This window comes from Blautia sp. DFI.6.71 (genome assembly GCF_020593585.1).
GTDB lineage: Bacteria > Bacillota > Clostridia > Lachnospirales > Lachnospiraceae > Blautia_A > Blautia_A wexlerae.
On the sequence record NZ_JAJDMJ010000032.1, the window covers coordinates 1 to 44,652 of the forward strand.

40 protein-coding genes, 2 tRNA genes, 1 other RNA gene and 4 pseudogenes are annotated in these 44,652 nt (G+C 42.8%); 39 read left to right on the plus strand and 8 right to left on the minus strand.

What is annotated here, in order from left to right; translation table 11 throughout:
- Positions 1 to 73 precede the first annotated feature (73 nt).
- Positions 74 to 901, minus strand: a complete 828-nt coding sequence (locus LJE12_RS13085) for a polysaccharide deacetylase family protein (RefSeq protein ID WP_227292224.1) — start codon at positions 899 to 901, stop codon at positions 74 to 76.
- Positions 902 to 2,061: 1,160 nt separating this feature from the next.
- On the opposite strand from LJE12_RS13085, the gene eno reads away from it, so the two are divergent.
- The 10 genes from eno to LJE12_RS13135 all read left to right on the plus strand — a co-directional run bounded on the left by eno (position 2,062) and on the right by LJE12_RS13135 (position 11,837).
- A complete protein-coding gene (gene eno, locus LJE12_RS13090) occupies positions 2,062 to 3,399 on the plus strand; it encodes a phosphopyruvate hydratase (protein ID WP_025580319.1) in 1,338 nt (445 codons plus the stop codon).
- A gap of 87 nt (positions 3,400 to 3,486) precedes the next feature.
- A complete protein-coding gene (gene secG / locus LJE12_RS13095) occupies positions 3,487 to 3,723 on the plus strand; it encodes a preprotein translocase subunit SecG (RefSeq protein WP_008707669.1) in 237 nt (78 codons plus the stop codon).
- Positions 3,724 to 3,827: 104 nt separating this feature from the next.
- Positions 3,828 to 6,095, plus strand: a complete 2,268-nt coding sequence (rnr, locus tag LJE12_RS13100; RefSeq protein ID WP_025580320.1) for a ribonuclease R — start codon at positions 3,828 to 3,830, stop codon at positions 6,093 to 6,095.
- Positions 6,096 to 6,170: 75 nt separating this feature from the next.
- The gene (gene smpB / locus LJE12_RS13105; protein ID WP_025580321.1) at positions 6,171 to 6,641 is read left to right on the plus strand and encodes an SsrA-binding protein SmpB; all 471 of its coding nucleotides are present in this window, start codon (positions 6,171 to 6,173) and stop codon (positions 6,639 to 6,641) included.
- A gap of 154 nt (positions 6,642 to 6,795) precedes the next feature.
- On the plus strand, positions 6,796 to 7,386 hold the full coding sequence (locus tag LJE12_RS13110) for a cytidylate kinase-like family protein (RefSeq protein WP_025580323.1): 591 nt from the start codon (positions 6,796 to 6,798) through the stop codon (positions 7,384 to 7,386).
- 312 nt (positions 7,387 to 7,698) lie between these two features.
- The gene (locus LJE12_RS13115) at positions 7,699 to 8,799 is read left to right on the plus strand and encodes a hypothetical protein (protein ID WP_055058724.1); all 1,101 of its coding nucleotides are present in this window, start codon (positions 7,699 to 7,701) and stop codon (positions 8,797 to 8,799) included.
- 80 nt (positions 8,800 to 8,879) lie between these two features.
- Complete coding sequence (gene pyrH, locus LJE12_RS13120) at positions 8,880 to 9,575, plus strand: UMP kinase (RefSeq protein WP_008707658.1); 696 nt, start codon at positions 8,880 to 8,882, stop codon at positions 9,573 to 9,575.
- A gap of 69 nt (positions 9,576 to 9,644) precedes the next feature.
- Positions 9,645 to 10,196 carry a ribosome recycling factor gene (frr, locus tag LJE12_RS13125; protein WP_008707656.1) on the plus strand — a complete coding sequence of 184 codons (552 nt, stop codon included), beginning with the start codon at positions 9,645 to 9,647 and terminating at the stop codon, positions 10,194 to 10,196.
- Positions 10,197 to 10,310: 114 nt separating this feature from the next.
- A complete protein-coding gene (locus tag LJE12_RS13130) occupies positions 10,311 to 11,039 on the plus strand; it encodes an isoprenyl transferase (RefSeq protein ID WP_319792459.1) in 729 nt (242 codons plus the stop codon).
- Positions 11,040 to 11,042: 3 nt separating this feature from the next.
- The gene (locus LJE12_RS13135) at positions 11,043 to 11,837 is read left to right on the plus strand and encodes a phosphatidate cytidylyltransferase (protein ID WP_008707654.1); all 795 of its coding nucleotides are present in this window, start codon (positions 11,043 to 11,045) and stop codon (positions 11,835 to 11,837) included.
- On the opposite strand, the pseudogene LJE12_RS20715 reads toward LJE12_RS13135, so the two are convergent.
- Positions 11,800 to 11,967: pseudogene (locus tag LJE12_RS20715) on the minus strand (DUF6783 domain-containing protein). The gene LJE12_RS13135 and the pseudogene LJE12_RS20715 sit on opposite strands and share 38 nt — an antisense overlap.
- On the opposite strand from LJE12_RS20715, the pseudogene LJE12_RS20720 reads away from it, so the two are divergent.
- The 10 genes and pseudogenes from LJE12_RS20720 to LJE12_RS13175 form a co-directional block, all read left to right on the plus strand.
- A pseudogene (locus LJE12_RS20720) lies at positions 11,905 to 12,078 on the plus strand (DUF6783 domain-containing protein); the annotation flags it as partial. The pseudogenes LJE12_RS20715 and LJE12_RS20720 sit on opposite strands and share 63 nt — an antisense overlap.
- Before the next feature lie 33 nt (positions 12,079 to 12,111).
- Positions 12,112 to 13,254 carry a 1-deoxy-D-xylulose-5-phosphate reductoisomerase gene (gene dxr, locus LJE12_RS13140; RefSeq protein ID WP_008707653.1) on the plus strand — a complete coding sequence of 381 codons (1,143 nt, stop codon included), beginning with the start codon at positions 12,112 to 12,114 and terminating at the stop codon, positions 13,252 to 13,254.
- Between the two features lies 1 nt (position 13,255).
- Positions 13,256 to 14,551 carry an RIP metalloprotease RseP gene (gene rseP, locus LJE12_RS13145; RefSeq protein ID WP_008707652.1) on the plus strand — a complete coding sequence of 432 codons (1,296 nt, stop codon included), beginning with the start codon at positions 13,256 to 13,258 and terminating at the stop codon, positions 14,549 to 14,551.
- Positions 14,552 to 14,918: 367 nt separating this feature from the next.
- Positions 14,919 to 16,388: a sensor domain-containing diguanylate cyclase gene (locus tag LJE12_RS13150; RefSeq protein WP_055058722.1), complete on the plus strand. Its 1,470-nt coding sequence runs from the start codon at positions 14,919 to 14,921 to the stop codon at positions 16,386 to 16,388.
- Between the two features lie 24 nt (positions 16,389 to 16,412).
- Positions 16,413 to 17,144 carry a DUF554 domain-containing protein gene (locus LJE12_RS13155; protein ID WP_022380718.1) on the plus strand — a complete coding sequence of 244 codons (732 nt, stop codon included), beginning with the start codon at positions 16,413 to 16,415 and terminating at the stop codon, positions 17,142 to 17,144.
- Positions 17,145 to 17,394: 250 nt separating this feature from the next.
- Positions 17,395 to 18,087 carry a hypothetical protein gene (locus tag LJE12_RS13160; RefSeq protein WP_055058721.1) on the plus strand — a complete coding sequence of 231 codons (693 nt, stop codon included), beginning with the start codon at positions 17,395 to 17,397 and terminating at the stop codon, positions 18,085 to 18,087.
- Positions 18,088 to 18,424: 337 nt separating this feature from the next.
- Entirely contained in the window at positions 18,425 to 20,131 is a 1,707-nt protein-coding gene (locus LJE12_RS13165; protein WP_055058720.1) for an AAA family ATPase, read from the plus strand.
- Between the two features lie 396 nt (positions 20,132 to 20,527).
- The gene (locus tag LJE12_RS13170; protein WP_227226824.1) at positions 20,528 to 20,860 is read left to right on the plus strand and encodes a flavoprotein; all 333 of its coding nucleotides are present in this window, start codon (positions 20,528 to 20,530) and stop codon (positions 20,858 to 20,860) included.
- Positions 20,848 to 20,988, plus strand: coding sequence for a hypothetical protein (locus tag LJE12_RS21110; RefSeq protein WP_368219817.1), 141 nt, complete (start codon positions 20,848 to 20,850; stop codon positions 20,986 to 20,988). The genes LJE12_RS13170 and LJE12_RS21110 overlap by 13 nt, the downstream gene beginning before the upstream one ends.
- Positions 20,989 to 21,078: 90 nt before the next feature.
- Positions 21,079 to 21,201 (plus strand): PD-(D/E)XK nuclease domain-containing protein, encoded by a 123-nt coding sequence (locus LJE12_RS13175; protein ID WP_242857138.1) that lies wholly within the window; start codon positions 21,079 to 21,081, stop codon positions 21,199 to 21,201.
- Positions 21,202 to 21,317: 116 nt separating this feature from the next.
- On the opposite strand, the gene LJE12_RS13180 is transcribed toward LJE12_RS13175, so the two are convergent.
- Both LJE12_RS13180 and LJE12_RS13185 read right to left on the minus strand, forming a co-directional pair.
- The gene (locus tag LJE12_RS13180; protein ID WP_118614361.1) at positions 21,318 to 22,586 is read right to left on the minus strand and encodes a peptidoglycan-binding protein; all 1,269 of its coding nucleotides are present in this window, start codon (positions 22,584 to 22,586) and stop codon (positions 21,318 to 21,320) included.
- A 137-nt stretch (positions 22,587 to 22,723) separates the two neighbouring features.
- Positions 22,724 to 22,808: transfer RNA gene (locus LJE12_RS13185), tRNA-Leu, on the minus strand.
- A gap of 197 nt (positions 22,809 to 23,005) precedes the next feature.
- Between LJE12_RS13185 and LJE12_RS13190 the strand changes: the two genes are divergently transcribed.
- The 7 genes from LJE12_RS13190 to rnpB all read left to right on the plus strand — a co-directional run bounded on the left by LJE12_RS13190 (position 23,006) and on the right by rnpB (position 30,950).
- Positions 23,006 to 24,013, plus strand: a complete 1,008-nt coding sequence (locus tag LJE12_RS13190) for a deoxyguanosinetriphosphate triphosphohydrolase (RefSeq protein ID WP_008707633.1) — start codon at positions 23,006 to 23,008, stop codon at positions 24,011 to 24,013.
- Between the two features lie 23 nt (positions 24,014 to 24,036).
- A complete protein-coding gene (dnaG, locus tag LJE12_RS13195) occupies positions 24,037 to 25,833 on the plus strand; it encodes a DNA primase (RefSeq protein ID WP_022380712.1) in 1,797 nt (598 codons plus the stop codon).
- A 39-nt stretch (positions 25,834 to 25,872) separates the two neighbouring features.
- The gene (gene rpoD, locus LJE12_RS13200; protein ID WP_008707631.1) at positions 25,873 to 27,000 is read left to right on the plus strand and encodes an RNA polymerase sigma factor RpoD; all 1,128 of its coding nucleotides are present in this window, start codon (positions 25,873 to 25,875) and stop codon (positions 26,998 to 27,000) included.
- A gap of 10 nt (positions 27,001 to 27,010) precedes the next feature.
- Positions 27,011 to 27,718, plus strand: a complete 708-nt coding sequence (locus tag LJE12_RS13205; RefSeq protein ID WP_022380711.1) for a tRNA (adenine(22)-N(1))-methyltransferase — start codon at positions 27,011 to 27,013, stop codon at positions 27,716 to 27,718.
- Positions 27,705 to 28,487 carry a Nif3-like dinuclear metal center hexameric protein gene (locus LJE12_RS13210; protein WP_008707629.1) on the plus strand — a complete coding sequence of 261 codons (783 nt, stop codon included), beginning with the start codon at positions 27,705 to 27,707 and terminating at the stop codon, positions 28,485 to 28,487. Before LJE12_RS13205 ends, LJE12_RS13210 begins: the two co-directional genes overlap by 14 nt.
- A 269-nt stretch (positions 28,488 to 28,756) precedes the next feature.
- Positions 28,757 to 30,424: a nucleoside kinase gene (locus tag LJE12_RS13215; RefSeq protein WP_022380710.1), complete on the plus strand. Its 1,668-nt coding sequence runs from the start codon at positions 28,757 to 28,759 to the stop codon at positions 30,422 to 30,424.
- A gap of 175 nt (positions 30,425 to 30,599) precedes the next feature.
- Positions 30,600 to 30,950, plus strand: an RNA gene (rnpB, locus tag LJE12_RS13220) — RNase P RNA component class A.
- Positions 30,951 to 31,001: 51 nt separating this feature from the next.
- Here rnpB and LJE12_RS13225 read toward each other — a convergent pair.
- The 3 genes from LJE12_RS13225 to LJE12_RS13235 all read right to left on the minus strand — a co-directional run bounded on the left by LJE12_RS13225 (position 31,002) and on the right by LJE12_RS13235 (position 32,821).
- A complete protein-coding gene (locus LJE12_RS13225) occupies positions 31,002 to 31,439 on the minus strand; it encodes an aspartate carbamoyltransferase regulatory subunit (protein ID WP_008707627.1) in 438 nt (145 codons plus the stop codon).
- Positions 31,433 to 32,356 (minus strand): aspartate carbamoyltransferase, encoded by a 924-nt coding sequence (gene pyrB, locus LJE12_RS13230; RefSeq protein ID WP_020993668.1) that lies wholly within the window; start codon positions 32,354 to 32,356, stop codon positions 31,433 to 31,435. Before pyrB ends, LJE12_RS13225 begins: the two co-directional genes overlap by 7 nt.
- A 78-nt stretch (positions 32,357 to 32,434) precedes the next feature.
- Positions 32,435 to 32,821, minus strand: a complete 387-nt coding sequence (locus LJE12_RS13235) for a putative ABC transporter permease (protein ID WP_008707623.1) — start codon at positions 32,819 to 32,821, stop codon at positions 32,435 to 32,437.
- A gap of 165 nt (positions 32,822 to 32,986) precedes the next feature.
- Between LJE12_RS13235 and LJE12_RS13240 the strand changes: the two genes are divergently transcribed.
- Entirely contained in the window at positions 32,987 to 34,270 is a 1,284-nt protein-coding gene (locus LJE12_RS13240; RefSeq protein WP_055058718.1) for a bifunctional folylpolyglutamate synthase/dihydrofolate synthase, read from the plus strand.
- A gap of 21 nt (positions 34,271 to 34,291) precedes the next feature.
- The gene (gene pheA, locus LJE12_RS13245) at positions 34,292 to 35,422 is read left to right on the plus strand and encodes a prephenate dehydratase (protein ID WP_055058717.1); all 1,131 of its coding nucleotides are present in this window, start codon (positions 34,292 to 34,294) and stop codon (positions 35,420 to 35,422) included.
- A 19-nt stretch (positions 35,423 to 35,441) separates the two neighbouring features.
- Here the strand turns inward: pheA and LJE12_RS21115 are convergent.
- Positions 35,442 to 35,510 (minus strand): annotated as a pseudogene (locus LJE12_RS21115) (DUF6783 domain-containing protein); the annotation flags it as partial.
- Between the two features lie 97 nt (positions 35,511 to 35,607).
- Between LJE12_RS21115 and LJE12_RS13250 the strand changes: the two are divergent.
- The 10 genes and pseudogenes from LJE12_RS13250 to LJE12_RS13295 form a co-directional block, all read left to right on the plus strand.
- Positions 35,608 to 36,915 carry an ATP-binding protein gene (locus LJE12_RS13250; protein ID WP_055058716.1) on the plus strand — a complete coding sequence of 436 codons (1,308 nt, stop codon included), beginning with the start codon at positions 35,608 to 35,610 and terminating at the stop codon, positions 36,913 to 36,915.
- 36 nt (positions 36,916 to 36,951) lie between these two features.
- Complete coding sequence (locus LJE12_RS13255; protein ID WP_055058715.1) at positions 36,952 to 38,490, plus strand: Ppx/GppA phosphatase family protein; 1,539 nt, start codon at positions 36,952 to 36,954, stop codon at positions 38,488 to 38,490.
- Between the two features lie 14 nt (positions 38,491 to 38,504).
- Complete coding sequence (locus LJE12_RS13260) at positions 38,505 to 40,673, plus strand: RNA degradosome polyphosphate kinase (protein ID WP_055058714.1); 2,169 nt, start codon at positions 38,505 to 38,507, stop codon at positions 40,671 to 40,673.
- 273 nt (positions 40,674 to 40,946) lie between these two features.
- Positions 40,947 to 41,018: transfer RNA gene (locus LJE12_RS13265), tRNA-Glu, on the plus strand.
- 142 nt (positions 41,019 to 41,160) lie between these two features.
- A complete protein-coding gene (locus LJE12_RS13270; RefSeq protein ID WP_227226819.1) occupies positions 41,161 to 41,727 on the plus strand; it encodes an RNA polymerase sigma factor in 567 nt (188 codons plus the stop codon).
- On the plus strand, positions 41,714 to 42,082 hold the full coding sequence (locus LJE12_RS13275) for a hypothetical protein (protein ID WP_055058712.1): 369 nt from the start codon (positions 41,714 to 41,716) through the stop codon (positions 42,080 to 42,082). Before LJE12_RS13270 ends, LJE12_RS13275 begins: the two co-directional genes overlap by 14 nt.
- Positions 42,066 to 42,692 (plus strand): hypothetical protein, encoded by a 627-nt coding sequence (locus LJE12_RS13280; RefSeq protein WP_055058711.1) that lies wholly within the window; start codon positions 42,066 to 42,068, stop codon positions 42,690 to 42,692. The genes LJE12_RS13275 and LJE12_RS13280 overlap by 17 nt, the downstream gene beginning before the upstream one ends.
- Positions 42,689 to 43,312 carry a PrsW family glutamic-type intramembrane protease gene (locus LJE12_RS13285; protein ID WP_055058710.1) on the plus strand — a complete coding sequence of 208 codons (624 nt, stop codon included), beginning with the start codon at positions 42,689 to 42,691 and terminating at the stop codon, positions 43,310 to 43,312. The genes LJE12_RS13280 and LJE12_RS13285 overlap by 4 nt, the downstream gene beginning before the upstream one ends.
- Positions 43,313 to 43,465: 153 nt before the next feature.
- Positions 43,466 to 43,786 (plus strand): hypothetical protein, encoded by a 321-nt coding sequence (locus LJE12_RS13290; protein ID WP_227226818.1) that lies wholly within the window; start codon positions 43,466 to 43,468, stop codon positions 43,784 to 43,786.
- Positions 43,787 to 43,807: 21 nt separating this feature from the next.
- Positions 43,808 to 44,652 (plus strand): annotated as a pseudogene (locus LJE12_RS13295) (hypothetical protein); the annotation flags it as partial.

A 44,652-nucleotide genomic window follows, 5' to 3' on the forward strand; every position in this document is an offset into this window, starting at 1 on the left:
GATTTTGGCATATTCATGCCAAAACACCTCGCGGGATAGTGGTGTGTGAACAGTATCGGAAAATGTTAAATGATCATAATTCATTCAGAGAATGAAAGGAATATCCCATCTCTTCCCATTTATCCAACAGTTCATCCAGAATCTGTGCATTAGTGGAAGAGGTGCTGTGTAGCAGTACAATAGCTCCCGGATGAATCCGTTTCGTCAGTTTTGAAATAGCTTCCTGCGGATCTGGCTGGTTATCCTGGTACCAGTCTACATAGGCAAGGCTCCAGAAAAATGTGTGATATCCCAGTTCTCTGGCCATAGACAGATTCTGTGTACTGTAGATGCCCTGTGGGGGGCGGTAAAATTTTGTCATTTCTTTTCCTGTAATTTCCCTGTAAATTTTTTCTACATCGGATAATTCTTTCTGAAAAGATTCTTTTGTGGAAATTTTTGACATATCCGGGTGCGTCATAGTATGATTGCCGACAATATGCCCTTCCGTTTCCATTCGTTTGATCAGATCTTTGTTTTCCGAAATGAAATTTCCAACCACAAAAAATGTAGCAGGTGCCTGATGTTTTTTCAGTGCATCCAAAATAGCAGGAGTATTTCCATTTTCAAAGCCTGCGTCAAAGGTGAGATAGATTTTCTTTTCTTCGGTATCTTCAGCAAAAAAGGCATTGTACTGAGCCAGTTCTTCTATCGTTGCATTTCCAACAGGACGTTTGCCTTCTTCCTGAAAACTGAGTCCCCAGTTGGAACTTTGGGCAGAAGCAGCAGTCTGTCTGGCAGTGTTGTGCGATACGATTTTTCCTATAGAGGAACCTATAAATGCACAAGCACAGAAAAGAAGAAAAATCTTGGTAAATCTGGAAGAGAAAATCCGAGTGGAAGATATGTATTTGAGATGCATAGAGAGTATTAACCTCAGAACGGAATGATATTAGTTTAATATATGAGAAAGAGGGGAACTATAGAAGCTGAATGACAAATAAAAGAGCCACAGATTTATATTTCATCGTGGCTCCTGTTAAGATTCTGTATCCAAGGGATGATACCTCACTTTCTGTAAAATAAATTATGAAATTGTATGAATTTGAATTATGAAATTAACGGTTCAACTTACTGTCCCATTGGTCTGTACCTTCCTTTTATAGTTTCATAGGGTAAATCGTTAAGTTTTCATTGGACTGTACCTTCTTCATGTAAATGAACGGTTACGTTTTATAATAGGGTAAATCGTTAACGTTTCATTGGACTGTACCTTCCTTATTTTGATTGAATGTCACTTTAAAAATAAGGTAAATCATTAAATTTCCATTGGACCGTACCTTCTTTAGAATGTTTAACTGTTACGTTCAAAATAAGATAAATCGTTAGGTTTCCATTGGACTGTACCTTCCTTGTTTGATAGGAACTACTTATAAAACTTAGTTGGATTTAAAAGCTTAAGTTCTTGGTGGTCCGTACCTACCTTTCTTATAAGTCATGAATTTGAAACTTTGCTATTCTGGTGGTCTGTACCTCGCTTTCTTAAATTATGAAGAAAAGATTATGTTTTCGGTGGTCTCACTCCTTTACTTTTTTGTTTTTCGTAATCCCTTTTGTTTTATGAACTTAATATAACAGATAAAGAATGAAATGTCAAGAATAAAAATAGAAAATTTGCAAAAATATTTAAAAGATAATATTAAAATTATTTGTATTGATAAAATATTCTGAAAATAATAATGGATATAGACAATGCATAGCTGGAAGCATATTGGGTAAAAATATGATTGTAAAGATATACAAGTCAAATTACGTTACTGTTCACGCCGTTCTCAGTGACGTATTTTGACTAGTACATCGTTTTCGAAATAACTATACCACTCACTTGTCTGCGAATCCGATTGCACAGGTCTAAAAGCCTCAGCGTAGCCCGCTACGCCTGCGTTTTTATACCAGCACACTCGAATCCGCATCCTACGCGATTGGTATAGTTATTTACGAAACGCTGTACTTGAGGTTTAACTGTAACTGTGAAAATATGGAACAGTTACCGGTTTATTAAAATGATCAGGAGGTTCTAATATGTTACGTTATCTGCCTGTAAGAAGGGTTCATGCAAGACAGGTACTTGATTCCAGAGGAAATCCTACAGTGGAAGTAGAAGTAACAGTAGGAGAAGGTGTGATCGGGATAAATGGATATACGGGAAGGGCAATCGTCCCTTCGGGAGCTTCCACAGGAAAGTTCGAGGCAGTGGAGCTTCGTGACGGAGAAAAAGGTTGCTACACCGGACTTGGTGTCCGCAAAGCAGTGGAGAATGTAAATACAAAGCTGGCAGAAGCAATTCTTGGAGAAAATGCTCTGGATCAGTCCTATATTGATAAAAAAATCATAGAAACAGACGGCACAGACAATAAAAGTAATGTAGGGGCAAATGCGGCACTGGGAGTATCCCTGGCAGTAGCAAGGGCGGCAGCAGCAGCTCTTCGCGTTCCTTTATATCAGTATCTTGGCGGCTGCCATACCAGACAGATGCCTGTACCGATGATGAATATCTTAAATGGGGGACGTCACGCTGACAATACGGTGGATTTACAGGAATTCATGATCATGCCGACGGGAGCGGAAAATATGGAGCAGGCGATCCGAATGTGTGCGGAAGTATACCAGTTTCTCAGAATTATCCTGAAACAAAAAGGTCTGTCAACAGCAGTCGGGGATGAGGGAGGTTTTGCACCGGATCTTTCCGATTCAGAAAGCGTCCTGGAAGTGATTCTGGAAGCAGTAAAAAAGGCAGGGTATGAACCCGGAAAGGATATCAGCATTGCAATTGATGCTGCGGCAAGTGAACTGTACGATGAAGAAAGAGGCGTTTATGTTTTCCCCGGAGAAGGAAAAATGAAAGGGGAGGAAGTTCTCAGGGATTCCGGCGAGATGATAGAATATTATGAAAAACTTGCAGAGAAGTTCCCGATTGTTTCCATTGAAGATGGACTTGAGGAAGATGACTGGGAAGGCTGGAAACAGATGACAAAAAGACTGGGAGATAAAATACAGCTTGTAGGTGATGATCTGTTTGTCACGAATATCAAACGTCTTGCATGTGGTATCAAACTGGGAGCGGCAAATGCCATTCTGATAAAATTAAACCAGATAGGAACACTTTCAGAAGCATTGGACGCAGTGGAAATGGCACAGAAAGCGGGATACAGGGCAGTAATTTCTCACAGATCAGGAGAATCGGAAGATTCATTTATCGCAGATCTGGCAGTTGCCACAGGTGCCGGCCAGATTAAGACAGGTGCACCCTGCCGTTCGGACCGAAATGCCAAATATAACCAGCTTCTTCGTATCCATGAGGCCTTGGGAGAACTGGCAGTGTATGAAAATCCTTTTAAAGAAAATGAAAAAAATTGTTAAGAAACCTGACAAAAACTCTGAATTGTGGTTGAAATCCCAATCCGGCTATGTTACAATGAAACTCAGTTGATTAGGAGGTGTAACGAAGTGCAGATTATTAAGATCATTCTGAGTGTCATTTTCATAATAGATTGCATCGCTCTTACAGTAGTAGTTCTTATGCAGGAAGGTAAGCAGCAGGGACTTGGTGCTATCGCCGGAGCAGCAGAAACATACTGGGGTAAGAACAAAGGTCGTTCCATGGAGGGCGGACTTGTTAAGGCAACCACTATTATGGGAATTTTATTTTTTGTAATTTCTGTAGCATTAAATATGCTTGGTTAATCAGAAAAGAAATTTGAAACACTCTTGTTATGTGCAAGAGTGTTTTTTGTGTCATAAAGAGCTGAATCAGATAAAAGTCCTCTGCGGAGGCTGTGAGGAGTAATATGAGTAAAAAAGATATGGACAGAAGAAAAAAGTTTATCCTGGAACTGATGGGAGATCCTATTTATCAGCCAATGAGACTCCGCGAGATTTCTTCTCTTCTGAGACTTTCAAAAGAAGAGAAAAGAGAGCTGTATGATGTTCTGGACGAACTTTGCGAGGAAGGAAAGGTATCTGTAGACCGCAAGGGCAGATATGAAAAGGTCAAAGGAAAATGGAAAAAGAAAAAAGATGACCGTTATTACGATGACCGAAGAGAAGAATACGGATCAGAGTATGGTAGAAAGAAGAAAGATAAAAATAAAAAAGAGCAGCCGGAGGGAATCCAGGCTGAGGGAACCTTCATCGGACATCCCAAAGGTTTCGGCTTCGTAGAAATCGAAGGACAGGATGAGGATATCTTTATTCCTGAAAGTGATACAGGAACAGCCATGCATCAGGATAAAGTAAGGATCATCATCAGAGATGACAAAAAAGAGGGAAAACGCCAGGAAGGTGTAGTTGTGAAGGTTCTGGAACGTGGTATGCCTGAAATTGTAGGAACTTACCAGTTAAATCGGGATTTCGGTTTTGTGATCAGTGATAATCCGAAATTTTCCAAAGATATCTTCATTCCGAGAAAAGAAGCAGCAGGAATTAAAAATGGTGATAAAGTAATCGCGGTGATCACAGATTACGGCTCCGGAAATAAGAATCCTGAAGGAAAAATTAAGGAGAATCTGGGAAATATCCGAACACCGGGTACAGATATCCTGGCAATCGTCAAGAGCTTCGGAATCCCAAGTGAATTTCCTGAGAAAGTAATGAAGCAGGCTCAGCGTGTTCCGGATCATGTGCTGGATGCAGACAGAGATGGAAGGCTGGATCTGAGACATCTGCAGACAGTCACTATTGACGGCGAAGATGCCAAAGACCTGGATGATGCGATTTCCCTGACAAAAGAAGGGGATATCTATCATCTGGGAGTCCATATCGCAGATGTAAGCAACTATGTACAGTATAACAGTGCTCTGGACAGGGAAGCACTGAAACGTGGAACCAGTGTTTATCTGGCAGACCGCGTTGTGCCAATGCTGCCGGAACGTCTTTCCAATGGAATCTGTTCTCTGAATCAGGGAGAGGACAGACTGGCGTTGAGCTGCCTGATGGACATTAACGAAAAGGGTAAGGTAGTTTCCCATCAGATCGCGGAAACAGTGATTAACGTAAATGAGAGAATGTGCTATACTGATGTAAAGAACATTCTTGAGGACACAGACGAAGAAGCAAAGAAACGGTATGATGCACTTATCCCGATGTTCTTTATGATGAAAGAACTGTCCGGAATCTTACGAAACAGCCGCCATCACAGAGGTTCCATTGACTTTGATTTTCCGGAGAGCAAGATTATTCTCAATGCAGCAGGAAAAGCAATCGATGTTAAGCCATATGAAGCAAATGTGGCAACCAAAATCATTGAAGATTTCATGCTGATGGCAAATGAGACTGTGGCACAGGAATACTGCACAGAAGAGATTCCGTTTGTATACAGAACCCATGATAACCCGGATCCGGAGAAAGTGGAGAGTCTTCTGACATTACTTCACAATCAGGGTGTGAAGATTCAGAAAGCAAAAGAAGAAATCACGCCAAAAGAAATCCAGCAGATCATCGAAAGTATCGAAGGGCTTCCGAATGAAGCAATGATCAGCCGTCTGGTGTTGCGTTCCATGAAACAGGCGAAATATACAACAGAATGCAGCGGTCACTTTGGACTGGCAGCAAAATATTACTGCCATTTTACATCTCCGATCAGAAGATATCCTGATCTGCAGATCCACAGGATCATTAAGGATAACTTACGAGGCAGACTGATGCGTGAAGGCAGAACCGAACACTATGCTGAAATCCTTGATGAAGTTGCGAGGCAGTCCAGTGTATGCGAACGCCGCGCAGATGAGGCAGAGCGTGAATCAGACAAGCTGAAGAAAGCAGAATACATGTCCTACCATCTGGGAGAAGAGTTCGAGGGAATTATCTCAGGTGTTACCGGATGGGGGCTTTATGTGGAACTTCCGAATACTGTAGAGGGACTGGTTCATGTCAACACGCTGCGTGATGACTACTATGTTTTTGACCAGGAGAGCTATGAACTTCGCGGTGAGATGACAAAGAAAGTGTACAAGCTGGGAGATAAGGTTCGTGTCCGCGTGGCAGAGGCAGATAAGATGCTCAAGACTGTAGACTTTGAGCTGGTTTCTGATATCCGGGACGATGAAGAAGAGAATTAAATAAAAATGTATGGATACACTTCTGGTATTTGATGATGAAGAAGAGAGTTAAATAAAAATGGCTTGGAGGATATTATGGCAAAGAAAAAAGGAATGAAGTTGATTGCCAATAATAAAAAGGCATTTCATGATTATTTTATAGAAGATACTTATGAAGCCGGCATTGCCCTTGCAGGAACAGAGGTAAAATCCCTGCGCATGGGTAAGTGTAGTATTAAGGAATCCTTTATACGTGTGGAAAACGGAGAGGTTTACATCTACGGAATGCATATCAGCCCTTATGAAAAAGGCAATATTTTTAATAAAGATCCCCTGAGGATCCGTAAGCTGCTGCTTCACAGGTATGAGATCAACAAAATCGAAGCAAAGCTAAAAGAGAAAGGTCTGACGCTGGTACCTCTGAAAGTTTATTTCAAAGACAGTCTGGTAAAAGTAGAGATCGGAATGGCTCGAGGTAAGAAACTTTATGACAAGAGACAGGATATCGCAAAGAAAGACCAGAGAAGAGAAGCAGAACGTGACTTTAAGGTTAAGAATCTATATTGATAATATTACCAAATCCTTTGGCTCAAAATTGTGAAATGTTATGAAAAAATTAATGGATATTGCAAAAATATTCGAAAATTCGTATAATCTATCATATAGATAAAAAAATAACAATTCATTTTTCAGGCAGATGAGCTGAAAGGAGTGGTGCCCTATGAAAACAATCACGATCAGCAGACAGTATGGAAGCGGTGGAAGACACATTGCAGCTTTGCTTTCAGAAAAAATGGGAGTTCCCTGTTACGACAGTAAGCTTTTGCTGAAGGAAGCAGAGAGGCATGGAATCAGCCAGGAAATCATCAATGAATTTAAAGGCAAGACCAGTCTTCTCTATGCAATCGGAGTAATGATGTCGGAAGAATCGCAGGATAAAAAACGCCTGACAATTCCGGAGAAGATGTTTCATGCGCAAAAAGAGACAGTGAAGCGCCTGGCACAGGAAGGTCCATGTATTTTTGTGGGAAGATGTGCAGACCAGATCCTGAAAGATGATAATCAGCTGCTTCGTGTGTATATTTATGCATCTGATATGGAAGACCGTATTAAACGGATCAAGAAAAATAAGCATATTTCTCAGAGAGAGGCACTTGACAGAATTGCATATAAAGATCGTCAGAGAAGAGATTATTATAACTTTTATACAGGACATGAATGGGGCAAAATGGAAAACTATGATATCTGCCTGAATACTTCGGTTTTATCAGAGGAAGAATGTGTGGAACTTCTGATGAAGCTTGCAGAATAGAAATATATTAAATATGACCACAAAAGGATAAGAAAGGACTGCCAGAGTAACATGGCAGTCCTTTCTGTTGGAGTATCCGCTGATTACAGTGTGTGCTTCCTTTTGTGCAATAATATGAAGTAGGAAAAATGTGATTTTTTCATAAGAATGCGTCCGCAGGCAGAAACTTTAAAAACCTGAAAGTCTTAAAATTGTATGAAATCGGCAGAGGCTTAGTTGACAAGTTTTCGATACTCTGCAATAATAGGGAATTGAAAAAATGACATTGTTAAAAAGAAAAAAGATATTCCATATAGCAGGAGGGAATATATTATGAAGAAACGTTATTTAATACTGGCAGGTCTGTTAGTAATGACAGTGGCAGCTGCCGGATGTGGTAAGAAAAAGACAACAGAGACAGCACCTGTAGAGGTAACAGCTACCCCGACTCCTGAAGTAACCAAGGCAGTCGATATGGTGGATATGCAGCAGACAGCAGATGAAGACATAAAGAATGTAATGGGGGAGAAAACTTCCACAGCATCTAAGATTGTGTTTGTAAATAATACAGGGGATGACATCCAGTCACTCTATATCCGGACTCATGTGGATGAAGACAGTGAGGATTATGATGCAGACGAGGATGGAGGATGGGGAGATGATCTCATCAATGGAATGTTTACCCTGACAGATAAGGACAAGGCACTGTATTATATGCAGACTGCAAATACACAGACATCAGGTACACAGACATCAGGTACACAGACATCAGGTACACAGACATCAGATACACAGACAACATCCAACAAGAGTACAGCTTCCTATGATATCCGTATTGCATATGCTGATGAGGACAAGAATGAATGCTTTTTCCGCGATATTCCGCTTGGAACAATTTCGCAGATTACGTTATGTATGGATGGCACAGATGATGATGCGATCCCATATGCAAAATATCTGACAGGTACATCAACAAAAGAAGTATCCACGCTTGATGCGGTAAAGGAACGTCTTGGCATTACAGATGACAGTGAGTCAGAATCAGATTCCACAGACGACAGTGATAAGAAGTCTGCAGATAATTCTGATTCCACAGATAGTAACAACAGTTCTGATCAGAATAATAACAGTGGCAATGGAACCGGGGATAATTCAGATGATCCGGGCAATGGAGGAAACTCAGACGATCCGGGTACTAATGATAATCCGGGCAGTAACGATGATCCGGGAAATGGCGGCGATATGATTTCCACAGCAGAACAGTATATCGGTCAGTCTCTGGATGCACTGGAAGGCGCATGCGGTTCTCCACAGGGCAGCAGCTATGAGGATGATCCTGAGACAGGTAAAACAGGATTCCATTATTACAGCAATTTCACAGTTTCTACAACAGTTGATGAAAATGGTAATGAAATTGTTGCCGGAATATGGTAGAATAGAACTACGAATGTAACAGAGGAGGTATTCCGATCCTCTGTTACCTGCGATAAAATTAATTTCAGGAGACAGTTACTATGAAACGTGTATTATTAAAATTAAGCGGTGAAGCCCTTGCCGGTGAGAAGAAGACCGGATTTGACGAGGCGACTGTTATTGAAGTTGCAAAGCAGATCAGGACAATTGCTGAGGAAGGACTGGAAATCGGCATCGTGATCGGCGGAGGTAATTTCTGGAGAGGACGCACCAGTGAGACTATCGACAGGAATAAGGCTGATCAGATTGGTATGCTTGCAACAGTTATGAACTGTATTTATGTATCTGATATCTGCAGATACCTTGGATTAAAGACAGAAATCTTTACACCATTTGTATGCGGTGCATTTACAAGCCTTTACTCTAAGGATGCAGTGGAAGCAAGCTTTGCACAGGGCAAGATCGTATTTTTTGCAGGCGGTACAGGACATCCTTACTTCTCCACAGATACAGCCACTGTACTTCGCGCAGTAGAGATCGAAGCAGAAGCAATCCTTCTTGCAAAAGCTGTTGACGGAATTTATGACAGTGATCCGAAGACAAACCCGAATGCAGTAAAATATGATGAAATTTCCATTGAAGAAGTAGTTGCAAAGAAACTGGCAGCTATGGATCTGACAGCATCGATCATGTGTATGGAACAGAAGATGCCGATGCTGGTATTTGCACTGGATGAAAAAGACAGCATCATCAATGCAGTACATGGCAAATTTGTCGGAACTAAGGTTACTGTATAAGTAAGGCTTATAAGTCAGTTTACAGAGAAAGTGTAATATAAAAACTATAAAAAGAGGGAGACGAACCTAATGGATGAGAGAATTCAGAAATATGAAGAGAAGATGAAAAAGACACTGGCAAGTCTTGAGAGCGAACTGGTTACAATTCGTGCAGGACGTGCGAACCCGCATATCCTTGACAAACTCGCCGTAGATTATTACGGAGCTCCGACACCTCTTCAGCAGGTGGCAAATATCACTGTCCCGGAAGCTCGTATGATCCAGATCCAGCCATGGGAAAGCAGCCTGATCAAAGGAATTGAGAAAGCAATCCTTACCTCTGACCTTGGATTAAATCCAAGCAACGATGGTAAAGTAATCCGCCTTGTATTCCCGGAACTTACAGAGGAACGCCGTAAGGAACTGGTTAAAGATGTCAAGAAAAAAGGCGAAGCAGCCAAAGTAGCAGTCCGCAACATTCGTCGTGATGCAAATGATGCATTTAAGAAACTTGCAAAACAGGATGTATCTGAGGATGAAATCAAAGAACTTGAGGAGAAAATCCAGAAGAGCACAGATAAATATATCAAAGAAGTTGATGCGGCAGTGGATGCAAAGAGCAAAGAAATCATGACCGTATAAGGGAAACGAAAAGGAGAGCTCCATGAATGCGGGCTCTCTTTTTATCTGAATGAGATAATGGACCGGAAACTGTGGTTCATTATGATGAGACAGTAAGGTTAAAGGAATAACAGGATAAGAAAAGGAAACAAGAGTATGAATGTACCAAATCATATTGCCATTATTCTGGATGGTAATGGACGCTGGGCGAAGGCAAAGGGAATGCCCAGAAGCTACGGACATGTGAAGGGCTGTGCAAATCTGGAAACAGTCTGTGACTATATGAAGGAGCTGGGAGTTAAATATGTGACTGTATATGCTTTTTCCACAGAGAACTGGAAACGTTCCAAAGATGAGGTGGACGGTCTGATGAAACTGTTCCGAAGTTATCTGAAAAAATGTATTAAACTGGCAGATAAGAACAAAATGCGTGTCCGGGTGATCGGAGAGGTTTCGGCATTTGATCAGGATATTCAGGAAAGTATTGCACGTCTGGAACAATATTCTCAGAAATATGATGAAATCTATTTCCAGATTGCATTAAACTACGGCAGCAGAGATGAGATCATAAGAGGTATCCGCAAACTTGCGCAGGATGTTGCAGATGGAAAAGTAAAGCCGGAAGAAATTGATGAGCATGTTTTTGACAATTACCTGGATACGGCAGGAATCCCTGATCCGGATCTGATGATCCGCACAAGCGGTGAATTGAGACTTTCCAATTTTCTGTTATGGCAGATGGCTTATACAGAATTTTATTTCACAGATGTGGCATGGCCGGATTTTAATAAAGCAGAGCTGATTAAGGCTATTGAGAAATATAATCAGAGAGACAGAAGATACGGCGGAGTTAAGGAGGAGTAAAGAATGTTTAAGACAAGACTCTTAAGCGGAATCCTGCTTGTGATTATTGCGCTTGCCACTATTATCAGCGGTGATTATGTGCTGTTTTTCACACTTCTTGCGGTTTCTCTCATTGGAATGAGAGAATTGTACAGAGCAATGAAGGTGCAGGATGAGAAGATAAATCTGCTGGCAGCAGCAGGCTATTTAGGCGCAGTATTATATTATCTGGCAGTACTGCTTGATTTTGAGAGGTATGGAGTGCTGGCAATCATTTTCGGACTTGTGCTGCTCATGTTTGTATACGTGTTCACTTATCCAACCTATGAGGCAGGGCAGGTAATGCCTGCACTGTTTGGTATTGTGTATGTGGCAGTTATGTTGTCGTTTATTTATCTTACCAGAGAGCTTCCCGGTGGAAAGTTCCACGTATGGCTGATCTTTCTGTGCTCATGGGGATGTGATACCTGCGCATATTGTGTGGGAATGCTGATCGGTAAACATAAAATGGCACCTGTCCTCAGCCCTAAGAAATCTGTGGAGGGAGCTGTGGGTGGTGTGGCAGGAGCTGCACTTCTTGGTGTGATCTATGCAGCAGCCACTCAGGGACCGATGCTGGAATATGCTGTGATCTGTGCAATCGGAGCACTGATCTCCATGGTAGGCGATCTGGCTGCATCTGCGATCAAGAGAAATCAGGGGATTAAAGATTATGGAAAATTAATTCCGGGACATGGAGGAATCCTTGACAGATTCGACAGTGTGATCTTCACAGCACCGGTTATTTATTTCCTCTCTCTTGTGATGATTGAGATCTAGAGCGTGTCTGAAAAATCATTCCCGCAATCTGCACGCCCCACTTTGCGGGATATTTCACCCGAATTCAGTTGCCGTAGCCCGCTACGGCGCCCTCATCCGGGCAAAATATCCCACAAATTGTGACGCACATCTTGCAGAAAGCCTTTTTCAGACGCGCTCTAACGGAGCATATATTCTTCTGATATACATGTTTACAGTATTTTCTGATATGAGAACTGTCAGGTCAGAAGTAATTTTATAAAATTGTTGTATAAGTATTGAAATGAGGTACAATATGAAAAAAGTAGCAGTCTTAGGTTCTACAGGTTCGATCGGAACACAGACACTGGATGTGGTACGTGCAAATGATGACCTGGAAGTAGTTGGTCTTGCAGCAGGCAGCAATGTAGAAATGCTGGAGAAGCAGATACGTGAATTTCATCCCAGACTTGTTGCAGTCTGGAAAGAAGAGGCAGCCAGAGATCTGGCAGTACGTGTGCAGGATCTGGATGTAAAAATCGTAAGCCAGATGGGTGGTCTTATCGAACTTGCCAGAATGGAAGAATCAGACATTCTGGTGACCGCTATCGTAGGAATGATAGGAATCAGACCAACTATGGAAGCAATCCTTGCAGGTAAGGATATTGCTCTGGCAAATAAGGAAACACTGGTAACAGCCGGACATTTGATCATGCCGCTGGCAAAGCAGTTCGGTGTGCAGATCCTGCCTGTAGACAGCGAGCACAGTGCTATTTTCCAGGCACTTCATGGAGAGAAAAGAGAGCAGATACATAAACTGCTCATCACTGCATCCGGCGGTCCTTTCCGCGGAAAGAAAACAGCAGATCTGGAGAAGGTGACTCTGGAGGATACGCTGAAGCATCCGAACTGGGTAATGGGACAGAAGATTACAGTGGATTCTGCAACTCTGGTAAATAAAGGTCTGGAAGTTATGGAAGCCAGATGGCTTTTTGATGTAGATCTGGATCATATTCAGGTTGTGGTTCAGCCGCAGAGTATTATCCACTCTATGGTGGAATTCGAGGACGGTGCAGTGATGGCACAGCTTGGAACACCGGATATGAGACTTCCGATACAGTATGCATTATGCTACCCGGACAGAAGATTTTTAAAAGGCGACAGACTGGATTTTCATATGTTGAAGCAGATCACCTTTGAGGAGCCGGACAGGAAAACTTTTAAAGGTCTTCCAATGGCGGTGGAAGCGGCAAGGGCAGGCGGCAGTATGCCAACCGTTTTTAATGCTGCAAATGAGCTGGCAGTCCGCAAATTCCTTCAGAAAAAAATCAGCTTTCTGGATATTTACGAGATTATCGGGCAGTCTATGAGCAGACATACAGCAGTAAAGGATCCGGACCTGGATCAGATTCTGGAGATTGAGAAAGAAACTTATCGTTGGATTGAAAGCAGGTGGTAGATTGAAAATTATTATTGCAATTGTCATATTCAGTGCAATCATTCTCTTTCATGAGCTGGGACATTTTCTTTTTGCAAAGCTGAATAAGATCGTGGTCACAGAATTCTCTTTGGGAATGGGACCAAGACTTTACAGTTTTGAGAAAGGAGATACCAGATATTCACTGAAACTTCTTCCTATCGGTGGCTCCTGTGCCATGCTGGGGGAGGATACGGACATAGAGAATGAACCGGGAACTTTTAACAGTGCGTCTGTGTGGGGCAGGATTTCTGTAGTTGCCGCAGGACCGGTATTTAACTTTATCATGGCATTTGTATTGTCTGTGATCATTGTAGGTGCTGTAGGATATGAACCATCCAGAGTTCTTTCCGTAAAGGAAGGTTCTGCGGCTGAGGCGGCAGGACTGAAAGAGGGAGATATTATTACCGGTTATCAGGGATATCACATTGATCTGGGAAAAGATCTCTATGTATATTCCTATCTGAACCAGCTGAAAGAGGGAGATACCATTAACCTGACTGTTAAGCGTGATGGAAAGAAGATGGACATTTCCTATAAGTCGGATACAAATGTGAGATACCTTCTGGGCTGCAATTTCAACGGGGATGATACTTCTGCCATGACAGTGGAATCTGTAATGGATGGAATGCCGTTGCAGGAAGCAGGGATTCAGCAGGGAGATGTGATCACATCCATTAATGGAGTGAAGATTACAAATGCAGCAGATTACCAGAAATATATTCAGGAGAATCCGCTGACAGAAAAGTCTGTAAAGATTACCTATTCCAGGGACGGACAGGAATATGATATTACGGTTACACCAAAAGAATACCGTACGGCAGAATCAGGATTTACCTACAATATGTATTCTGAAAAAGCAAAAGGGCTGAATGTAGTCAAATATGGTGCCGTAGAAGTAAAATATATGGTACGTACAACGATTCTCAGCCTGAAAGAGCTGGTCAGCGGAAAGCTTGGAATGAAAGATCTGAGTGGTCCGGTCGGAATTGTGGATGCAATCGGAACTACGTATGAGGAAAGCAAAAGCGAAGGAACCATGATCCTGTGGATGAATATGCTTAATCTGGCAGTTCTGCTCTCTGCAAACCTTGGAGTTATGAACCTCCTTCCGTTTCCGGCACTGGACGGTGGACGGCTGGTATTCCTTGTCATAGAGGCAATCCGCAGAAAACCGATTAACAGACAGGTGGAGGGCGGCATCCATTTCGCAGGGCTGATGCTGTTGATGGCGCTGATGGTATTTGTTATGTATAATGATATTGTTAAGCTGATCTGATCATCTGGCATACCAGTGTGGGTTTGAAAAAATCTCCCATAAAATGTGACGCATATCTTGTGTAAAGCATTTTTTAAACACACTTTAGAACCAATGTAATGTATATGATTAAAAAGACAGATATCTTGAAAGAAAATAGAGAGTCTGTCTTTTTTTGACGAAAATTTGACGATTTATCTGGATTTTCACAGTTCGATTTGATATATTAAAATTGTCCTGAAGGTTTAAGCGACAGATATATGTATTACACAAATCTGTTACAGAGGATTAACAGTGAAAGTATTTTGAACGCAGTTTCGGGAAAGTGTGTGTATAATGTAACCCAACAAAAGACAAACAGAAAAATGTGGGGTGAAAGGAGATGTTTATGAGAAAGAAAAATGAAATCACTGAGTATGTAGCTGCTGCTCTTATATTTGTGTGTGCGGTAGCAGTAAGTCTGGGCATATTTCTGGTATGCACGCAGAATTCTATTGAGCGTAACTCGCAGAAAGTAATTAAGACGAATGTTTCCAGACAGAGTGAACATATTAAAGCAATTTTGGATATTCATTATGGATATCTGAGGGGTATAGCAAAAGAGATTGGAAAATCCGAAGAACTTGTGTCGGATGAAAATATGGAAATGTTAATATCGCTTGAAGAGGAAACTGCTTTAGAGCGTACAGCACTGATTGAAGCAGATGGTACGGCTCATTATGATAACGGAGCAGAGAAGAATGTATCTTTGAGGAGATATTTTAAGGAAGGAATGGAGGGAAAAGAAACACTAAGCGATCCACTGGAGAGCAGCGTAGATAAAGAAACCCGTGTAATTCTGGGCGTACCGGTCTGGAAAAACGGAAAAGTGATAGGAGTTCTGGGTGGTTCTTATAACGTAACTGCATTAAGCCGTATGCTGTTTAACGATTTCTTTGAAGATGTAGGATATACACTGATTACTACCAGTGATGGTGAGATTATTGCGTATGATGGTGATTTTGCCTATCATGAGATTGAATATGGCGATAACTTCTTTGAATTTTATGATGATCAGACACTTATTTTTGATTCGTCCCTGACAGAAGTGAAAAAAGATTTTACAGTGGGTGCCGATGGACTGATGAAAATAAGAATTGGAAATGATTATAATTCAGACCGTTATCTGGCCTATACAGATATGGGATTGAATGACTGGATGATTTGTTATGTTATCCCTGTTTCTGAAGCGCAGAAATCTTATAACTTTGTACGAAGATATGAACTGATTTTTACAATCGGGTTTTGTGTTATGGTAAGCATGTTGTTCCTTTGGGGATTTGTTAAGAACAGATCAAAGGATAAACAGCTTATTCAGGCAGCAGAGACAGATGCACTGACCAGCGCGTACAATAAGAGAAGTACAGAAGAACGGATCCATAATGTTCTGCAGGAACACCCGCAGGAACCGGGAACTTTTGTGATCATGGATGTGGATCATTTTAAGGAAGTAAATGATATATATGGACACATTACAGGGGACAAAGTCCTGCACAAATTTGGTGAAGTGCTTCATGAACATTTTCGTGAAGGAGATATTGTTGGCAGGATTGGTGGTGATGAATTTGTAGTATATATGAGGAAAACGGACAGCAGAGAAGTTGCTGTTTCCAGAATCGAAAGTCTGATAAAAAAGGTTGAAGAATTATCGTTTACGGAAATGAATGGAAAGAATATTACCATTAGTGCCGGAATGGCATTTGCTCCGGAACATGGAACAGGATATCTTGATCTGTATAAAAATGCAGATACTGCACTATATAAGACAAAACAGAATGGCAGAGATGGGTATAATATTTACGAAGAAGAAAAAAGATAAAGATAAAGGAGAGAGAAAAAGGTTATGCCTATTGGAATAATTATCAATGCATTATCCATAGTTATCGGCGGAATCCTGGGGGCTCTTGTGGGGCACAAATTAAGTCCGAAATTCAAAGAGGATATTACCCTTGTATTCGGGGTATGTTCTATGGGAATGGGAATCAGCACCATCGGTCTGATGGAAAATATGCCGGCGGTTATTTTTTCTGTTGTGATCGGTACGGGAATCGGACTTGCGATTCATCTTGGAGAAAGGATTAATGCCGGTGCCGGTGTTATGCAGCGTGTGATCGGCAAATTTATCAAGAATTCAAATTCAGAGCTTTCTGAGGATGAGTTTATGAATACACTGGTGACGATCATCGTATTATTCTGTGCAAGCGGAACAGGAATCTATGGCTCTATCGTATCCGGAATGAGCGGGGATCATTCAGTGCTGATCTCCAAATCTATTCTGGATTTATTTACAGCAGCTATTTTTGCCTGCAGCCTGGGAATGGTAGTGTGTATGATCGCCATTCCGCAGGTGATCATTTTCCTGATCCTGTTCTTTGCAGCAACGGCGATTTTCCCGTTGACTACACCGGGCATGATCAATGACTTTAAAGCCTGTGGCGGGTTTCTGATGCTTGCAACCGGTTTTCGTATGGTGAAGCTGAAGAACTTCCCAACTGCGGACATGATACCGGCGATGGTGCTGATCATGCCTATGTCATGGTTCTGGGTGACTTACGTACTGCCGTTAGTATCATAAGTTAAGCTGGCAGATTTTCATTTCTGAGTTCAGAAACGGAGATCTGCTTCTTTTTAGGTCAATTACAATCAAAGTTATAGATGACTGTAATGGCGCTTATAAAAAACTAACCAATAGTTAATAGAAAATTTCTTCCTGATATTGTATTGTAAATATATAATAAATCTGAAAAAAATATCAGGTGTATCAAAAGTATTTCCTGATATTTGCCTGAAACTATAATGGCACATCAAGAGAGGAGGAGATTTTTATGAGTATGAAAAATCGATTTGCAGGAAAATGTAGAAGTTATCTGGTATTTTTTCTTCTGGCGGCAGTTGCAGCACTTTTATTTTTCCCAAGGGTAGCATCGGCTGCTGCCAAGCCAACTGCCAAACAGCTTAAAGTAACCTACAGAGGATTCGAATATGACAATGATACAGCAAAGTTATATCTGAAGCTGAGTCTGAAAAATACTTCGAGTTACACGATTACAAAAGTGAAGATGGGATATGAGATACCTATTATGGAGGATGGAACCATAACCCAGACCTTCAGTGTAACGATCAATCCCGGAAAGACAGTGAATAAGACGGTTTATATTGGAAAAATGACTCAGCAGCCATATAAAGCGCCGAAGGTAAAATGCTTATCGTTCTGGTATAAGTCAGCGATACCTAAGCTAAACCAGCTCAAAGTCAGCTACAAGGGATATGAGTACAATCCGAACACAGGAGAGCTGTATATAACTGCCCGTATGCAGAACACTTCCAGTTATACGATTACAAAGGTAACGATGTATTTTGAGATACCACTGGATGAAACTGCAACACCGACCAAAACCTACAATGTAAATATTCCGGCCGGAAAGACAAAAAATTACAGGTTTAAAATCGGAAGGATGGCAGATGCTCCGGATGGAAAGGTACTGGTGAAATGTAAGAAATTCTGGTATAAGAAATAACAAATGAAATTGTGATATCAGACAGGCAGCCATTGTGAGATACTCTAAACAGTACCGCAATGGCTGCTGTTTTGTTATGCTTAGGAAATTACGTCGGAATTGTTATAATTAGGTACATTTTAGCATAAATAATTCCTGTCTGAAATAAAAATTGCTGTTATTATTTCTGGCTTAGTCGGGCTCGAAGTGGCAGTAACTCCTGCTTTACGTTACAAATGTTTCATGTTATCATTATCTAAAATCAGGGAAGCTGTTTTTCGGGGAATTTTTTAACCGAATGCGGATTGCGAATATCCGTTTGACTTGCAAAATCTGGTAATGAAGGAGGATGAAAAATATGCGGAACAGAAAGAAACTGCCAATTGGAATAGATAGTTTTGAAAAAATAATCCGGCATAATTTTTACTATGTGGATAAAACAGAAATGATAACAGAACTTCTTCATAACTGGGGAGAAGTGAATCTGTTTACACGTCCTCGCCGTTTTGGAAAATCTCTGAATATGAATATGCTGCAGTCATTTCTGGAAATCGGATGTGATAAATCGCTGTTTAATGGACTGAAGGTATCCCGTGAAAAAGAACTGTGTGAAGAATATATGGGAAAGTTTCCGGTAATTTCGCTTACATTGAAGAATGTGGAGGGATTAAATTTTGAGTCAGCCCGGAAATCGCTGAAGAATACTCTGGGAATGGAGGCGTGGAGACTTAGTGCTCTGGCAGAGAGCAGCCGCCTTACAGAGGAAGAAAAAAACTCTTATAAAGCATTGACTGTCGTTGATGATCATGGCGATTTCAAAATGTCTGATGCCACAATGGAGAAGGCGCTGCTTATATTAACTGTATTACTGGAGAAACATTATGGAAAAAAAGCGGTTCTTTTGATTGATGAGTATGATGTGCCATTAGATAAAGCGTTCCAGTATGGATATTATGACGAGATGGTATCTTTGATCAGAAACATGTTTGGAAATGTTTTGAAGACAAATTCGAGCCTGTTTTTTGCAGTACTTACGGGATGCCTGAGAATTGCGAAGGAAAGCATTTTTACAGGATTAAATAATTTTAATGTTTTTTCGATTACGAGTGTACAGTTTGATGAGTTCTTTGGATTTACAGATGATGAGGTCGCAGAAATGCTGAAATATTTTGGGCTTTCTGACTACCATGAAACAATCAGGGAATGGTATGATGGTTATCAGTTTGGAAAGAAAGCAGTGTATTGTCCCTGGGATGTGATCAGTTATTGCAGAAATTTATGTGCAGATTCTGATGCGATACCAGAAGATTTCTGGTCTAATACCAGCAGCAACAGCATTGTGAGTCGTTTTATAGATAAAGCGAATAAACAGACGAGAGATGAAATCGAAAACCTGATTTCGGGAGAAACGGTTATAAAAGAAATAAAACAGGAACTGACATATAATGAACTGGATAAATCCATTGAGAATCTTTGGAGTATACTTTTTACAACAGGGTATTTAACACAACGTGAAAGAATAGACAGCAGAAAGTTACGTCTGGCAATTCCTAACAGGGAAATTAAAGAATTGTTTGAACTTCAGATCAGGGAATGGTTTCAGGAAAAGTCATCTGAGGATGTAAAGAAGCTTGATAAATTATGCATGGCTTTTCCAGATGGAGATGCAGAAACGATAGAAGATTTGTTTAACGACTATTTATGGAATACAATCAGTATTCGGGATACGGCAGTTAAGGGAAGAAAAGAAAATTTTTATCATGGAGTTTTGCTGGGGCTGCTAAGTCATATGGAGAACTGGGCTGTCTGGTCGAATATAGAATCTGGTGAAGGTTATTGTGATATTTTACTGGAAGTTCCGGAGAATCGTGTCGGAGTGGTGATCGAGATGAAATATGCTCAGGAAGACAGAATGGAGGCAGCTTGTACAGAAGCTCTGAAACAGATTGAACAACGTCAGTATGCTGCAAGGTTAAAGAGTGACGGGATGAAGAATATTGTAAATTATGGCATTGCCTGTTATCGGAAACATTGTAAAGTTAAGATTGGGAAAGAAAATTCTTAATCTAAGAAGATATCTTAATAAGAAAACAGCTCTGCTGTTCTGAAATTACGGCTCCTCTCAGTGATTATTATTTGTGATACTGAGGGGAGCTTTTTATATCATAGAAGATTATTCTGCAATGTTTCTGTGATGTAACAGTCTTTTGGACAGGATTCTTTCTTACGTATTCCTTGTTGGAATAATCCATGTAAAAAGAAGAATTGCGAAGGAAATAGGAAACGAACGGGTATAATTTGTGCAAATTGTTGGAAAATTTTTTAAACATACTTTAATATGAACGGAAAAGTCAGGAAAGGAAGAAAAATGAGAAAGAGACTTATCATCGGTATGAGTGGGGCTTCCGGAGCGCCCCTTACAATAGAATTGCTGAAACAACTGTAGCAGTATAAAGAAATAATAGAGACACATCTGATCGTGACAAAAGGTGCGGAAATGACGCTGGAACAGGAGACAGATTATACATTGGAACAGCTATATGCTCTTGCGGACGAGGTACATGATAACTATAACATCGGTGCAGGTCCGGCGAGTGGAAGCTACCGTACGATGGGAATGATCGTGATTCCATGCAGTATGAAAACTCTGGCGGGATTCGTAAGCGGGTACAGTGATAATCTCGTTTTACGGGCAGCAGATATAACCTTGAAAGAACGCCGGAAGAAGATATCATTACCAGAAAATGGGCTGAGCAGATATGGGAACTTGTCAAACAACCGGTGTCTGTGCTAGCAGGAGTACATTATGATAATCTGGAAAAGGAACAGTTGATGGAAGTAATCCGGATATTAGATCAACTGCTCGAAAACTTAGAACAAGAACTGCGATTGCGGAATACAAAATGTAGTCAAAACGTATAAGAGAAACATAGAAATACAATGGTGCTATAATTTTTTCAGATAACGAAATCAGGAGTTTATGTCGGACTGGAAAAAGCCTGTGAAAAAGCAATGAACCAGATTCGGGAGCTGCGTTATGATGAACGGCTTCGTAATGAAGACAGAAATGATATTCTGGCATATGGAATTGCTTTTTGTAAGAAGAAATGCAAGGTAGTTGTCGAAAATTTATAAGGAATGAGGTAATCTTAAAAAGATGATATCTGAAAAGGGAAAGGGATAGGTGATAGATTCTTGCGCATCAGTTCTTTGCAGGCTGATGCGCATATTTTGTCTGCTTTGCTACAACCCTAACGCAACTCAGCAATCCTGCTGACTGCCACGTAGATCTCCTGGATTTTGTACCAGGTTGGATAATCTACGATCCCTGTCTGGTCCAGACCGAAAATGCTCTGGAAAATCCTGACGGAATTTTGGGTCTCAGGTCCGTAAATTCCATCTGCGGTAACAACAGGGACAGCAGGATAAGCTTCTGCGATTGTGTTTAACTGTTCCTGAATCTGTCTTACCTTATTTCCGGATGCACCGATATCCAGATCATATCCCGGCCAGGAGGCGGGGATGCCAGAGATTGCTTCCGCCACATTGATATACATATCATTTCCGTAAAAAGTCCGTAGGATTTCAATGGCAGAGTATCCCTGATCGCCCAGTGCTTTGCTTCCCCATTGTGTCATCCATCCTCTGTTTCGACATTGTACCTGTTTGCCGTCACAGTACTGGGTAAGGATTGGCTGACGTACATTTGGCCTGGAAAGATAATTCTCGAATAATTCATCTACAATGCGGTCAATGCTGGCAAAGATATTCCTGCCATAGATCCATTTGTGATCATAGGCAGTGGAGGAAGTGATCGTAAAGTCATAACCTTTGTTCCGGTACCATTCCGTATAAACCCTGTTCAGAGTAAAAGACATGATAGCCAGAATATTTGCCCGGATGGTGTCGTCGGGCCAGGTGGCATAGATTTCGCTGCTGGCTACATTTTTGATGTAATCTTTGTAGCGTACATAATAATTGCCTGCAGCGGAATCGTTGACAGGCCCATCGTGTACCACTATATATTCAGGGACAACGACCTTGCTTAATACGATTTCGCCGTTTTCGTTTATTGGTTTTATCTCGGCTTCTTCGATTTTGGGAGGATATTCATAGAACAACGTATGCGGAGGAATTACAATTCTCTGGAAAGTTTCGCTGGATTCCATGACATTCAGCGTTGTTGGCTGTCTGGATAAAGTATCTGCTAATACCTGGCTTCCTGCGATTTCTTTGGGTTCAAAGCCTTCTGCTTCGATCTGAATGGTATATTCTGAGTATGGCTGCTGTTCAACCGGTTCCATACTATATTCCAGAGGTGGAGTCTTAAGTTCAATGACAGGAGTGCGTCCGGAGGAATCTGTTGCCACTTCTTCAATGGTACTGTCGGGTGCTCCTGTGTAGGAGATTCTGACGCGTGCGTTTTCTATGGGACGATTGTTCAGCCGGTCTGATACGGTAACCTGATATTGTCCTGTATCTATATTTTCCTGCTGCATCTGCATATGATAAAAAGCCATACAAGCTCCTGTAGATAATGCTTTCCTGATAAATTATGCAGGGGATCGGAAAATGGTTACCTGAGAAAAGAATTATTGTAGAAAAAAGAATAAAAAAATAAGGCACCATGACTTCTCATAGTTCCTCATTCTTTAAATGCGGAAGATGGGACTTGAACCCACACGAGCGCAATGCTCACAAGATCCTTAGTCTTGCTCGTCTGCCAGTTCCGACACTTCCGCATATCGCATTTTCATGGGATTCTTTTGATCTCCCTCGCGACAAGTGATACTATATCAAATGTAAAAGCTAATGTCAACACCTTTTTGAAAAAAATATAAAAAAATTTCAATTTTTTTTTGAAAAAAAGAGGAATTTGAAATTTTATGTAGAATATAATTAATAAGAGGTATTTTGTCAGCTTGTGGAGGTATCGCTTATGAATATCAGAGAAAGCATGGAACAGCGTGAACAAAAGATGCTCAGTCCTTATGCTGCTTTGAGTCTTTGTTCCAGAGGCAGAGAGCGGCAGGAGGAAGAATGCGATGTACGGACTGTCTATCAGAGAGACAGGGACAGGATCCTTCATAGTAAAGCTTTTCGCAGGATGAAGGATAAGACACAGGTTTTTGTGGCACCCCAGGGTGACCATTACAGGACCAGACTGACACATACTCTTGAGGTATCACAGATTGCCAGAACAATAGCGAAGGCACTGAGACTGAATGAAGATCTTGTAGAAGCGATCGCACTTGGACATGACCTGGGACATACTCCTTTTGGACATGCAGGTGAGAGGGCTCTTGATGCAGTGAATCCGGATGGCTTTGCCCACTATAAACAGAGCGTCAGGGTTGCACAGATACTGGAGAAGAACGGCGAAGGGTTGAATCTCACATGGGAGGTCCGGGATGGTATCCTGAATCACAGAACCAGTGGGAATCCGTCTACTCTCGAAGGACAGGTAGTAAGACTTTCGGACAAGATCGCCTATATTCATCATGATATGGATGATGCACAGCGGGCGGGGATTATTTCTGAGGATGATATTCCGGTCACGCTTCGGATGCTGCTCGGTTATACAACCAGAGAGCGGCTCAATACATTTGTTCATGATGTGATAGAGAACAGTCTTGAGCAGGATACCATAAAGATGTCAGCAGAGATCTACGAGGCAATGATGGATCTGCGGGCTCTCATGTTTCAGAATGTATATGAGAATCCGGCAGCCCATAAGGAAGAGGAAAAGGTAGTGAAGATGCTGACGGAGTTATATGAATATTATGTCGAACACCCGGAAGCAATGTCAACAGAATACAGGGAGCTGATCGTGCGTGGAGAGAAGAAGGAACAGGCAGTATGTGACTATCTCTCAGGAATGACAGACCAGTATTCTATAAGGAAATTCCGGGAGATTTACATACCAAAAGCATGGGAAGTCTATTAATCAATCAAGAAGGAGGACGAAGCATGCGTTATTCAGACGATATCATTGAAGAAGTCAGGATGAAGAATGATATTGTAGATGTTGTATCCCAGTATGTGAAGCTGAACAAAAGAGGAAGTACCTATTTTGGACTTTGTCCGTTTCATAATGAGAAAACTCCCTCTTTTTCGGTAACACCGGCGAAGCAGATGTATTACTGCTTTGGATGCGGAGCAGGCGGGAATGTATTTAATTTTGTGATGGAATATGAGAATTATACCTTTGGGGAGGCACTGAAGCATCTGGCAGACAGGGCAGGGGTGCAGCTTCCGAAGATTGAATATTCCGGAGAAGCAAAGAAGAAAGCAGAACGTCGGGCTGCCCTTCTGGAGATCAATAAGCTTGCAGCAGGATATTTCTATTATCAGCTGCGTCGTGAGAGTGGCAGACAGGCACATGAATATCTGACAGGCAGAGGACTCAGTGAGGAGACGATCAGGAAGTTTGGCCTGGGATATTCGGATAAGTACAGTGACGATCTGTACAAATATCTGAAGTCAAAGAATTACAGTGACGAACTGCTGCGGGATTCCGGCCTGTTCAATGTGGATGAACGCAGGGGAATGTATGACAAGTTCTGGAACAGGGTTATTTTCCCGATCATGGATGTGAATAACCGCGTGATCGGATTTGGAGGCAGAGTGATGGGTGACGGAAAGCCGAAGTACCTGAACTCGCCGGAGACTACGATCTTTGATAAAAGCCGGAATCTGTACGGGCTGAATGTTGCAAGAACCACGAGAAAAAATTATCTGATCCTGTGTGAAGGATATATGGATGTGATATCCATGCATCAGGCAGGGTTTACCAATGCGGTGGCATCGCTGGGAACGGCACTTACTTCCGGACATGCAAGTCTGCTGAAGCGTTACACTCAGGAGGTATTGCTTCTGTATGACAGTGATGATGCAGGCGTGAGGGCTGCCCTTCGTGCCATTCCGATCCTGAGGGAAGCAGGTGTTTCTTCGAGAGTGGTAAATCTTAAGCCGCATAAAGATCCGGATGAATTTATCAAGGCACTTGGAGCGGAAGAGTTTGAGAAACGTCTGGAGCAGGCTATGGACAGCTTTATGTTCCGCATACATATGGCAGAGCGGGAATTTCCAATGGAGGAACCCCAGGGACAGAACCGTTTCTTTGAGCGGTGTGCGCAGATGCTTCTGGAGCTTTCCGATGAACTGGAGAGAAATCTTTATATAGAAGCAATCGTAAAGGATTACAGAAGCAGTGGGATCAGTGTGGAGAATCTGAAAAAGAGAGTCGGAGCTCTTGCGATGAAGGGAACTCCGGCAGAGCAGAGAATTCAGCCTAAACCTGTGGGAGCAGGTCAGCAAAAGAAGAAGGAGAGTGCAGCAGAGAAAGCACAGAAGCTGATGCTTACCTGGCTGGTAACTTATCCGGGCATATTTGACACAGTGGAAAAATATATCCAGCCTTCAGATTTCGTGGTTCCTCTGTACAGGCAGGTGGCAGAGATGCTTTACCAGCAGCACAGGGATGGCGATGTGAATCCTGCAAGGCTGATGAATGCTTTCATTGACAGTGAAGAGCAGAGAGAGGTTTCATCCCTTTTTAATGCAACGATCCATCTGGAGACTCCGGAGGAACAGAACCGGGCTTTCTCGGATGCTGTGATCAGGATTAAGGATGAGAGTCTGAAAGAGAGAAACAGAACCTGGGATCCCACAGATATACAGGGACTGCAGGAACTTGTAAAAGCAAAGAAAGAACTGGAAGAGCTTGGAAGAAAGCGGCAGCAGCTGCATATTTCTTTCGAATAAGGATAAAATATAAACACTATATGGAGGTATAGAGCACATATGGAAATGAATATGGGTAAATTCAGTGAAAAACTGGTAGAACTTCTGGAGCTTGCCAAGAAGAAAAAGAATGTACTGGAATACCAGGAAATCAATGACTTCTTTAAGGATCAGCCACTGGGAGTTGAACAGATGGAGAAAGTATTTGACTTTCTGGAAGCCAGTGGAGTGGATGTGCTTAGGATTACAGACAGTAATGCAGATGATATGATCCTGGATGATGACGATGCAGACATTGATAAGCTGGATGAAGAAGAGATTGAGCTTGACAAGATCGATCTTTCTGTTCCTGAAGGTGTAAGCATCGAGGATCCGGTACGTATGTATCTGAAGGAAATTGGTAAGGTTCCGCTTCTTTCAGCAGAAGAGGAAATCGAACTTGCAAAGAGAATGGAGAATGGGGATGAGGCTGCCAAGAAACGTCTGGCAGAAGCAAACCTTCGTCTTGTTGTCAGCATTGCAAAGAGATATGTGGGACGTGGAATGCTTTTCCTTGACCTGATCCAGGAAGGTAACTTAGGTCTGATCAAAGCGGTTGAGAAATTTGATTACCGCAAGGGTTATAAATTCAGTACCTATGCTACATGGTGGATCCGTCAGGCGATCACCAGAGCAATCGCAGACCAGGCACGTACCATCCGTATTCCGGTGCATATGGTTGAGACTATTAACAAACTGATCCGCGTTTCCCGTCAGTTACTGCAGGAGCTTGGACGTGAACCTACGCCGGAAGAAATTGCAAAAGAGATGGATATGTCTGTAGAGCGTGTACGTGAGATCCTTAAGATCTCCCAGGAGCCTGTATCTCTGGAGACACCTATCGGTGAGGAAGAGGACAGCCACCTTGGAGACTTTATCCAGGATGACAATGTACCTGTACCTGCAGATGCAGCAGCATTTACTTTGCTGAAAGAGCAGCTGGTAGAGGTTCTGAGTACATTGACAGACAGAGAGCAGAAAGTATTGCGCCTGCGTTTTGGCCTGGACGATGGACGTGCCAGAACTCTGGAGGAAGTTGGTAAGGAATTTAATGTAACAAGAGAACGTATCCGTCAGATTGAGGCAAAGGCGCTCCGCAAGCTTCGTCATCCGAGCCGTAGCCGTAAACTGAAGGATTATCTGGACTAAGGAGCCTGTTATGCAGCTTTCATTACGTTTGTCTGCAATAGCAGGCCTGGTGACCAGGGGAAACAGACTTGTGGATGTGGGATGCGATCATGGATACCTGCCGGTTTCGCTTTATCTGGATGGAAAGATTCCGGGTGCGATTGCCATGGATGTAAGAAAAGGCCCGTTGTCCAGAGCGCAGGAACATATTTCTCAGTATGGACTGGACGCATACATAGAAACCCGGCTTTCAGACGGACTTGAGGCTTTGAAACCGGGAGAGGGCGACACTCTTGTGATTGCAGGAATGGGCGGCCCTCTCATGGAGAGGATTCTTACTGACGGGGCAGAGGTCAGGGAGAGCTTTCGGGAAATGATCCTGCAGCCTCAGTCAGATATCCCCCATTTTCGCAGATTTGTCAGAAAAATCGGCTGGCAGATCACAGAGGAGGAGATGGTTCTGGAGGATGGCAAGTTTTATCCTATGATGAAGGTAATTCATGGAGAAAAGATGCATATTTCAGAAGATACTCCTTATACTTTAGATGAGTGGTTTGGAGGAATGCTTCTGGAAAGAAAGCATCCTGTTCTGCGGGAGTATCTGGAAAGAGAGCTTCGCATCCGCAATGAGATTCTTGACAGATTAAAGAATGCGCCCAATGCAGAGAAGCGTGCGGGCGAGATAGAGGAGGAAAAGCAGGCAGTTATTGTTGCTTTAGAGGAATATGAAGGCATATGAACTGACCTCCTGGCTGGAGAAGAAGTACCCGTCAGATGCAGCAGAGGACTGGGATAACGTAGGACTTCTCGCAGGAGATGATACAAATGAGATCAGCCATGTGTTTCTGGCTCTGGATCTGACAGAGGAAACACTGGCTGAGGCCATAGAGGATGGGGCAGATATGATCATTACCCATCATCCCATGATCTTTTCCGGAATTAAGAAGATCAATAATCACAGCTTTACAGGAAGAAAGATCCTTACGCTGATACAGAAAGGAATTGTTTATTATGCGATGCATACCAATTATGATGTGCTGGGTATGGCGGATCTGAGTGCAGACTATACGAAGATGCATGATACCACAGTCCTTTCCGTAACTGAAGAGAGAGAGGGGGAAGTACAGGGCTTTGGCAGAGTTGGGAAACTTCCCCGGGAAATGACGCTGAGAGAGTATGCACAGCTTGTCAAAGAGTCTTTGAAGTTAAATGATGTAAAGGTTTATGGGAATCTGGACAGCATGGTAAAATGTGCTGCTGTATGTACAGGATCAGGCAAGAGCATGATCAAGGATGTCATTAAGGCCGGTGCGGATGTGTATGTGACCGGTGATATCGACCACCATACAGGAATTGATACGGTTGCGCAGGGACTGGCGCTGATCGACGCCGGACACTACGGAACAGAATATATTTTTATGGATGCAATGAAAAAAGAACTGACACAGGCATTTCCGGAACTGAAAATCTCCTGTGCAGAGGTAAAGAGCCCGTACACGATTCTGTGATACGGGTTCTTACCATATAATAATGAAATTATAAATGAAAATTGGCTGATCTGCCTGTTGGCAGCGGAGCCGATGTTACTGTTCATACACCACTATCCCGCGAGGTGTTTTGGTATGAATATGCCAAAATCCCGAGACATACAAGCCAAAATTCTATTGCCGCAGGCAATCTGGAATGAATTTTGGCTACGTTACTGAGAACGGAGTGAACAGTAACAATCTGATAACTGTATTTACTTGTCGGTATAGCAGAAATGGAGGCAGGATTTATGGGACAGAAAATGTATAACGTTACGATACAGGGAATAACAAAACAATATCCTGAGAAGATTCCTTACAGTGAGATTGTAAAGGAATACGAAGGAAGTACGGATGCACCTGTAATGCTGGTGATCGTAAATGGCAGGCTGAGAGAACTGCATAAGCATCTCAAGGCAGACTGTGAGATTGAATTTGTGACATCCAAAGATCCGATCGGACACAAAACTTATTGCAGAAGTGCAAGTCTGATTCTTCTGAAAGCAATTTATGATGTGGCAGGGCAGGAAAATATAGACAGTGTAGTAATCCATTATTCTGTAGGCAGCGGCTATTATTTTACAATGAAAGGACCTATGGCGCTGGATCAGGAATTTATTGATAAGGTAAAGGCGCAGATGCACAGGATCGTGGACGAGAATCTTCCCATTGTAAAGCGAAGCGTAAGCACCAGTGAGGCAGTTGCACTTTTTCATAAGCATCATATGTATGACAAAGAGAAGCTGTTTAATTACCGCAGAAGCTCTGCGGTGAATCTTTACAGTATTGGAAGTTTTGAGGATTATTTCTACGGTTTTATGGCGAACCATACGGGATATATTAAGACGTTTGATCTGTTTTTGTATGAGGGTGGTTTCGTATTGCAGCTTCCGACTCAGAATGAACCGGACCGGATACCTGAATTTAAACCGAGAGAGAAGATTTTTCGTGTGCAGAAGGAATCTCAGGAATGGGGAGATAAACTGGATATTGCGACAGTCGGTGATCTGAATGAAAAGGTTACCAGAGGCGGTATCCAGGATATTTTGCTGATCCAGGAGGCTATGCAGGAGGCGAAGATTTCGGAAATCGCATCTGAGATTGCCGCAGCCGGAAACAAGAAGTTTGTTATGATCGCAGGTCCGTCTTCTTCCGGAAAGACTACGTTTTCACACAGGCTGTCCATTCAGCTGGCTGCCCATGGAATGAAACCGCATCCGATCGCAGTGGATAATTATTTCATTGACAGGCATCTGACTCCTGTAGATGAGTTTGGGGAAAAGAATTTTGAGTGTCTGGAAGCGATTGATGTGGAGCAGTTTAATAAAGATATGCTTGAGCTTTTGGAAGGAAAAAGGGTAGAGATGCCGGTTTTCAATTTCAAAACAGGAACCAGAGAATATAAAGGTGATTTTCTGCAGCTGGATAAAGACGATATTCTGGTGATCGAGGGAATTCATGGATTGAATGACAGGCTCAGCTATGCGCTGCCAAAGGAGAGCAAATTTAAGATTTATCTCAGCGCTCTGACTCAGCTGAATATTGATGAACATAACAGGATTCCTACTACGGATGGCCGTCTGATCCGCAGAATTGTAAGAGATGCCCGCACCAGAGGGACTTCTGCGAAAGAGACAATTGCAAGATGGCCGTCTGTGCGCAGAGGTGAAGAACAGAATATCTTTCCGTTCCAGGAGGATGCAGATGTGATGTTTAATTCTGCGCTGATCTATGAACTGGCATGCCTGAAAGTATATGCGGAACCGCTTTTGTTTGGGATTGCCAAGGACGAACCGGAGTATACAGAGGCGAAGAGGCTGCTGAAGTTCTTTGAATATTTTGTTCCGGTGCCAAGCGAGGCAGTGCCGAATAATTCGATTTTAAGAGAATTTATCGGTGGAAGCTGCTTTAATGTGTAAAATAGTAGAATGAAAGTTACTGTTCACACGCCACTATCCCGAGACATACAAGCCAAAATTCCATTGCCGCAGGCAATTTGAAATGAATTTTGGCAACGTTACTGAGAACGGAGTGAACAGTAATGAATGAAATTTCTTTACAAGTGAAAAAAAACGTGCTAGAATAGCACTTGCGCAACCAGGCCAGGTAATCGCGGCTGAACAGACGAAAGGGTTCAGACGAGGAAAGTCCGGGCTTCGCAGGGCAGGATGCCGGATAACGTCCGGTGGAGGTGACTCCCAGACCAGTGCAACAGAAATAAACCGCCTCACTTGCTGAGGTAAGGGTGGAAAGGCAGTGTAAGAGACTACCGCCGTCCTGGTAACAGGCCGGGCACATGTAAACTCCATTTGAAGCAAGACCGAATAGAAAGCGATACGGCTGCCCGTCGTGCTTTCAGGTGGGTCGCTTGAGCCTTATGGCAACGTAAGGCCTAGACAGATGATTACCCAATGACATAACCCGGCTTATCGGTCTGATTGCGTACAAAAAAACAGAACGGATTTCTTCCGTTCTGTTTTTTTGATATGTGTTTTATTATTTATTGCGTTTACCTGTGTATTTCTCTTCGCAGTATTTACATCTGTAAACTTCTTTCTCTTTATCTGCAAGAACAAAGATCTGGTCGAGTCCCTGTTCAATGGAAGTGATGCAGCGTGGATTCTTGCATTTGATCACGTTGACAACCTGATTCGGGAGTTTCAGTTCTTTTTTGGCAACGATCTTCTCGTCCTTGATTACGTTTACAGTAATGTTATGATCGATAAAGCCGAGAATGTCAAGATCGAGATTCTCAACCGGGCATTCAACCTTGATGATATCTTTCTTACCCATTTTGTTGCTGCGCGCGTTTTTGATGATGGCAACGGTGCAGTCAAGTTTATCAAGCTTCAGATCATGATAGATAGTCATGGCCTTGCCTGCTTTGATATGGTCTAATACATAACCTTCGCGAAGTGCTCCAACATTTAACATGGTAATTTTACCTCCAGTAATGTGAGAATCAGGGCCATACGTACATATACACCGTACTGTGCCTGTTTGAAATAAGCTGCTCTCGGGTCTGCATCCACCTCTGTTGAGATTTCATTTACACGTGGAAGCGGATGAAGAATGTACATGTCTTTTTTGGCAAGTTCCATTTTCTGTTTGTCCAGAATGTAGAAATCCTTCATGCGGACATAGTCTTCTTCGTTGAAGAAACGTTCTTTCTGTACACGTGTCATGTAGAGGATATCAAGATCTGGTAAGGCATCTTCCAGTCTCTCTACTTCCTGAAATTCGATATTGTTCTTTTTCAGAACATCCTCGCGGATATAGCTTGGGATGCGAAGCTCTTCCGGTGAGATCAGAATGAATTTTACATTTGTGTAACGTACAAGTGCTTCGATCAGGGAGTGAACTGTACGTCCGAATTTCAGGTCGCCGCACAGACCAATGGTCAGATTGTCCAGACGTCCTTTCAGGGAACGGATGGTAAGTAAGTCGGTTAATGTCTGGGTAGGATGTTGATGACCACCGTCGCCGGCGTTGATAACAGGAATAGAAGAAGCCATAGAAGCTACTAACGGAGCACCTTCTTTCGGGTGGCGCATAGCACAGATGTCAGCGTAACAGGATACAACGCGGATTGTATCGGCAACACTTTCACCCTTTGAAGCGGAACTGGAATCAGCTGATGAAAAACCAAGAACTTTACCGCCAAGGTTCATCATAGCAGCTTCAAAGCTGAGACGGGTACGGGTGCTTGGCTCATAGAATAAAGTTGCCAGTCTTTTATCATCGCAGACATGTGCGTATTTATCAGGGTGTTTCTCAATATCGCTGGCCAGGTCAAGAAGAGTATTTAACTCATCAACAGACAGATCCAGCGGACTCATTAAGTGTCTCATTTCATACCTCCATATTTTACTGGTTCAGGAATTTTTATTTAATCCTTCATAACATCATATAATAATCAGGTGCTTTTTTCAAGAGAGTTTTCCAAGTATTTTCTCAAAAAAAAGTCCGGCTCCGAACCAGAGGGGAGCGTAGTCCGGTCTTATCAGTCCCCGGTAATTCAGGGGAGTGTTGCTGTAGTCCCAGGGACACATATGAAAACAGCGCAAAAGAGCACCGCTGATAAATTCTACGAAAAAAAATCCGACAGTATAAATGCAGCCGCGGACAAAAAGCGGGACAGCAGAAAGTTTACCGGAGAGCGGGCGGATGATGGCACCGCATCCGTAAATGGGAAACATTAAAAGGGAAGTTTTTCCTGTCATGGTAAGTTCTCCTGAAAGGATGGAATGCAGTCCGGTCCAGAGGATTTCCATGCACCAGCCCGTCAGACCGCAGAGAATGAAAGCTTTTTTCATAGGTAACGCTCCTGTATAAATTTCTATGATTCTAGTATTGCCTGCCTTGAAAAAAACATACACGTAGGATATAATGAGAACACGTTATTACACTATAGCAATGAGGTGCCTTATGCGCAAAAGGAACGTGTGGAGGGGATCTCATGGAAATAAGAGGAGTTTATTATGAATTATCAGGAAAGCCGGGAGTACATAGACAAAATCACCCGGGAAATTCCCAGTGTCCTGGGACTGGATCATATGCGTGAGCTGATGAAACGTCTTGGAAATCCACAGGATGATCTGAAATATGTGCATATAGCCGGTACCAATGGCAAGGGTTCTGTCATTGCTTTTTTGTATTCTGTTTTATCCGGTGCGGGATATCGCATTGGAAGATATGTTTCGCCTACCCTGTATTCCTACAGAGGCAGGATGGAAGTTTCGGGAAGCAGGATCAGCAGAGAGGACTTTGCTGCTTATATTACACAGGTGTCTGATGTTATTGCTGCTATGACAAAGGATGGTTATCCTCATCCCACTGCATTTGAAATAGAGACTGCGGTGGCATTTCTGTTCTTTAAAAAAGAGAATTGTGATCTCGTTTTGTTGGAAGTGGGAATGGGCGGAAATCTGGACGCTACAAATATTATTAAGAATACGCTGCTGGCAGTGCTGGTATCGATCAGTATGGATCATATGTCTTTTCTTGGAAATACTCTGGCACAGATCGCAGAGAAGAAAGCCGGGATCATCAAAGACGGCTGCAGAGTGGTGACTGCCAGACAGAAGCCGGAAGCAATGCAGGTGATCGAGAGGATCAGCAGAGAACATGGTGCAAAATGTACCATAGCAGATGCTTCTGAGGCAGAGATGTTAAAGGAAAGCTGCCTTGGACAGACAATCCGGTACAGGGGTGAAGAGTATGAGATTCCGCTGGCAGGTGTTTATCAGAAGGAAAATGCAGTAGTTGCACTGAATGCTTTAAAAGTATTGGACGAGCTGGGCTTTTCTACCGCTGCGGAGCAGAAAAAAGAAGGGCTTCGCACAGTAAACTGGAACGGACGGTTTACAGTTATCTGTAAAAAACCGCTGTTTGTGGTAGACGGGGCTCATAATCCTGCTGCTGCGGATATGATGGCAGCTTCAATAGAGCATTATTTTAAGGGAAAACGGATCATCTATATTATGGGAGTGTTTGCAGATAAGGATTACAGAAGTGTGATTCAGAAAACTGCGCACTTTGCAGACCGGATACTTACGATCCAGACTCCGGATAATATAAGGGCGCTGCCTGCCGGAGAGCTGGCGAAGACTGTCAGTGAATACAATCCCAATGTACAGGCAATGGATACGATTAAAGATGCAGTGGAGGAGGCTTTTTCACTTGCCGGGGAACAGGATGTGATCATTGCCTTTGGTTCTCTTTCCTTTATCGGAGAGATGACTGATATTGTAGAGAATTTGTGAAAGTAAAAAGGTATAACATAAATGATAGATTTACAGGAATGCAGAAATGAAATAGATAAGATCGACAGCGATATCATACGTCTTTTTGAACAGAGAATGAAGGTGTGTGAGGATGTTGCAGAATATAAGATACGTACAGGAAAGAAGGTTCTGGATCCGGAAAGAGAGAGACAGAAGCTGGAGGTCCTGAGAGGTAAGGCGCATGGAGAATTTAATCAGCTTGGTGCGCAGGAGCTTTTTCAGCAGATCATGGCGATCAGCCGTAAGAGACAGTATCAGCTTCTCACAGAGCATGGAATCGAGGACGATGAGAAACTGGAAATGGTAGATGCACTTCCGCTGAAAGATGTAAGAGTTGTCTTTCAGGGTGTGGAAGGTGCATACAGCTATGCTGCAATGAGGGAATATTTCCAGGACGATATTGAGAGTTTTCATGTAAAAACCTGGCGCGATGCAATGGAAGCAGTTGTGGAGGGAAGAGCAGACTATGCGGTACTTCCCATTGAGAATACAACTGCCGGTATTGTGGCTGATATTTATGATCTTCTTACAGAGTATGAGCTGAGTATTGTAGGAGAACAGATCATCCGTCCGGAGCATGTACTTCTGGGACTGCCGGATGCTGAACTGGAGGATATCAGACAGGTATGTTCTCATCCTCAGGCACTTTCCCAGTGCGGAAAATATCTGGAAACTCATCCGGACTGGAAGAAGAAAGAAATGGAAAATACTGCCGGTTCTGCCAAGAAGATAAAAGAAGACAATGACAAGACGCAGGCAGCTATTGCCAGCAGACAGGCAGGAGAGCTTTATGGACTGAAAATCCTGGCTGAGAATATCTGCTATAACGGACAGAATGCCACACGTTTTGTGATCGTGAGTAAGAAACCCATTTATGTGAAGGATGCCCATAAGATCAGCATTTTCTTTGAACTGCCTCATGAGAGCGGAACTCTTTACAATATGCTGTCCCACATTATTTATAATGGACTGAATATGACGAAGATTGAATCCCGTCCGATCACAGGGAAGAACTGGCAGTACCGTTTTTTTGTTGATTTTGAGGGAAACTTAAAGGACAGTGCAGTGAAGAATGCCCTGAGAGGAATTGAGGCAGAAGCTGACAGAATGAGAATTTTGGGAAATTATTAAAAATCATTTCCATAATGCCAGAGCGTGTTTGAAAAATCATTTCCACAATCTGCACGTCCCACTTTGCGGTATATTTTGCGTAAAGCATTTTTCAAACACACTCTGGTACATCGTTTTCGAAATAATTATACCACTCACAGCAGAACAATAAGATAAAACAACAAGGTAAGAAGGAAGTAATAAAAATGGCTAGATTAAATGAATGCATCTTATACCGTGACTTTGAACATGGAGAAATCCTTGATAAAATGGCAGAACTGATGAATGCCTGGGAACAGAAAGCACCTGATCTGAAAGAAAAGGAAGGGCTGTTCTTTGAGTGTGCCAACGGACTGGTGGAAACTGCCGGCGCTTATGGCTTTTCCGGAAATTTATGGCACTGTTATCTGACATTTCTTCTGGTAAATAATGAAAATGCATTCAGTACAGCCTGTGAGATCAGAGGGGCTGTCAACGGAAGTATTAATGAACTGGCACTGAATGATTTCGGTGTGTTTAAAGAACTGTATGATTTTGATCTGACTGTACTGGATGAGGCATTTGGAATTTCCTGCTGTAAGGTTCTCGGTGATTATACCAACACCGGAAGTAACAGCAAGATGTTTAATTCCCGTATCAGAGACCGTATCTGTGATCTGAGCAAAACGCTGGCAGCAGCGGAGTCCACAGAGGAATTTATGAAGGATATGGTACAGTTTTATAAAGATTTCGGCGTAGGCAAACTGGGCTTACATAAGGCGTTCCGTGTTGGACATGATGAGAATGACAATGTAGAAATCCAGCCGATCACAAGAATTGCTCATGTGAAACTGGAAGATCTGGTAGGATATGAAATTCCGAAGCAGAAGCTGATCGAGAATACAGAAGCCTTTGTAAGGGGCAGAAAGGCAAACAACTGTCTGCTTTTTGGTGATGCGGGTACAGGTAAATCCTCAAGTATCAAGGGAATCCTGAACCGTTATTATGATGAGGGACTTCGTATTATCGAGGTGTATAAGCATCAGTTTCAGGATCTGAATGATGTGATCGCCCAGATTAAGAATCGAAACTACAAATTTATTATTTATATGGATGATCTGTCATTTGAGGAATTTGAAATCGAATATAAATATCTGAAGGCAGTGATCGAGGGCGGCCTGGAGAAGAAACCGGACAATATCCTGATCTATGCAACAAGTAACAGAAGACATCTGGTAAGAGAGAAATCCAGTGACAAGCTGGAGATCATGGATGATGACGATCTGCATTCCTCCGATACAGTGCAGGAGAAGCTTTCACTGGTTTATCGTTTTGGTGTCCGTATTTACTATGGTGCACCGAGCAAAAAGGAATTCCAGACAATTGTGAAAGCTCTCGCAGAGAGAAACGGAATTACTATGCCGGAGGACGAGCTGCTTCTGGAAGCAAATAAGTGGGAGCTTTCCCATGGAGGACTTACAGGAAGAACTGCACAGCAGTTTATCGACCATCTGCTGGGTGTGGAGAAGGAATAAAAAAGCAAATAGATGAATGGTAAAGGGGGAACGCATATGGCAGTCATGACATTTGCAGCCATTGACATCGGATCTTATGAAGTCAGCATGAAGATCTTTGAGATGTCAAAAAGAATTGGTTTTCGTGAACTGAATGATGTCAGATACAGTCTGGAAATCGGAAAGGGTGTCTATTCTGACGGAAAGATCGACTCAGAAATGCTGAATGTTTTATGTGAGGTGCTGAATGATTTTAAGAGGCTGATGCAGGACTTTGGGGTGGAAGAATATCGTGCCTGCGGCACCAGTGCATTCAGAGAACTTGTGAATCCGCTGCTGATCATTGAACAGATCTATCAGCGAACAGGAATGAAGATAGAAATCTTAAGCAGTGCAGAACAGCATTTCCTTGGATACAAATCAATTGCTGCCATAGAAAAGGGATTCAAAAAGATGATCCAGAAAGGCACCGCGATCCTGGATGTGGGCGGCGGCAGCCTTCAGGTTTCCCTCTTTGACAAAGATGCGCTGGTCACTACCCAGGGACTTAAAATGGGAAGTTTAAGAATCCGACAGCGTCTGCAGGAACTGGAGAAAACAACCATTCATTATGACAAGCTGGTTGAGGAATTTATCCGAAATGACCTGATGAGCTTCCAGCGTCTATATCTGAAAGACAAGGATATCAAGAATGTGATCCTGATGGGAGATTTCATCACAGATATGATCTTCCAGGAGGAAATGGAAGATAAGATCATTACAAGGGAAGAATTTATGAAACGCTATGAGGATACGGTAGGAAAATCTGTTGATCTGCTGGCTCAGGAAATGGAGATCGATCCGGAGTATGCGTCCCTTGTAGTGCCGACTATGGTAGTGTGCAGAAACTTTATCGATATTTTTAACGCAGAATCTCTCTGGGCTCCGGGTGTTTCTCTGTTGGATGGAATTGCCTATGATTTTGCAGAGAAAAAGAAATTTATCAAGAGTGTGCATAATTTCGAGAATGATATTCTGGTTACTTCAAAGAATATCGCGAAACGCTATTCCAGCAGTAAGAGTCACATTCAGGGAACGATGAATCTCTGCCTGAATATTTTTGACAGCATGAAGAAAGTTCATGGCATGGGTTCAAGAGAACGTCTGTTACTGCAGATCGCGGCACTGCTCCATGACTGCGGCAAATATATCAGCATGGAAAATGTTTCTGAGTGTTCTTATCAGATCATTATGTCCACAGATATTATCGGTCTGTCCTCTCTGGAACGCCAGATGATCGCGTGTGCGGTCAGATTCAATAATTCTGCGTTTGTTCACTACGATGAACTTTACAGTATGGGAATAGCGATTGACAGAGAGAGCTATATCAAGGTAGCAAAGATGACTGCGATCCTTCGTCTGGCAAATGCCATGGACAGAAGCCATTATCAGAAAGTAAAAGGGATCAAGACAGCGCTCAAGGACAGAGAACTGCAGATGATCGTGGATTCCGCACAGGATATTTCCCTGGAACTAGGACTGCTGAAAGATAAAGTCGCATTTTTTGAAGAAGTATTTGGCATTCGTTTGGTTCTCAGGCGTAAGGGCAGAGCATAAAGGAGGATGAACTTATGGATCTTGGAAAATTTGAAAAAAAAGAGTATTTCGTAAACCGTGAGCTGAGCTGGCTCAAATTTGACGAGCGTGTTCTGAGTGAAGCAAGAGATAAAAATCTTCCTTTATTTGACAGACTGAAGTTCCTGAGCATTACCGCATCCAATCTGGATGAATTCTTTATGGTGCGTGTGGCGTCTCTTAAGGATCAGGTGCATGCAGGATATCATAAAACAGACATTGCAGGAATGACAGCCAAGGAACAGTTAAAAGAAATCAGTGTCCGTACCCATGAACTGGTTCATGTACAGTATAATACTCTGAACCGTTCTCTGATCCCTGCGCTTGAGAAAGCAGGAATGCACCTGGTGGCAGCCCATGAGAATCTTACAGAAGCACAGAGTGCATTTGTAGACAGATACTTTGAGGATAATGTATATCCGGTACTTACACCGATGGCAATGGACTCTTCCAGACCGTTTCCACTGATCAGAAATAAAACATTGAATATCGGCGCTCTGATCTCCAAGAAGGAGAAGAGTGATAAACTCAACAAGAAAGATAAAGCAGGAGAGCTTTTGTTTGCTACAGTGCAGGTTCCGTCTGTGCTTCCAAGGGTGGTGCAGATTCCGTCAAAGAAGGATGGAGATACCACAGTGATCCTGCTGGAAGAGATTATTGAAAGAAATATTGACAAACTTTTCCTGAGTTATGATGTAATATGTGCTCATCCTTACCGTATTATGCGTAATGCGGATCTTACCATCGATGAAGATGAGGCAGAGGATTTGCTGGTGGAGATTCAGCGTCAGTTAAAGAAACGCCAGTGGGGCGAAGTTATCCGTCTGGAAGTAGAGGATAAGATGGACGAACGCCTGCTGAAGATCCTGAAGACGGAATTTGACATCAAAGAGGCAGATGTTTTTGAGATAAACGGACCTCTGGATCTTACCATGCTGATGAAAGTATATGGTGCGGATGGCTTTGACGCTTACAAGACACCGAGATATCAGCCGGCACCTGTACCGGAATTCCAGAATGAGAAGGATATTTTCCAGGTGATACGTGAGGGCGATGTATTCCTGCATCATCCTTATATGAGCTTCGATCCTGTTGTAAATTTCGTGCGTCAGGCAGCAAAAGATCCGGATGTTCTGGCTATCAAACAGACTCTGTATCGTGTCAGCGGCAATTCACCGATCATTGCTGCCCTTGCGCAGGCAGCAGAAAACGGCAAACAGGTTTCCGTACTGGTAGAACTGAAAGCCCGTTTTGATGAAGAGAATAATATTGTATGGGCGAAGAAGCTGGAGAAGGCAGGATGTCATGTAATCTATGGTCTGGTAGGTCTTAAGACACACAGCAAGATCACACTGGTTGTGCGCAGGGAAGAGACAGGAATCCGCCGATATGTGCATCTGGCAACCGGAAACTACAATGATTCCACTGCCAAACTCTATACAGACTGCGGTATCTTTACCTGCGATGAACGTTTTGGTGAAGATGCAACAGCAGTATTTAATATGCTCTCCGGATATTCAGAACCGAAGAGCTGGAATAAGCTGATCGTAGCGCCGATCTGGATGAAAGACAGATTCTTAAGCCTGATCGAACGTGAGGCAGAGAATGCGAAGAAAGGACTTCCGGCGTTGATCCGTGCAAAGATGAATTCCCTCTGTGATCCGAAGATTATTGCAGGATTGTATTGTGCATCTTCCTGCGGAGTTCAGGTGGAGCTTCTGGTAAGGGGTATCTGCTGTCTGAAAGTAGGAGTGCCGGGAATCAGTGAGAATATTCATGTCCGTTCTATTGTAGGGGAATTTCTGGAGCATAGCCGTATTTTCTATTTTGAAAACGGCGGAAACCCGGAAATCTATATGGGAAGTGCGGACTGGATGCCGCGTAACCTTGACCGCCGGGTAGAGATTGTTTTTCCTGTGGAAGATGAGAAGATTAAGAAAGAACTGGAGCACGTACTTGATCTGGAGTTTAAGGATAATGTAAAAGCTCATATCCTGCAGCCGGATGGAACTTATGTGAAACCGGATAAACGAGGCAAAGCCCAGATTAACTCTCAGATGGAATTCTGTATGGAGGCAACTGAGAAGGCTGCACTTCATAAACACGAAGAAAAGAAATCCCGTGTATTCATTCCGGCAGAGCCAGCGGAGGATATAGAGGAATAAGAAACAAGAAACAGTCAGAAACAGAAATAAATAACTGGGAAATGCCATGTGATTATATGAAACATGGCATTTCCTTTTATGCTATGTTTCGATTATTATAGATTGATAAAAAGTTTTTTTACGCAGAAAACCTGTAAGTACGGGCTTTTCTGAGGGGAAAATTCGCGAAAAATAAAAAAATTTAAATTTTTTAAAAAAAGTACTTGCATTTTAGAAAAAGATGGTGTATATTAAATGAGTCGACAGCGAAGAGCAAACGACAGACAAACAAATGGCCAGTTGGTCAAGGGGTTAAGACGTCGCCCTCTCACGGCGAAAACACGGGTTCGATTCCCGTACTGGCTGCTACGAAATAGTGAGAATTTAACCAGAGCTTAAGCTCTGGTTATTTTTTTTGTCAGGGATTTCCCCTGACATGTTGTATGTCTTTGTGGACAAAAATGATTGAAGAACCAGGAGATTTCATCTGACAACAGAGGAGTAATATTTGGAAAGGAAGAACGATATGGCCACTGATGAAGAACTTTATGGGCAATATCTGTGCGGTGATGAGACAGGACTTGAACTGTTGATAAAAAAATACGGCGATCCGCTGACCTTATACATTGATGGTTATCTGCATGACGTCCACGAAGCGGAAGATTTAATGATGGAAACCTTTTCCTGGCTGTTTACGAAAAAGCCCCGCATCCGGGATGGATGTTTTAAGGCTTACCTCTATAAAGCAGCGCGGCATATGGCTTTACGTCACAAAAGCAGACGGCGGGTTTTCTTCAGTCTTGATGACCTGACCAGAGAACCGGAGGCACAAACGCTGGTGGAGGAGATCGTCCGCACAAAAGAACGGAATCAGATCCTGCATCTCTGCATGGACGAGTTAAATCCAGATTATCGGGAGGCCCTTTATCTGACCTATTTTGAGGGTATGAGCTATCAACAGGCAGCTGAGGTTATGGGGAAAAGTGTAAAGCAGATCACAAATATGGTGTACCGGGGGAAAGAGCGTTTACGCGGATTATTGAAACGGGAGGGTATTACAGATGCTGAAAAATGAGGAACGGATTGCTGAGGTAAAACGGCGTATTGCAAAAAAAGAACAACAGCAGAGAATGCGGCGCAGACGGATTATCTCTGCTGTCTGTATAGCGGCATGCTTTGCAGTGATCGTTGGGGTTTCCTTTGCCATGCCCGGTATTGTCGGACAGATCGAACCCGGTACTTCTTCAGGCTTTGAAACTGCGGCAACGATTTTGGGTGGCAGCACCGCACTGGGATATATGGTGATCGGACTGCTGGCTTTTATTCTCGGCGTGTGCGTGACTGTTCTGTGCTTCCGCATCCGTCAGCTGAACAAAGAGGAGCAGACAGAGATGAAAAAGGAGGACAATGGGGATGGAACTGTTCAGTAACTTTTTTCAAATTGCTGTTACCCTGCTGGGCTTTTGTATGAGTGGCATTCGGTATCTGAAAGATCGAAAACAGGCATATTTCCTGCTGACCTGTTTTTACGGATGCTTTGCCCTTGGCTCTCTTTACTGGACGCTGTATCTGCTTTTGTTTTCTGAAACACCACAGGTCTTTTATGTGTCAGAGTTCGGCTGGGTAGCCAGTGTGGTTTTCCTTTATCTTCTGCAATACACCCTTTCTTCTGATGAGGAAAGAAGATTTTCGACAGGAAAAGCCCTGATTGCTCCTTTGATCGGTGTTCCGCTTTGTGTGTTTTACTGTACCTTTGGGGATGTTCTCTCCAATCTGCTCTGGTGTGGCATGATGATTGTTGTTTCTTATCATTCCATCCGGGGTCTTGCTTATGCGCAGATACAGACGGGAACAGCGTGTAAGATGCGGTATTTCCACATTGGGGTACTGTGCTATGTGGCGATGGAGTATGTCCTTTGGATCTCCGGCTGCCTGTGGCCGGGCTATTCCATTTCCGCTCCCTATTGCTGGTTCGATCTTCTGCTTACAGGCTGCCTGTTTGCACTGCTGCCAGCCACAGGAAAGGCGGTGCAGGTATGACATATATTGAAAACGTATTTCTTTGCATGGCCTCACCCCTGCTGATCGCTGCTATGTGCATGGGAAAGCGGCAGAGAAAATTCTTTCTGTTCTGCTTTGCCGGGATGGGTGCCTGTCTGCTTTCCGCTTACATCAACACCTTTTTCGTTGCACTTTATAAAGCGGACACCTTTGCAGCTACCACAGAGATCGCCCCGGTGGTGGAGGAAGTGATGAAACTTCTGCCATTGCTCTTTTATCTGCTGATATTTGAGCCGAAAGCGGAGCAGATCAAAAATGCAGCCGTGATCACAGCTCTTTCTTTTGCCACATTTGAAAACGTCTGCTATCTGATCCAAAACGGAGCCGGTCATTTTTCTTTTATTTTCTTCCGGGGTATTGGGACAGGAGCCATGCACGTGATCTGTGGGGCCATTGTCGGCGGTGGCCTTGCATATGTGTGGCAGAGAACATGGTTGAAGATTGCCGGAACCTGCGGTCTGCTGGGAGCAGCAATCACCTTTCATGCAATTTATAATCTTCTGATCGCCTATGGCGGTGCAGCACAGTATATTGCTTATCTGCTGCCTGTACTGATCCTGGCAGCGGGAAAACTGATCTTCCGCAGTTCGATACAATAATATAACCTGATTTTTCCTCTTTTGGGAGCTGTTTCGGCAGCTCTCAAATTTTTTTGAAAAAATTTGATTTTCAGGTGAGAGTTTTTCACTTTTTTTGTACCTATATAAGTGAAAGACTTTTAAGACTGTTTTTGTGGAAGGAGGTTGGAAGGCATGTACGATACAGAAGAGCGTATCGAATTGGTAAAAAAGCGAATGTATGAATATCACCGCCGCCAGGAGCGGCGCACAGTCTGTCGGCTGTCTGTTCTGTGTACCCTGTTATTCCTGTCTCTTGTGGGAGCAATGGGGATAATGCAAAACAAGCCAATAAACGTTACGGGAATGTACGGCACAATCCTGCTTCATGAGGACGCAGGCGGTTATGTGTTGGTGGCTGTCATTTCCTTTACGGTGGCAGTCGTGATTACCACATTATGTATCAAATTCAGAAAAAAAGGACAAAAGAGTCAGGATGCAGAAAATCATGTATAAAGAAAGGAAAAGGTGAAAAGTATGAGGAAAAAATTATTAGCCGGGATGCTGGCACTTGCACTGTGTTCTACAAATATGCCCCTTCAGACCATATTTGCGGAAGAATTTACTTCCGGAAATCAGGATGTAGTGTCTGAGGAAGAAACTCCGGAGATTTTTACCAATGAGGAGCTGGAAGCGGCAGGAGAGACAGATGAGGAACTGTCTGTATTCAGTTCAGACGAGGTTCCTGAATTTAATGATGCCCCCGATGAGGCAATGGCTGCTGCGGAAAATGAACAAGCTGGAGAAATTGATTTAACTACGAGCAATAAAGTTGTGAATGGAGTTTATACTATAAGTTCGGCAGGAGATCACAAATTCATATGTAGCCAGGAAACAGGAAATAGAATTGTGGTTGATGGAGCAAATATTTCGGCGAAAGACAAAATCAACATTTATCTTATTAACGTAAGTATCAATACAAGTGTTGATTCGGCACTGCGAATAAAGGGAAATGTGGAGGCTGCAGTCACTATCCATTTAACAGGCACAAATAGTCTTATAACAAAGGATAACGTGTGTGCCGGTTTACAGAAAGATAACAAAGCTCAGCTTATAATAAAAACCAATAATTCAGACGCTACTGCAGGAATCTTAAATGCTCGTAGTATCGATGGGGATAGCGCCGGAATTGGTGGCGGCTATTACGGCACCGGCTCTTGCAGTAATATTATTATTGATAGTTGTTCTGTAATTGCTAGTTCTAAGTATGGTGCTGGAATTGGTGGCAGCAAGGGACACGCTGGCAGTGATATTACCATTAATAATAGTTCTGTAACTGCTAGTTCTACGGATGGTGCCGGAATTGGTGGCGGCGGTTACGG

What these genes read in the sequence shown, in the direction of transcription:
- LJE12_RS13225 (WP_008707627.1), bottom strand. Translation starts at nt 31,439, where the DNA reads ATGTTAAATGTTGGAGCACTTCGCGAAGGTTATGTATTAGACCATATC.
- LJE12_RS13150 (WP_055058722.1), top strand. Translation starts at nt 14,919, where the DNA reads ATGAGAAAGAAAAATGAAATCACTGAGTATGTAGCTGCTGCTCTTATA.
- LJE12_RS13250 (WP_055058716.1), top strand. Translation starts at nt 35,608, where the DNA reads ATGGCTAGATTAAATGAATGCATCTTATACCGTGACTTTGAACATGGA.
- LJE12_RS13280 (WP_055058711.1), top strand. Translation starts at nt 42,066, where the DNA reads ATGGAACTGTTCAGTAACTTTTTTCAAATTGCTGTTACCCTGCTGGGC.
- LJE12_RS13180 (WP_118614361.1), bottom strand. Translation starts at nt 22,586, where the DNA reads ATGGCTTTTTATCATATGCAGATGCAGCAGGAAAATATAGATACAGGA.
- LJE12_RS13135 (WP_008707654.1), top strand. Translation starts at nt 11,043, where the DNA reads ATGTTTAAGACAAGACTCTTAAGCGGAATCCTGCTTGTGATTATTGCG.
- smpB (WP_025580321.1), top strand. Translation starts at nt 6,171, where the DNA reads ATGGCAAAGAAAAAAGGAATGAAGTTGATTGCCAATAATAAAAAGGCA.
- pyrH (WP_008707658.1), top strand. Translation starts at nt 8,880, where the DNA reads ATGAAACGTGTATTATTAAAATTAAGCGGTGAAGCCCTTGCCGGTGAG.
- frr (WP_008707656.1), top strand. Translation starts at nt 9,645, where the DNA reads ATGGATGAGAGAATTCAGAAATATGAAGAGAAGATGAAAAAGACACTG.
- LJE12_RS13155 (WP_022380718.1), top strand. Translation starts at nt 16,413, where the DNA reads ATGCCTATTGGAATAATTATCAATGCATTATCCATAGTTATCGGCGGA.
- LJE12_RS13165 (WP_055058720.1), top strand. Translation starts at nt 18,425, where the DNA reads ATGCGGAACAGAAAGAAACTGCCAATTGGAATAGATAGTTTTGAAAAA.
- dxr (WP_008707653.1), top strand. Translation starts at nt 12,112, where the DNA reads ATGAAAAAAGTAGCAGTCTTAGGTTCTACAGGTTCGATCGGAACACAG.
- LJE12_RS13190 (WP_008707633.1), top strand. Translation starts at nt 23,006, where the DNA reads ATGAATATCAGAGAAAGCATGGAACAGCGTGAACAAAAGATGCTCAGT.
- LJE12_RS13235 (WP_008707623.1), bottom strand. Translation starts at nt 32,821, where the DNA reads ATGAAAAAAGCTTTCATTCTCTGCGGTCTGACGGGCTGGTGCATGGAA.
- LJE12_RS13240 (WP_055058718.1), top strand. Translation starts at nt 32,987, where the DNA reads ATGAATTATCAGGAAAGCCGGGAGTACATAGACAAAATCACCCGGGAA.
- rnr (WP_025580320.1), top strand. Translation starts at nt 3,828, where the DNA reads ATGAGTAAAAAAGATATGGACAGAAGAAAAAAGTTTATCCTGGAACTG.
- LJE12_RS13255 (WP_055058715.1), top strand. Translation starts at nt 36,952, where the DNA reads ATGGCAGTCATGACATTTGCAGCCATTGACATCGGATCTTATGAAGTC.
- LJE12_RS13205 (WP_022380711.1), top strand. Translation starts at nt 27,011, where the DNA reads ATGCAGCTTTCATTACGTTTGTCTGCAATAGCAGGCCTGGTGACCAGG.
- eno (WP_025580319.1), top strand. Translation starts at nt 2,062, where the DNA reads ATGTTACGTTATCTGCCTGTAAGAAGGGTTCATGCAAGACAGGTACTT.
- LJE12_RS13175 (WP_242857138.1), top strand. Translation starts at nt 21,079, where the DNA reads ATGAACCAGATTCGGGAGCTGCGTTATGATGAACGGCTTCGTAATGAA.
- LJE12_RS13215 (WP_022380710.1), top strand. Translation starts at nt 28,757, where the DNA reads ATGGGACAGAAAATGTATAACGTTACGATACAGGGAATAACAAAACAA.
- pheA (WP_055058717.1), top strand. Translation starts at nt 34,292, where the DNA reads ATGATAGATTTACAGGAATGCAGAAATGAAATAGATAAGATCGACAGC.
- LJE12_RS13275 (WP_055058712.1), top strand. Translation starts at nt 41,714, where the DNA reads ATGCTGAAAAATGAGGAACGGATTGCTGAGGTAAAACGGCGTATTGCA.
- LJE12_RS13115 (WP_055058724.1), top strand. Translation starts at nt 7,699, where the DNA reads ATGAAGAAACGTTATTTAATACTGGCAGGTCTGTTAGTAATGACAGTG.
- LJE12_RS13290 (WP_227226818.1), top strand. Translation starts at nt 43,466, where the DNA reads ATGTACGATACAGAAGAGCGTATCGAATTGGTAAAAAAGCGAATGTAT.
- LJE12_RS13110 (WP_025580323.1), top strand. Translation starts at nt 6,796, where the DNA reads ATGAAAACAATCACGATCAGCAGACAGTATGGAAGCGGTGGAAGACAC.
- LJE12_RS13160 (WP_055058721.1), top strand. Translation starts at nt 17,395, where the DNA reads ATGAGTATGAAAAATCGATTTGCAGGAAAATGTAGAAGTTATCTGGTA.
- LJE12_RS13285 (WP_055058710.1), top strand. Translation starts at nt 42,689, where the DNA reads ATGACATATATTGAAAACGTATTTCTTTGCATGGCCTCACCCCTGCTG.
- LJE12_RS13085 (WP_227292224.1), bottom strand. Translation starts at nt 901, where the DNA reads ATGCATCTCAAATACATATCTTCCACTCGGATTTTCTCTTCCAGATTT.
- LJE12_RS13260 (WP_055058714.1), top strand. Translation starts at nt 38,505, where the DNA reads ATGGATCTTGGAAAATTTGAAAAAAAAGAGTATTTCGTAAACCGTGAG.
- dnaG (WP_022380712.1), top strand. Translation starts at nt 24,037, where the DNA reads ATGCGTTATTCAGACGATATCATTGAAGAAGTCAGGATGAAGAATGAT.
- LJE12_RS13210 (WP_008707629.1), top strand. Translation starts at nt 27,705, where the DNA reads ATGAAGGCATATGAACTGACCTCCTGGCTGGAGAAGAAGTACCCGTCA.
- pyrB (WP_020993668.1), bottom strand. Translation starts at nt 32,356, where the DNA reads ATGAGACACTTAATGAGTCCGCTGGATCTGTCTGTTGATGAGTTAAAT.
- rpoD (WP_008707631.1), top strand. Translation starts at nt 25,873, where the DNA reads ATGGAAATGAATATGGGTAAATTCAGTGAAAAACTGGTAGAACTTCTG.